The 57671-nt window shown below is 69.8% G+C and carries 40 protein-coding genes and 1 pseudogene (1 of these 41 running past the window's edge); 22 read left to right on the forward strand and 19 right to left on the reverse strand.

All coding sequences use genetic code 11. The annotated features are described in order from the left end of the window. Positions 1–300: 300 nt before the first annotated feature. Both AB0G79_RS29845 and AB0G79_RS29850 read left to right on the forward strand, forming a co-directional pair. Positions 301–1515, forward strand: a complete 1215-nt coding sequence (locus AB0G79_RS29845) for an acetyl-CoA C-acyltransferase (protein ID WP_360811901.1) — start codon at positions 301–303, stop codon at positions 1513–1515. Further along, positions 1512–3650 carry a 3-hydroxyacyl-CoA dehydrogenase NAD-binding domain-containing protein gene (locus tag AB0G79_RS29850; RefSeq protein WP_360811903.1) on the forward strand — a complete coding sequence of 713 codons (2139 nt, stop codon included), beginning with the start codon at positions 1512–1514 and terminating at the stop codon, positions 3648–3650. Before AB0G79_RS29845 ends, AB0G79_RS29850 begins: the two co-directional genes overlap by 4 nt. Before the next feature lie 72 nt (positions 3651–3722). Here the strand turns inward: AB0G79_RS29850 and AB0G79_RS29855 are convergent, their stop codons facing one another. The 10 genes from AB0G79_RS29855 to ngcE all read right to left on the reverse strand — a co-directional run bounded on the left by AB0G79_RS29855 (position 3723) and on the right by ngcE (position 17097). After that, entirely contained in the window at positions 3723–4799 is a 1077-nt protein-coding gene (locus tag AB0G79_RS29855) for a hypothetical protein (protein WP_360811905.1), read from the reverse strand. A gap of 110 nt (positions 4800–4909) precedes the next feature. Next, entirely contained in the window at positions 4910–6394 is a 1485-nt protein-coding gene (locus AB0G79_RS29860) for an amino acid permease (RefSeq protein ID WP_360811989.1), read from the reverse strand. A 173-nt stretch (positions 6395–6567) separates the two neighbouring features. Further along, positions 6568–8526 carry a 1-deoxy-D-xylulose-5-phosphate synthase gene (gene dxs, locus AB0G79_RS29865; RefSeq protein WP_360811907.1) on the reverse strand — a complete coding sequence of 653 codons (1959 nt, stop codon included), beginning with the start codon at positions 8524–8526 and terminating at the stop codon, positions 6568–6570. Positions 8527–8762: 236 nt separating this feature from the next. Next, positions 8763–10055: a sugar ABC transporter permease gene (locus tag AB0G79_RS29870; protein WP_360811909.1), complete on the reverse strand. Its 1293-nt coding sequence runs from the start codon at positions 10053–10055 to the stop codon at positions 8763–8765. After that, positions 10052–10840 (reverse strand): ATP-binding cassette domain-containing protein, encoded by a 789-nt coding sequence (locus AB0G79_RS29875; RefSeq protein ID WP_360811991.1) that lies wholly within the window; start codon positions 10838–10840, stop codon positions 10052–10054. The genes AB0G79_RS29870 and AB0G79_RS29875 overlap by 4 nt, the downstream gene beginning before the upstream one ends. Before the next feature lie 248 nt (positions 10841–11088). Continuing rightward, complete coding sequence (locus AB0G79_RS29880) at positions 11089–12153, reverse strand: substrate-binding domain-containing protein (protein WP_360811911.1); 1065 nt, start codon at positions 12151–12153, stop codon at positions 11089–11091. A gap of 121 nt (positions 12154–12274) precedes the next feature. Further along, entirely contained in the window at positions 12275–13495 is a 1221-nt protein-coding gene (locus AB0G79_RS29885) for an ROK family transcriptional regulator (RefSeq protein ID WP_360811913.1), read from the reverse strand. 175 nt (positions 13496–13670) lie between these two features. After that, positions 13671–14609, reverse strand: a complete 939-nt coding sequence (locus AB0G79_RS29890) for a carbohydrate ABC transporter permease (protein ID WP_360811915.1) — start codon at positions 14607–14609, stop codon at positions 13671–13673. Further along, positions 14609–15538, reverse strand: a complete 930-nt coding sequence (locus AB0G79_RS29895) for a sugar ABC transporter permease (protein ID WP_360811916.1) — start codon at positions 15536–15538, stop codon at positions 14609–14611. Before AB0G79_RS29895 ends, AB0G79_RS29890 begins: the two co-directional genes overlap by 1 nt. Positions 15539–15654: 116 nt before the next feature. Further along, positions 15655–17097, reverse strand: a complete 1443-nt coding sequence (gene ngcE, locus AB0G79_RS29900; RefSeq protein WP_360811918.1) for an N-acetylglucosamine/diacetylchitobiose ABC transporter substrate-binding protein — start codon at positions 17095–17097, stop codon at positions 15655–15657. 515 nt (positions 17098–17612) lie between these two features. Between ngcE and AB0G79_RS29905 the strand changes: the two genes are divergently transcribed. Then, positions 17613–18542, forward strand: a complete 930-nt coding sequence (locus tag AB0G79_RS29905; RefSeq protein ID WP_360811920.1) for a VCBS repeat-containing protein — start codon at positions 17613–17615, stop codon at positions 18540–18542. Positions 18543–18629: 87 nt separating this feature from the next. Here AB0G79_RS29905 and acnA read toward each other — a convergent pair whose 3' ends face one another. Next, positions 18630–21344, reverse strand: coding sequence for an aconitate hydratase AcnA (acnA, locus tag AB0G79_RS29910; protein WP_360811922.1), 2715 nt, complete (start codon positions 21342–21344; stop codon positions 18630–18632). Between the two features lie 293 nt (positions 21345–21637). Between acnA and AB0G79_RS29915 the strand changes: the two genes are divergently transcribed. From AB0G79_RS29915 to AB0G79_RS29935, 5 genes are all read left to right on the forward strand, one after another. Beyond that, the gene (locus AB0G79_RS29915; protein ID WP_351809021.1) at positions 21638–22390 is read left to right on the forward strand and encodes a TnsA-like heteromeric transposase endonuclease subunit; all 753 of its coding nucleotides are present in this window, start codon (positions 21638–21640) and stop codon (positions 22388–22390) included. 356 nt (positions 22391–22746) lie between these two features. Beyond that, a complete protein-coding gene (locus AB0G79_RS29920) occupies positions 22747–24261 on the forward strand; it encodes a Mu transposase C-terminal domain-containing protein (RefSeq protein WP_351809346.1) in 1515 nt (504 codons plus the stop codon). Between the two features lie 2 nt (positions 24262–24263). Continuing rightward, positions 24264–25289: an ATP-binding protein gene (locus AB0G79_RS29925; protein WP_351809343.1), complete on the forward strand. Its 1026-nt coding sequence runs from the start codon at positions 24264–24266 to the stop codon at positions 25287–25289. Position 25290: 1 nt separating this feature from the next. After that, positions 25291–25929: a hypothetical protein gene (locus tag AB0G79_RS29930; RefSeq protein ID WP_360811924.1), complete on the forward strand. Its 639-nt coding sequence runs from the start codon at positions 25291–25293 to the stop codon at positions 25927–25929. Positions 25930–26128: 199 nt separating this feature from the next. Further along, positions 26129–27595 carry an AAA family ATPase gene (locus AB0G79_RS29935; RefSeq protein ID WP_360811926.1) on the forward strand — a complete coding sequence of 489 codons (1467 nt, stop codon included), beginning with the start codon at positions 26129–26131 and terminating at the stop codon, positions 27593–27595. 203 nt (positions 27596–27798) lie between these two features. Here AB0G79_RS29935 and AB0G79_RS29940 read toward each other — a convergent pair whose 3' ends face one another. Next, entirely contained in the window at positions 27799–28509 is a 711-nt protein-coding gene (locus AB0G79_RS29940; RefSeq protein ID WP_351809015.1) for a hypothetical protein, read from the reverse strand. Positions 28510–28740: 231 nt separating this feature from the next. On the opposite strand from AB0G79_RS29940, the gene AB0G79_RS29945 reads away from it, so the two are divergent. The 3 genes and pseudogenes from AB0G79_RS29945 to AB0G79_RS29955 all read left to right on the forward strand — a co-directional run bounded on the left by AB0G79_RS29945 (position 28741) and on the right by AB0G79_RS29955 (position 31336). After that, positions 28741–29448: a hypothetical protein gene (locus AB0G79_RS29945; protein ID WP_351809012.1), complete on the forward strand. Its 708-nt coding sequence runs from the start codon at positions 28741–28743 to the stop codon at positions 29446–29448. A 403-nt stretch (positions 29449–29851) separates the two neighbouring features. Beyond that, positions 29852–30148: pseudogene (locus tag AB0G79_RS29950) on the forward strand (pentapeptide repeat-containing protein); the annotation flags it as partial. A gap of 159 nt (positions 30149–30307) precedes the next feature. After that, positions 30308–31336 carry a hypothetical protein gene (locus tag AB0G79_RS29955; RefSeq protein WP_351809377.1) on the forward strand — a complete coding sequence of 343 codons (1029 nt, stop codon included), beginning with the start codon at positions 30308–30310 and terminating at the stop codon, positions 31334–31336. Positions 31337–31648: 312 nt separating this feature from the next. Here the strand turns inward: AB0G79_RS29955 and AB0G79_RS29960 are convergent, their stop codons facing one another. Beyond that, positions 31649–32530, reverse strand: a complete 882-nt coding sequence (locus AB0G79_RS29960; protein ID WP_360811928.1) for a maleylpyruvate isomerase N-terminal domain-containing protein — start codon at positions 32528–32530, stop codon at positions 31649–31651. 143 nt (positions 32531–32673) lie between these two features. On the opposite strand from AB0G79_RS29960, the gene AB0G79_RS29965 reads away from it, so the two are divergent. Beyond that, the gene (locus AB0G79_RS29965) at positions 32674–33030 is read left to right on the forward strand and encodes a VOC family protein (RefSeq protein WP_360811930.1); all 357 of its coding nucleotides are present in this window, start codon (positions 32674–32676) and stop codon (positions 33028–33030) included. 79 nt (positions 33031–33109) lie between these two features. Continuing rightward, positions 33110–34639 (forward strand): UDP-N-acetylglucosamine 1-carboxyvinyltransferase, encoded by a 1530-nt coding sequence (locus AB0G79_RS29970; protein WP_360811932.1) that lies wholly within the window; start codon positions 33110–33112, stop codon positions 34637–34639. Between the two features lie 221 nt (positions 34640–34860). On the opposite strand, the gene AB0G79_RS29975 is transcribed toward AB0G79_RS29970, so the two are convergent. Both AB0G79_RS29975 and AB0G79_RS29980 read right to left on the reverse strand, forming a co-directional pair. After that, entirely contained in the window at positions 34861–38115 is a 3255-nt protein-coding gene (locus AB0G79_RS29975) for a GH32 C-terminal domain-containing protein (protein ID WP_360811934.1), read from the reverse strand. A gap of 194 nt (positions 38116–38309) precedes the next feature. Next, the gene (locus AB0G79_RS29980) at positions 38310–41246 is read right to left on the reverse strand and encodes a GH32 C-terminal domain-containing protein (protein WP_360811936.1); all 2937 of its coding nucleotides are present in this window, start codon (positions 41244–41246) and stop codon (positions 38310–38312) included. 269 nt (positions 41247–41515) lie between these two features. Here AB0G79_RS29980 and AB0G79_RS29985 point away from each other — a divergent pair, with 269 nt between their 5' ends. The 7 genes from AB0G79_RS29985 (at position 41516) to AB0G79_RS30015 (ending at position 49404) form a co-directional block, all read left to right on the forward strand. Continuing rightward, positions 41516–42550, forward strand: a complete 1035-nt coding sequence (locus tag AB0G79_RS29985; protein WP_350973603.1) for a LacI family DNA-binding transcriptional regulator — start codon at positions 41516–41518, stop codon at positions 42548–42550. Positions 42551–42696: 146 nt separating this feature from the next. Continuing rightward, positions 42697–43998, forward strand: a complete 1302-nt coding sequence (locus tag AB0G79_RS29990; protein WP_360811939.1) for a sugar ABC transporter substrate-binding protein — start codon at positions 42697–42699, stop codon at positions 43996–43998. Positions 43999–44064: 66 nt separating this feature from the next. Further along, on the forward strand, positions 44065–45000 hold the full coding sequence (locus AB0G79_RS29995) for a sugar ABC transporter permease (protein ID WP_360811941.1): 936 nt from the start codon (positions 44065–44067) through the stop codon (positions 44998–45000). A gap of 1 nt (position 45001) precedes the next feature. Then, positions 45002–45874: a carbohydrate ABC transporter permease gene (locus tag AB0G79_RS30000; RefSeq protein WP_360811943.1), complete on the forward strand. Its 873-nt coding sequence runs from the start codon at positions 45002–45004 to the stop codon at positions 45872–45874. A gap of 76 nt (positions 45875–45950) precedes the next feature. After that, on the forward strand, positions 45951–47444 hold the full coding sequence (locus AB0G79_RS30005) for a glycoside hydrolase family 32 protein (RefSeq protein ID WP_360811945.1): 1494 nt from the start codon (positions 45951–45953) through the stop codon (positions 47442–47444). A 153-nt stretch (positions 47445–47597) separates the two neighbouring features. Next, the gene (locus AB0G79_RS30010) at positions 47598–48593 is read left to right on the forward strand and encodes a carbohydrate kinase (RefSeq protein ID WP_360811947.1); all 996 of its coding nucleotides are present in this window, start codon (positions 47598–47600) and stop codon (positions 48591–48593) included. Between the two features lie 376 nt (positions 48594–48969). Beyond that, positions 48970–49404, forward strand: a complete 435-nt coding sequence (locus AB0G79_RS30015) for a hypothetical protein (RefSeq protein ID WP_360811949.1) — start codon at positions 48970–48972, stop codon at positions 49402–49404. 85 nt (positions 49405–49489) lie between these two features. Here AB0G79_RS30015 and AB0G79_RS30020 read toward each other — a convergent pair whose 3' ends face one another. The 3 genes from AB0G79_RS30020 to AB0G79_RS30030 all read right to left on the reverse strand — a co-directional run bounded on the left by AB0G79_RS30020 (position 49490) and on the right by AB0G79_RS30030 (position 52723). Continuing rightward, a complete protein-coding gene (locus AB0G79_RS30020) occupies positions 49490–51040 on the reverse strand; it encodes an MFS transporter (protein WP_360811951.1) in 1551 nt (516 codons plus the stop codon). A gap of 127 nt (positions 51041–51167) precedes the next feature. Further along, a complete protein-coding gene (locus tag AB0G79_RS30025; RefSeq protein WP_360811953.1) occupies positions 51168–51581 on the reverse strand; it encodes a RidA family protein in 414 nt (137 codons plus the stop codon). Further along, a complete protein-coding gene (locus AB0G79_RS30030) occupies positions 51578–52723 on the reverse strand; it encodes an acyl-CoA dehydrogenase family protein (RefSeq protein WP_360811955.1) in 1146 nt (381 codons plus the stop codon). Before AB0G79_RS30030 ends, AB0G79_RS30025 begins: the two co-directional genes overlap by 4 nt. Before the next feature lie 255 nt (positions 52724–52978). Between AB0G79_RS30030 and AB0G79_RS30035 the strand changes: the two genes are divergently transcribed. Together AB0G79_RS30035 and AB0G79_RS30040 are read left to right on the forward strand one after the other, a co-directional pair. After that, on the forward strand, positions 52979–54619 hold the full coding sequence (locus tag AB0G79_RS30035) for an AMP-binding protein (protein ID WP_360811957.1): 1641 nt from the start codon (positions 52979–52981) through the stop codon (positions 54617–54619). Between the two features lie 177 nt (positions 54620–54796). Next, entirely contained in the window at positions 54797–55630 is an 834-nt protein-coding gene (locus AB0G79_RS30040) for a PaaX family transcriptional regulator C-terminal domain-containing protein (RefSeq protein ID WP_360811959.1), read from the forward strand. Positions 55631–55670: 40 nt separating this feature from the next. On the opposite strand, the gene AB0G79_RS30045 is transcribed toward AB0G79_RS30040, so the two are convergent. Further along, positions 55671–57671: the 3' portion of a bifunctional salicylyl-CoA 5-hydroxylase/oxidoreductase gene (locus AB0G79_RS30045; protein WP_360811961.1), read on the reverse strand. The gene runs 276 nt beyond the window's last position; 2001 of the gene's 2277 nt are visible here — the last part of the coding sequence; its start codon lies beyond the right edge, outside the window; the stop codon is at positions 55671–55673.

A 57671-nucleotide genomic window follows, 5' to 3' on the forward strand; every position in this document is an offset into this window, starting at 1 on the left:
CTCCCGCCCGGCCGGCGTTCGCGGGGCGGGGTCCGGGGCGGAGCCCCGGTTTCGGGAAGGGGCGGGGCGGGGTGAAGGCCCGCCGCAGGCGCCCCGCCCTCCCGCCGCACCCGCCCCGGCCCCACCCCCACCCCGGCCCCCCGCCGGGGTTTTCGCGTTCCGGAGGAGTGTGACCTTCACCGCTCCCGCCCCAGGGACTGGGCAGCCCGGTTACCCGCAAGTAGCATGGAGGAAGCAAGCGCACGCTTAGGCATGCGCCGCACGCAGCAGTGCCATCCCGCACCCTGGAGGAGAGCCATCGTGCCTCGTACCGTCAGGGACGTCGTCTTCGTCGACGGCGTCCGCACCCCGTTCGGCAAGGCGGGCCCGAAGGGCATCTACCACGAGACCCGCGCCGACGACCTCGTCGTCAAGGCCATCCGGGAGCTGCTGCGCCGCAACCCCGGCCTCGACCCCGCCCAGATCGACGAGGTCGCCATCGCCGCGACCACCCAGATCGGCGACCAGGGCCTGACCCTCGGCCGTACCGCCGGCATCCTCGCCGGCCTGCCGCAGTCCGTCCCGGGCTACTCCATCGACCGCATGTGCGCCGGTGCCCTCACCGCCGTCACGTCCGTCGCCGGTTCCATCGCCTTCGGCGCGTACGACGCCGTCATCGCCGGCGGTGTCGAGCACATGGGCCGTCACCCCATGGGCGAGGGCGTCGACCCGAACCCGCGCTTCGTCAGCGAGAAGCTGGTCGACGAGTCCGCCCTCTTCATGGGCATGACCGCCGAGAACCTGCACGACCGCTACCCGAGCATCACCAAGCAGCGCGCCGACGAGTACGCCGTGCGCTCGCAGGAGAAGGCCGCCAAGGCCTACGCGGACAACAAGATCCAGCCCGACCTGGTGCCGATCTCCGTCCGCCGTACCGACGCCGCCGGCGGCGAGACCGGCTGGGGCCTGGTCACCGCCGACGAGCCGATGCGCCCGGGCACCACCCTGGAGTCGCTGGCGAACCTGAAGACGCCGTTCCGCGTCCACGGCAACGTCACCGCGGGCAACGCGGCCGGCCTGAACGACGGCGCCACCGCCTCGATCATCGCCTCCGAGGACTTCGCGCGGGAGAACGGCCTCCCCGTCAAGATGCGTCTCGTCTCGTACGCCTTCGCCGGCGTCGAGCCCGAGGTCATGGGCTACGGCCCGATCCCGGCGACCGAGAAGGCCCTGGCCAAGGCCGGTCTCTCGATCGACGACATCGGCCTCTTCGAGATCAACGAGGCCTTCGCCGTCCAGGTCCTCGCCTTCCTGGAGCACTACGGCATCGCCGACGACGACGCCCGCGTCAACCAGTACGGCGGCGCCATCGCCTACGGCCACCCACTGGCCTCCTCCGGCGTCCGCCTGATGACGCAGCTGGCCCGCCAGTTCGAGGAGAACCCGCAGGTCCGCTACGGCCTCAACACCATGTGCGTCGGCTTCGGCATGGGCGCGACGGTCATCTGGGAGAACCCCCACTGGGAGGGCAAGTGAGCACCACCGCCGAGCTTCTGAAGGGCGCCGCCGAGCTCTTCCCCGACGAGGTCGTCACCAGCGCCCACGTCCGTCACTTCGAGCTGCCCGCCGCGGCCGGCCGCTTCGCGCTGATCACGCTGGACAACGGCTTCGACCACACCAAGCCGACCACCTTCGGCCCGCAGTCCCTCGCCAACCTGAACGCGGCGATCGACCAGGTCGAGGCGGAGGCCGCGAACGGTGAGATCGTCGCCGTCGGCCTGACCGGCAAGCCGTTCATCTTCGCCGTCGGCGCCGACCTCAAGGGCGTCGAGCTGCTGAAGAAGCACGACGAGGCGCTCGCCATCGGCAAGGGCGGCCACGACGTCTTCAAGCGCCTCTCCGCGCTCGCCGTGCCGACCTTCGCGTACTACAACGGCGCGGCCATGGGCGGCGGCGTCGAGGTCGGTCTGCACTGCACCTACCGCACCGTCTCGAAGGCGCTCCCGGCGTTCTCGCTGCCCGAGGTCTTCCTCGGCCTGGTGCCCGGCTGGGGCGGCTGCGCGATCCTGCCGAACCTGATCGGCGCCGAGAAGGCCGTCTCGGTCATCATCGAGAACTCGCTGAACCAGAACCGCCAGCTCAAGGGCAAGCAGGTCTTCGAGCTCGGCATCGCCGACGCGATCTTCGAGGGCGCGGACTTCCTGGAGCAGTCCCTCATCTGGACCGCCGGCGTGCTCAACGGCTCCGTCGCCGTCGAGCGCCCCGAGGTCGACCGCGGCGAGGCCTGGGACCAGGCCGTCGCCAAGGGCCGCGCCATCGCCGACTCCAAGGTGCACGGCGCCGCCCCGGCCGCCTACCGCGCCCTGGAGATCATCGAGGCCGCCAAGGACGGGGACCTCCAGAAGGGCTTCGACGCCGAGGACCAGGCCCTCGCAGACCTGATCATGGGCGGCGAGCTCCGCTCCGGCATCTACGCCTTCAACCTGGTGCAGAAGCGCGCCAAGCGCCCCGCCGGCGCCCCGGACAAGCAGCTGGCCCGCCCGGTCACCAAGGTCGGTGTCGTCGGCGCCGGTCTGATGGCCTCCCAGCTGGCCCTGCTCTTCCTGCGCCGCCTCGAGGTGCCGGTCGTCCTGACCGACATCGACCAGGAGCGCGTCGACAAGGGCGTGGGCTACGTCCACGCCGAGATCGAGAAGCTGCTCGGCAAGGGCCGGATCAACCAGGACAAGGCCAACCGTCTCAAGGGCCTGGTCTCCGGTGTCCTGGACAAGGCGGCGGGCTTCGCGGACGCGGACTTCATCATCGAGGCCGTGTTCGAGGAGATGTCCGTCAAGCAGAAGGTGTTCGCGGAGGTCGAGGCGGTCGCCCCGGCGCACGCGATCCTCGCCACCAACACCTCCTCGCTGTCGGTCTCCGAGATGGCCTCGAAGCTCCAGCACCCGGAGCGCGTGGTCGGCTTCCACTTCTTCAACCCGGTCGCGATCCTCCCGCTCCTGGAGATCGTCCGCGGCGAGCAGACGGACGACGCCTCGCTCGCCACCGCCTTCGGCGTGGCGAAGAAGCTGAAGAAGACCGCGGTCCTCACCAAGGACGCCCCGGCGTTCGTCGTGAACCGCATCCTGACCCGCTTCATGGGCGAGATCCAGAACGTCATCGACGAGGGCACCTCGGTCGAGACGGCCGAGAAGGCCATCGAGCCGCTGGGTCTGCCGATGTCCCCGCTGGTCCTCCTGGAGCTCGTCGGTCCGGCCATCGGTCTGCACGTCTCCGAGACCCTGAACCGCGCCTTCCCGGAGCGCTTCACGGTCTCCCCCAACCTGAAGGCGGTCGTCGAGGCCGGCAAGCGCGGCTTCTACGTCTACAAGCCGGAGAACGGCTTCAAGCCGGAGCTCGACCCCGAGGTCGCCGCGCTCCTCGTCCAGGGCGACTCCGTCCTGACCGAGGAGCAGGTCCGCGACCGCGTCCTCGACGCGGTGGCGCAGGAGATCGGCCTGATGCTGGAGGAGGGTGTCGTCGCCGAGGCGCAGGACATCGACCTCTGCCTGATCACGGGCGCGGGCTGGCCCTTCCACCTGGGCGGCATCACGCCGTACCTGGACCGTGAGGGCGTCTCCGAGCGCGTCAACGGCAAGCGTTTCCTGGCGCAGGGCGTGGCGAGCGTCCCGGCGTAACCCCTCCGGGCGTACGCGTACGGCCCCGGCACCTCCTCCAGGTGCCGGGGCCGTTTCCGCTGGGCGGGGACGTCACCCTATGGAGCGCCAGCTTTCGAGCAGGAGGCCCTCCGCGCCGGTCTTCTGGCGGGTGACGAGGACCCGGGAGCCGTCGAGGAGGGAGGCGGCGACGAGTTTGCCGTCGAGGTCCCGGGTGAGGACGGTGTCGATCCCGTCGTGCGGGTCGCCCGTCTCCGACCACTCGACGCCGCCGTCCTCCTGCTCGCTCGGGTAGGCGGCGAGCGCGAGGCGGCCGCTCTCGGCGCGCTGGGCGAGGACGGTGCAGTCGTAGCCGTCGATCAGGCAGCGGGTCGCGGCGATCGGGCCGGTGCCGACCGCGTCGGCGAAGGCGGTGGGCTCCAGATCGCGGCCCGGGGACCAGGCGACCAGCTTGCCGGCCTTGTCGCGGTAGAAGAGCGTCACGTGCCCGGAGGGGCCGGTGACGGTCGCGAGCGTGTCGAAGGTGACGTCGGCGGGCAGCACGTCCTGGCGGACGGGGCGGGCGCCGGGCTCCTCCTGGACGTACCGCAGGAGGCCCTTGTCGGTGGCGGTGTAGAGCTCGACGAGGCCCTCGCCGTTGGTCGCGGCGGACGGGGACGGGTCGCTGCCCCAGCCGTGCAGGTCCCACCAGGGGTGCCAGCCGCCCGCGTCCTTCTGGGCGCGGCAGCTGACGCCGCCGCCGCCGTTGCGCACGAAGACGTGGGCGCGGCCCTGGGCGTCCACGGCGACGGCGGGGTTGCCCGTCCAGGCGGCCTTGCCGTTGGAGTGCCCGATGGGGCGCCAGGCGGCGGCCGGGCGGCCGGTCTGGAACTGGATGGAGTGCACGAGCTCGACGTGTCCGTCACCGGTCTTCGTGGGGCGCAGGCCGACCAGGTGCACGTAGCGGTCGGCTCCCTGGCCCACCGCCAGGAAGGGCGCGAGGCCGCCCCCGCCGAGGGAGACGGGGCCGGTCCAGTCGCCGCCGGCCGTCTCGGTCCAGCGCACCACCTCACCGTCCCGGGGCAGGTAGACGCTGAAGCGCCCCTCCTCCCCCCGGGTGATCCAGCCGCCCAGGAGGGTCGGGGAGGAGCCGGGGGGAAGGGCGGTGGGGGCCAGGGATCGATTCGCCATGGAGGGGTCCAGCACTCCGGTCGTCGGGAGCAGGTTCGGGTACGCCCCGACTGTAGTCGCCCGACCTGGGGCTCCGGACAACGCCTGGGACCTGTCCGGCGGATCAGGCCCTAGGAGCGAACGTCCTCGCCCCGCTGCTGGAGACCGAGTCTGCTGTGGCTCCGCCCGTACAGCAGGTAGACGACGATGCCGATGGCCATCCACACGGCGAAGCGGAACCAGGTCTCGCCCGGGAGGTTGAGCATGAGCCAGAACGAGGCTGCGATGGAGATGATCGGCAGGACGGGCACCCAGGGGGTGCGGAAGGCGCGGGGGAGGTCGGGGCGGGTGCGGCGGAGGACCATGACGCCGACGGCGACGACGACGAAGGCGAAGAGCGTGCCGATGTTCACCAGGGTCGCGAGCTCGTTGATGCTGGTGAAGCCGGCGACGACGGCGATGACCACGCCCAGGAGGATCGTCGGGCGGTAGGGGGTCTTGAACCTGGGGTGCGTGACGGAGAAGAAGCGGGGCAGCAGGCCGTCGCGGCTCATCGCGAAGAAGACGCGGGTCTGGCCGAGGAGCAGGATCAGACAGACGGTGGTGAGGCCGACGGCGGCGCCGAAGCTGATCACGCCCGCGTAGAACGGATGGCCCGCCGCCTTGAAGGCGTCGGCGAGCGGGGCGCTCACGGACAGCTCGGTGTAGTGCTGCATGCCCGTGACGACCAGGGCCACCGCCACGTACAGCACGGTGCAGATGAAGAGCGAGCCGAGGATGCCCCGGGGCATGTCCCGCTGGGGCAGCTTGGTCTCCTCGGCGGCGGTGGCGACCACGTCGAAGCCGATGAAGGCGAAGAAGACGATGGAGGCGGCGGTGAAGATGCCCATGACGCCGAAGTTGGTGGGCTCGTAACCGAAGAGGAGCTGGACGAGCGGGGAGTCCCAGTTGGAGCCGCCGCCCTCGGGGGTGACGGCCGGCGGGATGAACGGCTTGTAGTTGTCACCGACGATGAAGAAGAGACCGGCGACGATCACGATCATGACGACGGTGACCTTGATCGCGACGACGACGGCGGTGATCCGGGCGGAGAGCTTCATGCCGAGGACGAGGACCACGGTCAGCACGAGGACCAGCAGGAACGCCAGGATGTCGAAGGTGCCGCCCGGAATGTCGGGGCCTTCGAGCGAGGCCGGTAGGTGCCAGCCGATGTTGTCCATCAGCGAGCGGACGTACCCCGACCAGCCGACGGCGACCACCGCCGTGCCGAGCGCGAACTCCAGGACGAGGTCCCAGCCGATGATCCAGGCCGGCAGCTCGCCGATCGAGGCGTACGCGAAGGTGTACGCCGATCCCGCCACGGGGACCGTCGAGGCGAACTCCGCGTAGCAGAGGGCGGCGAGGGCGCAGACGATGCCGGCGGCGACGAAGGCGAGGGCCGTGGCCGGTCCCGCGTTCTCCTTCGCGACCTTGCCCGTCAGGACGAAGATGCCGGTGCCGATGATCACGCCGACGCCGAAGACGGTCAGATCCCAGGCCGACAGGGATTTCCGGAGCGCGTGCTCGGGTTCCTCGGTGTCGCGGATCGACTGCTCGACCGACTTGGTCCGGAACATGCCGGAGTTGGCTCGCGGCCCCCGGTCGCGTGACTGCTGGTCCGTACTCACGGTCGTACCTCCTTGGACAAGGAGCTGCCCGCTCTACAGCCAGAATGCACGCGAAAGGGCCGATCGACACTCCGAAGAGTGAGCCGACCGGCCCCAATGTGACGCAGGGTGACGGTTTTCGGTCAGTCGCGGGCGGGTTCCACGGCCTGCGGGGTGCTCTCGGAGGGGGTCCCCCCTGCTCGAGCGGAGCCGAGAGCTTGGGGGAGGCCGTCGAGACGCGAGACCAGGCCGGTGACCTGGCGCGCGATGTCCGGCGCGGTCAGTCCGATCTCCGCCATGACCTCGGCGCGCGAGGCGTGGTCGAGGAAGCGCGGCGGGATGCCGAAGTCACGCAGCGGTACGTCGACGCCGGCGTCGCGCAGGGCCTGCGAGACGGCCGAGCCGACACCGCCGACGCGGCTGTTGTCCTCGACGGTGACGACGACCCGGTGCTGCTCGGCGAGCGGGGCGAGCGCCTCGTCGACCGGCTTGACCCAGCGGGGGTCGACGACGGTCGTGGAGATGCCCTGCTTGTCGAGCAGGTCGGCGATCTCCAGGCACATGGGCGCGAGCGCGCCCACGGAGACCAGGAGGACGTCCGGCCGGTCCGTGCCGGGCTCGCGGAGCACGTCCATGCCGCCGACGCGGCGCAGGGCCGGTACGGCGGGCCCGACGGCGCCCTTGGAGAAGCGGACCACGGTCGGGGCGTCGGTGACCTCGACGGCCTCGCGCAGCTGGGCGCGGACCTGGTCGGCGTCGCGCGGCGCGGCGAGCCGCAGGCCGGGGACGACCTGGAGGATCGACATGTCCCACATGCCGTTGTGGGAGGCGCCGTCGGTGCCGGTGACACCGGCCCGGTCCAGGACGAAGGTGACGCCGCACTTGTGCAGCGCCACGTCCATCAGGACCTGGTCGAAGGCGCGGTTGAGGAAGGTCGCGTAGACCGCGAAGACCGGGTGGAGGCCTCCGGTCGCGAGACCGGCGGCGGAGACGGCGGCGTGCTGCTCGGCGATGCCGACGTCGTAGACCCGCTCGGGGAAGGCCTTGGCGAACTTGTCGAGGCCGACGGGCTGGAGCATGGCCGCCGTGATGGCGACGATGTCCTCGCGCTCCTTGCCGAGCGCGACCATCTCGTCGGCGAAGACGCCGGTCCAGTCGGCGCCGGAGGAGGCGATGGGCAGGCCGGTGTCCGGGTGGATCTTGCCGACGGCGTGGAAGCGGTCTGCCTCGTCCTGGAGGGCGGGCTGGTAGCCGCGGCCCTTCTCGGTGAGGCAGTGCACGATGACCGGGCCGCCGAAGCGCTTGGCGCGGGTCAGCGCGGACTCCAGGGCCTCGATGTCGTGGCCGTCGATGGGGCCGACGTACTTGAGGCCGAGGTCCTCGAACATGCCCTGGGGGGCGATGAAGTCCTTCAGGCCCTTCTTGGCGCCGTGCAGGGTCTCGTACAGCGGCTTCCCGACGACGGGGGTGCGCTCCAGGATGTCCTTGCCGCGGGCGAGGAAGCGCTCGTAGCCGTCGGTGGTGCGCAGGGTGGCCAGGTGGTTGGCGAGGCCGCCGATGGTGGGCGCGTAGGAGCGCTCGTTGTCGTTGACGACGATGACGAGCGGGCGGTCCTTGGCGGCGGCGATGTTGTTCAGCGCCTCCCAGGCCATGCCGCCCGTGAGGGCCCCGTCGCCGATGACGGCGACGACGTGGTCGTCCTTCCTGAGGACCTCGTTGGCCTTGGCCAGGCCGTCGGCCCAGCCGAGGACCGTGGAGGCGTGCGAGTTCTCGATGACGTCGTGCTCGGACTCGGCCTGCGAGGGGTAGCCGGAGAGGCCGCCCTTCATCTTGAGCTTCGAGAAGTCCTGGCGGCCCGTGAGCAGCTTGTGGACGTAGCTCTGGTGGCCGGTGTCCCAGAGGACCTTGTCCTTCGGGGAGTCGAACACGCGGTGCAGGGCGATGGTCAGCTCGACCACGCCGAGGTTGGGGCCGAGGTGTCCGCCGGTCTTCGAGACGGCGTCCACGAGGAACGACCTGATCTCGTCGGCCAGCTGGTCCAGCTGCTCCGGGGAGAGCCGGTCCAGATCTCGCGGTCCCCTGATACGGGTCAGCAGAGCCACCCGTTCCTCCTTGCGTTTGAGCTGGTCGAGCTTGCCGATTTGTCGAGTCTAATGTTCCGTCTTGGATCGTGGGCATCCGGTCAGGGGGTGAGGCATCACCCGCATGGCCTACAGCCCGCTGATCTGTACGGTCCCTCTGTCACTTGACGCGCGAGAGCCCGGCCCGGGTTTCCCCGGGCCGGGCGGTGTGACGGTTCTTACGCGTCCAGGGCGCGTGGCGCCTGGGCGTGTCCCGCCTAGGCGCGTCCCGCCGACTTCTGCGTGCGGCGCGAGACCGAGTCGATGATCACGGCGATCAGCAGGACCGCACCGGTGATCATGTACTGGATCGCGTTCGACGACAGGTTCATCTGGTTGAGGCCCTGGACGATCGACTGGATCACCAGGATGCCGAGGAGCGCCGACCAGACCTTGCCGCGGCCGCCGAACAGGGACGTACCGCCGATGACCGCGGCCGCGATGCACATCATCAGCTGGTTGCCGCCGCCGAGGGAGCGGTCGGCGCCGCCGGTCGCGGAGGCGAGGAAGAGGCCGCCGACGGCGCCCATGGTGCCGGAGATCATGAAGACCGAGATCCGGATCCAGGAGACGTTGATGCCGGCGCGCCGGGCGGCCTCGATGCCGCCGCCGACCGCGAAGACCTGGCGGCCGTACGTGGTGCGGCGCAGGACGAAGTCGGTGACGAGCAGGATGCCCAGGAAGATGACGAGCGAGAGCGGGAGGCCCTGCTCCTGGTTGAAGCCGTAGGCGGCGACGAGGACCAGGACGGCGAGGACGCCGGTGCGGAGCAGGATCTCGCTCTGGGGGCGGTGCGGGAGCTCGGCGGCCTTGCGGCGGCGGGAGTCGCGCAGCTGGGCGAGGTAGAACGCGGCGATGACGGCGACCGCGAGGCCGTAGGCGGCGGCGACGTCGGAGAAGTAGTACTTCGTGAGGTCGCCGACGAAGCTGCCGATCGGGGTGGGGATGGTGGACCGCTCGCCCATCACCCAGGTCTGCAGACCGGCCCAGCCGAGGAAGCCGGCGAGGGTGACGACGAAGGCGGGGACGCCGATCTTGGCGAAGACCAGGCCGTGGAACGCGCCGATCAGGGTGCCGGAGAGGATGCCGAGGAGGATCGCGAGACCGTCCGGCATGTCGGTGCCGAGAACGCCCCAGACCGCGCCCGCGAGGCCGGCGACGGAGCCGACGGCGAGGTCGATCTCGCCGAGCAGCAGCACGAAGACGATGCCGACGGCCATGATGCCGGGGCCGACCGCGTACAGCGTGATCTGGTCGAGGTTGTACGAGGTGATGAAGTTGCCGGTCAGCGCCTGGAAGACGACGCCGATGACGAGCAGGCCGATCACGACGGGCAGGGAGCCGATGTCACCGGAGCGGATCTTGCGCGCGAACTCGTCGACGTAGCCCTTCACGCCCTGCTGGCGGACGAGGAGGCGGGGGTCGACGGCGGGGATCGCGGCGGCGCCGGCCTCCACGCTCGTCCGGGGCTCGGGCACGGTGTCCTCGGAGGTACGGGGCGTGGTGCTCACTGGGCTGCCTCCGCGTTGCGGGCCTGGCGGCGGGTCACCGCGTTGTCCGTGGCGCCGGTGATCGCGGCGATGATCTCTTCGTGGGTGGTGGTGGCCACCGGGAACGTGCCGTTGTTCCGGCCGAGGCGCAGCACGGCGACGGTGTCGGCGACGGCCTTCACGTCGGCCATGTTGTGGCTGATGAGGATGACGCCGAGGCCCTGCTCGCGGAGGCGCTCGACGAGGTCGAGGACCTGCGCGGTCTGCTCCACGCCGAGGGCGGCGGTCGGCTCGTCCAGGATCACGATCTTGGGGTTGCCGACGAGGGCGCGCGCGATGGCGACGACCTGCCGCTGGCCGCCGGAGAGGGCGGCGACGGGGATGCGGACGCTGGGGATGCGGATGGAGAGGGTGGAGAGGAGGTCCTTGGCCCGCTTCTCCATGGCGACCTCGTCGAGGACGCCGCCCTTCTTGATCTCGCGGCCGAGGAACAGGTTGGCGACCACGTCGAGGTTGTCGCAGAGCGCGAGGTCCTGGTAGACGGTCGCGACGCCCAGGTTCTGGGAGTCGTGCGGGCGGTTGATCTCGACCCGCTCGCCCTCCCACTCGATGGCGCCCTCGTCGATGGGGTGCACGCCGGCGATCGTCTTGACGAGCGTCGACTTGCCCGCTCCGTTGTCGCCGACGAGCGCGACGACCTCTCCTGCGTGGACTTCGAGATCGACACCGGAGAGGACCTGAACCGCTCCGAACCGCTTGAAGATCCCGCGCAACGCCAGCACGGGCGTCTGGGACACGTGAACCAACTCCTTCGCCGCCGACGGGGCGGCGGGCACGGCGCCGCCGCGCGGGGCGGAGCCGAAAGTCTCTGGGGGGCTTGCACGTCCGGCTCCCGGCCCGACAGCGGGGTTGGGTCGGCCGGGAGCCGGACGGCGCGGGTGGGGACGGTCAGCCTCGCGCGGGGTCTTCACCTCTTGTACGAGGGGCGGGCGCGGGGTCCGTCACCGGGGGTGCGGTGCCTGTGGGCACCGGCGAGGGGGTGTTGCCTGGGGTGTTACTTGATGCCCAGCTCGGTGCACTTGGCGGCGAGGTCGGCGGCGCAGATCTCGGACGCGCGGTAGATGCCGTCCTTGACCACGGTGGACTGGATGTTGGTCTTGTCGACCACGACCGGCGCGAAGAGCGTCGACGGCACGCCGTCGGTCGCGCCCTGGGCGCCGAGCTCCTTGCCCTTGAGCAGGTTGACCGAGAACTTCGCGGCCTCGGGGGCGAGCTGGAGCGGGGACTTGTAGATGGTGAAGGTCTGCGAGCCCGCGATGATGCGCTGGATGCCCGCGGCCTCCGCGTCCTGGCCGCCGACCGGGACGTTCTTGACGCCGGCGTTCTCCAGGGAGGTGATGATGCCGCCGGCCATGCCGTCGTTGGCGGAGTAGACGGCGTTGATCTTGTCCTTGCCGACCGAGGAGATCGCGGCGGACATCTTCTCGCCGGCGACCTTCGGGTCCCACTCGCCGGAGGCCTCGAAGGCGATCTTGCCGACCTTGCCGTCGAGGGCGCTGTGGGCGCCCTTCTTGAAGAGCGCGGCGTTCGGGTCCTTCTCGTCGCCGTTGATCATCACGACGTTGGCGGTGGCGGCCTTCGGGCCGAGGGCCGCGAGGAGGGCCTGGCCCTGGAGCTCGCCGACCTTGTTGTTGTCGTGGCTGACGTAGGCGTCGGCACCGGCGACGGCGCGGTCGTACGCGACGACCTTGACGCCCTTGGCCTTGGCGTCCTTGACCCAGCCGGCGGCCTTCTCGGCGTCCACCGGGTCGAGGGCGATGACCTTGACGCCGTCGGCGATGAGCTGGTCGAACTGCTGCTTCTGCTTGACGACGTCGGAGACCGCGTTGTTGTACACGACCTCGCAGTCGCCGCAGGCGGACTGGACGGCCTTCTCGAACTGAGGCTTGTCCAGGGCCTCGTAGCGCGAGGTCTTGTTCTCCGGCAGGAGCAGACCGATCTTCGTGGAGCTGCCCTTGTCGGCGCTGTCGTCGCCACCGGCCTGGCCGCAGGCGGCGAGGGAAAGGGCCATCGAGACCGCGGCCGTGGCTATGACGGCACGACGCGTCACTGCGTTCATGTGGGGTTGCCTCCCTGACGAGGCCGCGACGGTGCGGCCGAGGTGGCTTGAGTCAACTCGGCCGCAACGCTGTCGTCAAGAAGTAAATTATTAACGAGATGGCAACGACGTTCTGCGTTCTCTAAGTGAAGGCAAGCGTCGAGGCCGGAACGGCGGCCGGAGGCACGCTCGCAGAGCCCTGCAAAAGGGTTGAATCACCCATCTCGTTGAGCACCAGGGCCAACGCCCCGAGCACCTCGGCCCGCTGGCCGAGCGCCCCCTGGACCAGCGAGAGCTGGCGGGCCGCGCTGGGAATCGCGTACCGCGACACGGAGTCCCGGATCGGGGCGAGCACCAGCTCGCCCGCCTCGGCGAGGTCGCCGCCGAGCACCACACGGCTGGGGTTGAGGAGGTTGCAGAGGTTGGCGATGCCGCTGCCGATGTGCCGCCCGACGTCGGCGATGACCCGGCGGCAGCCGGGGTCCCCGCCCCTGGCCAGCTGCACGACCCGTTCCATCGTCAGATCCGGTCCGTGACTGGGCTGGAGGAGCGGCAGCACGTACCGCGCGGCCGTGAAGGTCTCCAGGCAGCCCCGGTTCCCGCAGCGGCAGACGGGCCCCGACTCGTCCAGGGTGATGTGCCCGATCTCGCCCGCCGTGCCCCCCGGCCCCCGGTAGACCCGGCCGTCGATGACCAGACCGGCGCCGACGCCGCTGGCCACCTTGATGTACGCGAGGTCCTTGACGCCCCGGCCGCTGCCCCAGACCAGCTCGCCCAGCGCACCCAGGTTGGCGTCGTTGTCGACGTGCACGGGGACGCCGAGCCGGCCGGCGAGCTCCTCGGCCGGGTTGATGCCGCTCCACCCCGGCAGGATGGAGGTCGAGCCGAGCTTCCCCGAGGAGACGTCGATGGGCCCCGGGACGCCGAGACCGACGCCGATCACCTTGTCGCGGCCGATCCCCGTGGCCTCGATCAGCCGTGTGACCAGCTGTTCCGCCCGTCCGAAGCCCTCGGCGGCGGAGGCATCCACGTCGAGCGGCTCGGCCTCCTCGGCGAGGACCTGGTGGGCCAGGTTGCCGACCGCGACCCGCAGGTGGGTGTGGCCGAAGTCGACGCCGATCACGACCCCGGCGTCTCCGGAGAGCGAGACGCTGCGGGCCCGGCGACCGCCCGCGGAGGTCGGGGTGACCTCGACGGTGCCGCCGTCCTTCAGCTCCCGAACGATGTTGGAGACCGTCGCGGCGGACAGACCCGTCGCACGCGCGATCTCCGCCTGGGTCAGCGATCCGGCCATCCGCACCGCGCGGACGACCCGTTCGAGATTGGCCCTGTGCAGAGAGGTCTGCGACCCCGGAGTCTCCATCGACCCACTCACTCCCACCGTTTTCTCCAACATGTGAACTCTAAGGGGACGCTTTCGGTTAACCCCCCGTCAAGACCTCGCGAGCTCGACGGGCGAGTGTCACACAGTCCGCTCACAGCCCGAAGGGCCCCGGCGCGCGGTGCGCCGGGGCCCTTCGGGAAACGCGGGGACGGGGTTACTTGACGGCTCCGGCGGTGAGGCCGGCCACCACCTGACGCTGGAAGATGATGTACGCGGCGAGGACCGGGAGCATCGCCATCACCAGACCGGCGAAGAGCCCCGACCAGTCGCCCTTGTATCCCTGGCTGACGGCCAGCTGCACGAGTCCCTGCGAGAGCACCTTCTGCTCCGGCTCCGTGTTGAGCACGGTCGGCAGCAGGTACTGGTTCCACTGGCCGAGGAAGTTGAAGATGCCGACGCTGATCAGGCCCGGCTTCGCCATCGGCAGCATGACCTGGAAGAACGTCCGGGTGTGCGAGGCGCCGTCCACGAAGGCCGCCTCCGCCACCGAGGTGGGCAGGGTGCGGAAGAAGGCCGTGAGGAAGAAGACGGTGAACGGCAGCGAGTACGCGATGTAGACCAGGATCAGGCCGTGCTGGGTGTTGAGCAGGGCCATGTTCTGCATGACGTAGAAGAGCGGCACGAGCGCCAGGATGATCGGGAAGCTCATCCCTCCGATGAAGAGGAAGTAGAGGAAGCGGTTCCCGGGGAAGTCGAAGCGGGCGAGCACGTACGCCGCCATCGAGCCGAACAGCAGGGTCCCGATGAGCGAGCCGCCGACCACCACGACCGTGTTCAGGAAGTAGTCGCTCATGTGCGCCTCGGTCCAGGCGCGCGACCAGTTCTCGAAGTGCAGCCCGTCCGGCAGCGACCACGGCGAGGTGAAGATCGCCCGGTCGGTCTTGAAGGAGGTCATGACCGCCCAGAGCAGCGGCATGATGACCATGATCGCCCAGACGATCAGGACGCCGTGCGAGAAGACGTTGAGGGCCGCGCCCTCGGCCTTGGCCGTCCTGCGCCGCTCGGTCGGGGCCTGCTTGACGAGGGTGAGGCCGGAGCCGCCCGGGGAGCCGGGGGTCTCGACGCCGGTGGGGGCAGTGTCGGTCGTCTTCATCAGAACTCCAGCCGCTCGCGCCGGCCCAGCTTCATGACGACGGCCGCGAAGGCCAGCGTGACGAGGAGGAGCGCGACGCCGATGGTCGTTGCGTAGGCGGCCTGACCGTCCCGGAACGCCTTCTGGTACACGTACAGCGGCAGCACGATGGTGGAGTAGTCGGGCCCGCCGCCGCTGGGGCCGATGGTCATGATCTGGACCACGGCGAAGGACTCCGCGCCGAGCGCGAGGATGCCCATGTAGATCCAGCCGGACTGCACGGTGTCCCAGAGCAGCGGCAGCGTGATCTTGAAGAAGGTGGTGAACCGGCTGGCGCCGTCGAGGAGCGCCGCCTCGTAGAAGTCCCGCGGAATGGACGCCATGCCGGCCGAGAACAGGACGACGAAGAATCCGACCGTGGACCAGACGAGGACCACCATCACGCAGATGAGGGCGAGATCCGGATCACCGAGCCAGTCCGGCTGAATGCTGCCGAGACCGACGCCCTTCAGTACGGAATTGATGGCTCCGCTGTTCGGGTTGTACGCGAACTGGAAGAGGAGCGCGACGATCGCGATCGACAGCACCTGCGGGAAGAAATAGACGATCTTGTAAAACGACGATCCGCGCACGCCCGCGATGGCCGCGCCTCTGCGCCGCCGACCACCGACATTCAGCATGAACGCGAAGAACAGCGCTATTCCGACCGTCACCAGCGGCAGCACGATCGCGAAGGTCAGGCTGTGCTGGAGTGATTTCCAGAAGATCTCGTCGTCGAGGAGTCTGCCGTAGTTGTCGAGCCCGACGAACCCGAATTCAGGGCTCAGTCCGGTCCAGTCCGTGAGCGAGTAGTAGATGGACTGGACGAACGGCCAGATGACGAACAGCGCGTAGAGCGCGAGGGGGGTCGCCAGGAACCCCACGATGAAACGGTACTTGCCGTGTTGCATTCCTACCGACCCCGATCTGTCCCGCGGATCTGTCCCGCGCCGGGCGCGCCGCCGGTGCTGCGCGCCAAGGGGCCGGGGCCCGCTCCCGGTCGGCGGGAAGGGGCCCCGGCAGTACCTCAGTGCTTGTAGTGCTTGATGCTCGAGTCCTTGGCCGCCTCGTCGGCGAACTTCTGGATCTTCTTGATCGTCTCGGCCGGGGTCGCGCGGCCGGCCATCATCTCGCCGAGGCCGGCGACGCCGATCTTCTCCTTCTGCAGGGCGACGTACCAGTCCTGGAGGCGCGGGTTGACGACGTTCTGCCCGGCCTTCTCCAGGGCGGCGACGCCCGACTTGAGGCCCGGGGAGAGCTCGATGCCGTCGGTGCCGCCGTTGAGCGCGGTCAGGGACTTCACGGACGAGGTGAAGTTCTTGGAGGAGGCCTCGCTGAGCATGATGCGCAGCTGCTCCATGCCGCCCTCGGGGTTCTTCGCCTTGGCCGGGACGATGAAGGGCTCTCCACCGGCGGCCCAGATGGTGCCGAAGGGCATCTTGTCGGAGGAGTCCAGACCGGTCGGGCCGGACACCGCGAGGGCGAAGTCGGCCGGCATGGTCTTGGCGGCCTCGTTCTCGACCCAGGAGCCGTTGGGGATGAAGAGCGCCTTGCCCTCGGTCCAGGCGGTCTGCGACTGGATGTGGTCGAGACCGGGCGTGCCGTTGAGGATGTAGCCCTTCTTCACGAGCTCGTAGTAGGCCTCGAAGCAGGCCTTGACCGCGGGGTGCTCCCAGGCCTTCGGCTCCAGGTTGTCGATGGCGTCCAGGACCTCGCGGCCACCGACCTTGGCGATCATCGGGTAGAGCGAGAAGGGGACGTAGTACGGGTGCTTGCCCGCGTACGTCCAGGGCGCGATGTTCTTCTTCTTGGCCTTCGCGCAGAGCGCGATCATCTCGTCCCAGGTCTCGGGGTACTTCGCGTCGAGCGAGTCGAGGAGCTTCTGCGAGTACCAGACGCCGTAGACCGTGTAGGCGTAGTTGAGGATCCAGCACTGCTCGCCGTCGAACTGGCCCATCTCGATGATGCCGGGGCGCAGGGTGTCGCGGACCTTCTTGCTCGGGTCGTCGACGGACGGCGCGTCGAGCAGCGGGGTCAGGTCGGCGAGCTGCTTCTGGCCGACGAGGACGCCCATGTCCATCTGCTCGGCGCCGGAGTTGTCGATGAGGTCCGGCGGGGTGCCGCCGTTGAAGCGCGGCTGGAGCGTGGTGGTGATCTTCTGGGTGGGGGTGAACTTGACCTTCGCCTTGGGGTAATTGCCCTCGTAGATCTTGATGGCGTCCTTGGCGTACTGCTGTCCGAATCCGCCGTCGAAGAGGACGAAGTCGAGCTCGGCCGACTCGTTCACCCCAAGGGGGTTCTTTTCGGACTTCGTGCCCTTCTCGACCTTTCCGTTGCCGCCGCCGTCACTGCTCGCGCAGGCGGAGAGGAAGCCCATGGTCGGTACGGAGATCAGACCGAGAGCGGCGGAACGCTTGATCAGATCGCGACGGCCGAGGCCCTCACCGTTGTGTGCGGAGGTGGATCCCATGCTCAAGTCCTCGCCTTCATTCAGGACTCAGGCGGTGTACCGGTCGCCCGTAACTCGTCTCGCCACAGGCGAAGGGCCCCGCCACCGCGGTCAATTGCAGCCGGGTCGTGCACGCGTCGGGCCGTCGCCGAAGCATTCGAGATGAGCGCTCCGACTGGCTGGACGCCGACAGGTATAGTCCACTTCCCGTCGCCGGAGCAAGATCGAATGCGACTTTCGACAGCCATCTTTCCCGAGTTGAGACCTCAGGGTTAAGCACGTCGAATCTGCGGCGTTTCGTCCAATAGTCGACTCCGCAACACCCTTGACAGGGCATCAGGGACAGACGTACTGGAGGTCACTCCCCGGGATAAAAGCGGACATACGTCCGCTACCGAAACAGTTGTGTCACAGACACCCCGTCATGTAGGAATTCCGTAAGGGGGATCCGGGAGGATGGACCCGTCGCCGACGCCCCCCTCCGCAGGGCCGGGCGCGGCGAACCTGCCTGAATCCCTCAGCATTTGGAGTACTACGTGGCGAAGTCTTCTCGCCTGAACCGTACGAGCGTTCTGTCCCGCCTGACGGTCGCGGCGATAACCGCGGCCCTCGTCGGGACGACGACGGCGGCCACCGCCGCCGACGCGCCCAAGCCCGCCGTCTCCGCCCGCGCCGCCGTCGAGCAGCCCGCCTCCGGCGCGAACGCGTTCGCGGCCGACGCGACCGCCGCGGCTCAGGTGAACTTCCTGCAGGGCGTCAACAGCGCGGGCACCATCTGGTGCTACGAGCCGGTCGGCGGCGGCGGCATCCAGCGCCTGGCCGAGAGCTGCGGCACGAACTGGACCCAGCACAAGCACTTCTCGCAGGCCGACCTGGACGGCAGCGGCTTCGCCAACGGTATGTACACCGTCAAGGGCGGCAACCTGAACTACACGCCGTGGGGCGGCAACCCCCGCTACATCGGCAGCGGCTGGGGCATCTACAACGAGGTCCTCTCCGCCGGCAACACCGGCGGCGGCATCGCCGACGACATCCTCGCCCGCGACGCCGACGGCGTGCTGTGGCACTACCTGGCCTACGGCAACGGCTCGCTGACCGGCCGCAAGCGCGTCGGCGGCGGGTGGAACCAGTACACCCAGATCGCCGGCAAGGGCGACATCACCGGCGACGGCAGGGCCGACGTCGTCGCCAAGGACCGCAACGGCTACCTGTGGCTCTACAAGGGCACCGGCAGCCACGCGACGCCCTTCACGGGACGCGTCCGCATCGGCACCGGCTGGAACTGGTTCAACCTCCTCGTCTCCCCCGGCGACCTGAACTTCGACGGCAAGGCGGACCTCGTCGCCCGCGACCGCGACGGCGGCCTGTGGCTGTACCCGGGCAAGGGCGTCAACACGACGAGCCCGTACGGCGCCCGCAAGAAGATCGGCACCAGCGGCTGGAACAGCTTCCGCGAGATGTTCTGATCGGCTTCCGGGTAACGATCACTGGGTAACGCAAGGGCCCCGCTCCTCTTCCGAGGAGCGGGGCCCTTGTCGTACCAGCCGTGGTGCTTAGCCGCGGATCAGGTTGCGGAGCACGTACTGCATGATGCCGCCGTTGCGGTAGTAGTCCGCCTCACCGGGGGTGTCGATGCGGACGACCGCGTCGAACTCGACACCGGTGTCGGTGGTGACCTTGACCGTCGACGGCGTGGTGCCGTTGTTCAGCTCGGTGACGCCCTCGATCGAGAACGTCTCCTCGCCGGTCAGACCGAGCGAGTCGGCCGACTGGCCGGCCGGGAACTGGAGCGGGAGGACGCCCATGCCGATGAGGTTCGAGCGGTGGATGCGCTCGTACGACTCGGTGATGACGGCCTTGACGCCGAGGAGCGCGGTGCCCTTGGCGGCCCAGTCGCGGGACGAACCGGAGCCGTACTCCTTGCCGCCCAGGATGACCAGCGGGACGCCGGCGGCCTGGTAGTTCTGCGAGGCGTCGTAGATGAACGACACCGGCGCGTCGGCCTGGGTGAAGTCGCGGGTGAAGCCGCCCTCGGTGCCCGGCGCGATCTGGTTGCGCAGGCGGATGTTGGCGAACGTGCCGCGGATCATGACCTCGTGGTTGCCACGGCGCGAGCCGTAGGAGTTGAAGTCACGACGCTCCACACCGTGCTCGGTGAGGTACTTGCCGGCCGGGGTGTCGGCCTTGATGGCGCCGGCCGGGGAGATGTGGTCGGTGGTGACCGAGTCGCCCAGCTTGGCCAGGACGCGGGCGCCGACGATGTCGGTGACCGGGGTGGTCTCCATCGTCATGCCCTCGAAGTACGGGGGCTTCCGCACGTAGGTGGACTCGGCGTCCCACTCGAAGGTGGAGCCGGTCGGGATCGACAGGGCCTGCCACTGGGCGTCGCCCGCGAAGACGTCCTCGTACGACTTCGAGAACATGTCCTCGCCGATCGCGTTCGCGACGACGTCGTTGACCTCGGCCTCGGAGGGCCAGATGTCGGCGAGGAAGACCGGCTTGCCGTCCTGGTCGACGCCGAGCGCGTCCTTGGTGATGTCCACCTTCATGGAGCCCGCGATGGCGTACGCGACGACCAGCGGCGGGGAGGCCAGGTAGTTCATCTTGACGTCGGGGTTGATGCGACCCTCGAAGTTGCGGTTGCCCGAGAGCACCGAGGTCACGGCGAGGTCGTGCTCGTTGACGGCCTTGGAGACCTCCTCCGGCAGCGGGCCGGAGTTGCCGATGCAGGTGGTGCAGCCGTAGCCGACGAGGTTGAAGCCGACCTTGTCGAGGTACGGGGTCAGGCCCGCCTTGTCGAAGTAGTCGGTGACGACCTTCGAGCCCGGGGCGAGGGTGGTCTTGACCCACGGCTTGCGGGTCAGGCCCTTCTCGACGGCCTTCTTCGCGACGAGCGCGGCGGCGACCATCACGTACGGGTTCGACGTGTTGGTGCAGGAGGTGATCGCGGCGACGGTGACGGCGCCGTGGTCGATCGTGTACGTCGTGCCGTCGGGGGCGGTGACCTCGACGGGGTTCGACGGGACGCCGTTGGAGACGGCCGGGGCGTCGGAGGCCGGGAAGGACTCCTCGCCGGCCTCGTCGGCGGTGGCGACGTAGTTGCGCACGTCCTGGGCGAACTGCGCGGCAGCGTTCGCGAGGATGATGCGGTCCTGCGGGCGCTTCGGGCCGGCGATGGACGGGACGACCGTGGAGAGGTCGAGCTCGAGCTTCTCGGAGAAGTCGGGCTCGGCGGCCGGGTCGAGCCAGAGGCCCTGCTCCTTGGCGTACGCCTCGACGAGCGCGACCTGCTGCTCGGAGCGGCCGGTGAGCTTGAGGTAGTTCAGGGTCTCGCCGTCGATCGGGAAGACCGCGGCGGTGGAGCCGAACTCCGGCGACATGTTGCCGATGGTGGCGCGGTTCGCGAGGGAGGTGGCGGCGACGCCCTCACCGTAGAACTCGACGAACTTGCCGACGACGCCGTGCTTGCGCAGCATCTCGGTGATCGTGAGGACGAGGTCGGTGGCGGTGGTGCCGGCCGGGAGCTCGCCGGTCAGCTTGAAGCCGACGACGCGCGGGATGAGCATGGAGACCGGCTGGCCGAGCATCGCGGCCTCGGCCTCGATGCCGCCGACGCCCCAGCCGAGCACACCGAGGCCGTTGACCATGGTGGTGTGGGAGTCGGTGCCGACGAGGGTGTCGGGGTACGCCTGGCCGTTGCGGACCATGACCGTACGGGCCAGGTGCTCGATGTTCACCTGGTGGACGATGCCGGTGCCCGGGGGGACGACCTTGAAGTCGTCGAACGCGGTCTGGCCCCAGCGCAGGAACTGGTAGCGCTCCTTGTTGCGGCCGTACTCGAGCTCGACGTTCTCGGCGAAGGCGTCCTTCGTACCGAACTTGTCGGCGATGACGGAGTGGTCGATGACCATCTCGGCCGGGGAGAGCGGGTTGATCTTCGCCGGGTCGCCGCCGAGCGCGGCGACGGCCTCACGCATGGTGGCGAGGTCGACGACGCAGGGCACACCGGTGAAGTCCTGCATGATCACGCGCGCCGGCGTGAACTGGATCTCCTGGCTCGGCTGGGCCTGGGAGTCCCAGTTCCCGAGCGCCCGGATGTGGTCGGCGGTGATGTTCGCGCCGTCCTCGGTGCGGAGCAGGTTCTCCAGGAGCACCTTCAGGCTGTAAGGGAGGCGCGCGGAGCCCTCGACCTTGTCCAGCTTGAAGATCTCGTACGACTCGTCGCCCACGCGCAGCGTGCTGCGGGCGTCGAAGCTGTTCGCCGACACGACAGTCTCCTTCATCAATGTGCGCGTACTACCGTCATGCTGCCGCCACGACCTCGCGCGGATCCGCTAAGGTAAGGCTAAGTTAGGTAACCCTCACCCGGTGGCGGCCACGGTGCGCCGTAAGCAGTTATCTCGATGTCGAGATAACTCTAGTGCATGGCCGCCGCTCGGTCATGCCCGGCCATGCCGGTGACCGCTCTCATCCAATCGAGGCGTTTACTCACCGAACCCAGTCGTTCGGCCTTCCGTCTCAGTGAACCTAGTCGTGCGGGCAATCGCACTGGAGGTTCTGGGTGGTCGTACCGGCTGGGGTGGATCTTGCAGGTCTGTACGTCGAGCTGTCATACGTAGACGCGGTAGGCGAGCGACAACGACGTCCGCTGCTGGACTGTGCGACGGCCCGTTTCGAGGATGTAGGGCCGGTGCGGCCGTTTCGGTGGTCGCGTGGTGAGCGTCACTTCGCGGGCTGGTACTGGGCGGCGACGACCAGGCAGCATGTCGGCTTCGAGTCCTGGCTGGAACGGGACCGGCTTCTGCTCATGGACTTCGACTCGAAGGTGACGGGGATCGCCTCGCAGCCCTTCTGGCTGCACTGGCACGACGAGCTACGGGAGCGTCGGCACGCTCCGGACTACTTCGTACGCCGCGTGGACGGCTCGGCGGTGGTGATCGATGTCCGTGCGGACGAGCGGATCGAACCGAAGGACGTGGAGGCGTTCGAGGCGACACGGGCGGCCTGCACCCAGGTGGGCTGGGGATTCAGGCGGGTCGGGGCACCGAAGGCGGTGTTGCTGGCGAATGTCCGGTGGCTGTCGCGCTACCGGCACCCGCGGTGCCTGCACCGCACGGCTGCGGACCGCCTGCGGGAGGTCTTCGCGACGCCGGGGCCGCTGCTGCCTGGGGCAGACGCGGCGGGTGACCGGCTCGCGACGCTGCCCGCGCTATTCCATCTGCTCTGGCGCCAGGAACTGGTCGCCGAGAACCTGTCGGTCCAGTTGCTGGGCCCTCGCACGGTGGTGGGCCTAATCGGAAGGGGCGCCCATTGAACGAGTGGGGGCGGAGGGTCCCGCCCACCGCGCGGATCGCGGAGTTCACTGAGACAGCGGCTGAACAGGCACTTTGGTGGGAGGGGCACATCCTGGAGGTGCTGCACGGGCTGCCGCCGGGAGCCTCCGATGAGGCAGCGTCTCGGCCGGAGTTCGACCCGAGGCTGCATTCCTTGGCTGAGCGCGAGCGGGCCAAGGCGGCCGAGTTGACGGCGGCCGGGCAGAAGGTGACGGCCAGCGGCATCAAGCAGCGGCGCCAGCGCTACCAGCGTGACGGGTTGGTCGGCCTGGCCGACGGCCGGTCGGCCAAGCAGATGCCGGCCTTCGGGAAGGTCGATGCGGCGGTGGTGGAAGCGATGCGGCAGGCAATCGACGAGACGGCCGAGGACTCGTCGAAGACGATCGGATTCATCGTCTGGCGGGTCAAGGAGATCCTGACCGGCAGCGAGGATGCCGCCGGGGTCGGGGTTCCCTCGCGGGCCACTCTCTATCGGCTCTACAGCAAGCTGGCGACCGGCACTCACGCGACGGGATCGGCGAGTACACGCCGGTCGGTCAAGGCACGGCCGCCCGGCCCGTTCGGGGAACTTCCGGCCAGTGCGCCGGGCGAGCTGATGCAGATCGACTCGACCCCGCTGGATGTGCTGGTGCGTCTGGACGACGGGATTGCGGAGAAGGTCGAGCTGACGGCGATGGTCGACATCGCAACGAGGTCAATCACGGCTGCAGTGCTGCGGCCGACTACCAAGGCCGCGGACGCTTCCGCACTGTTGGCCCGGAGTGTCACCCCGGAAGCGATGCGGCCAGGCTGGTCAGAGGCCCTACGCATGTCCCGTTCGGTGCTGCCGCATCGGCGGCTGCTGACCTTGGACGAGCGCCTGGGGCACGCGGCGGCACGGCCGGTGATCGTGCCGGAGACGATCGTCTGCGACCACGGCAAGGTGTTCGTCTCCCGGAACTTCCGGGCCTCCTGTCGCTACCTGGGCATCAACCTGCAACCGGCCCACAAGGCGACGCCGACCGACAAAGGCACGATCGAGAAGACTCTGGGCTCGGTGGCCACGCTGTTCGCCCAGTTCGTCGCGGGCTACACCGGCTCGACCACGGACCGCCGCGGCCGGAAGCTGGAGGACGGGCCGCTCTGGACTCTCCCCGAACTTCAGAACCTGCTCGACGAGTGGGTCATCGCCATCTGGCAGACCAGGCCGCATGACGGGCTGCGTGATCCGCAGGCGCCCAGGCGGGCGTTCTCCCCGAACGAGAAGTACGCGATGCTGCTTCAGTCCTGCGGTTATGTCCCGGTTCCACTGAACGGCGAGGACTACGTCGAGTTGCTGCCCGAACGCTGGCAGGCGATCAACAGCTACGGCATCCGGATCAAGCACCGCACCTACGACGACGGCGAACTGGGCCCCTTGCGCCGCCAACACTCCGGGGTGATGGAGAAGAAGGGCTTGTGGGAGATCCACCACGACCCCTACGACATCTCCCGCATCTGGGTGCGCGACCGCCGACGCGACCGGTGGATCACCGTCTTCTGGAAGCACCTGCGCCGCGTCGGTGTCCCGTTCGGGGAACTGGCCTGGGACCACGCCTGCGAGCAGGTCCCCGGCGGCACCGAGGAACAGATCGCGGACGCTGCTGCCGCGCTACTGCGGCGGGCCCACGACGGTCCCGCACCAGAGAAGGGGCCTGCAGCTAAACGGTCCCGGCGCGTCGCCGCACGGACCCGGGCCACCGCCCCTAACCGGCCGGCCCCCGATCCGCCGTCGGAGGGAGCCGTTCAGGAAGACCAGGCAGACACCGAGCTGGCCGAAGTCATCCCACTGGGTCTGTTCGACCCGCTCTCGAACCCCTGGAGGCGTCCTTGACCATCTCCGAACCGGAAACCCGGCACTCCACGCTTCAGGAAGCCGACGCCGAGACCAACCGGCAGTTGACCACCCTGGACGGATGGCGGAGGTTCGCCGCAGGCCCACCCAGACCTCCGGTCCTGCTGGCTCCCGCCGAGCTGGCCAAGCTGTCTTCGACCGAGCGGACGCTCTATGACGATGACCGGCTCGACCACCACGCACGGATGCTGGTAGTCGCCACCTCGTTCGTCGAGAAGACGGTGGTCTGCGGCCGGCGGCTGGTCCTGCTCAACCGACACGCGATCAGCGCTCGCCGCGGCCTGATGGTCTCCGGGCTGCCCGGAACGGGCAAGACCAGCGCGATCACCCAGCTCGGGCTGGCCCACGAACTGCTCGACCGGGCCCGTCACCCGAACGTCACCGACCGCATCCCGGTGCTCTACATCACCGTCCCGCCCGCAGCGTCCGCCCGGATGGTCGCTGCCGAGTTCGCTCGCTTCCTGGGTTTGCCGGTTCGGGCCAGATCGAACATGACCGACATCATCGAAGCGGTGGTCGGCGTCTGCACAGACACCCGCACCGGCCTGGTCATCGTCGACGAAATCCATAACGTCTCGCAGGTAACACGGGCCGGGGCCGAGGTCTCCGACACCTTGAAGTACTTCTCAGAGCGCATCCCCGCGACGTTCGTCTACGCAGGCATCAACCTCGACACCAGCGAGCTCCTTGCCGGCACACGGGGCGCCCAGATCGCAGGCCGCTTCACCCTCGTCCCCACCCGCCCGTTCCCCTACGGCGACGAGTGGAAGGGACTGGTCGCAACGATGGAGGAGACCCTGCTCCTGCACGATCACCCGCCGGGCAGTCTGATCAAGTTGGACCGCTACCTGCACAAGCGGGCCGACGGCATGATAGGCGCGCTCTCCCACGCAATCCGCGGCGCCGCGATCGACGCAATTCTCAGCGGCACAGAACGCGTGACGAAGGCAGGTCTCGACGCAATCCCCCTGGACCACGCCGCGGAAGCCACGAAGAAGGGCCGCTGACGTGACCCTCCCGCTGCCGGAGCTACCTCGCCCGCTGGCTCCGCTGCCCGTCCAACTACGGCCCTGTGCTGGCGAGATCACCGACTCCTACATCCGCCGCCTCGCTCACACGAACCATCTCAAGCGGAGCTACCTCCACTGCTTCCTCAACGGACCGCCCTTCTGGTTCGGCAAACCCCAGCTGGACCGCCTGGCTGCGGTCTCCGGCCGCTCCGAGGAGTCTCTCGACCGGGCGCTCGCTGACGCCAGCTCCCCGCGCGGCCGCATGAAACCCAACCCGCGCACTCCTCGAACAGAGCTGTTCCCCGACCAGCCCCATCTCCCCCTGCTCATCTACATCGACGCCCGGAGAGGCCGCACAATTCAGGACCTGGCCCTGCGACACCAAGTACCTCGACGTCTAGTCCGCCTCGCCCTGGACACGATGCAGCCGCCTCCCCGAGGAGTCGAGCGGAGCCATTCGCACCTCGACAGCGACCTCATGGAGCCCATCCAGGCCATGCTGGATCAGGGCCTCGGACCGAAACAGATCTGGCTGAACCTCATGGACGACCACGATGTCTCCGTGTCCTACTCACTGCTCCGCCACTACGTCCGCTTGCGCTGCCCTCAGCGCTACGCTCCGACATGGCAGTCCTGACCCGCCTGGCACACCCCCGCGGAGACCGACACCGTCTCGCGGAAGACAGTCCATCCAGGTCAGCCCCCACAATCCGACGACTAACTTCGCGAAAGGACACCGCCTTTCGGTTCGTCGGATCTGCGACGATGACCCCGTACACAGTCGAGACACAGACGGGACAGTGGTGGCTGACTACAGGAGCGAAGTCCGGCCGAGCGTGATCACCGACTTGGAGACCAAGGTCTCCAAGGAGAATTACGGCAAATACCTCAAGCGACTGACCTTGCGGAAGGTTCGAGGCTTCACCGACCGTGAAGTTACCTTCGACTTCCCGGTCACCGCGTTGGTCGGACCGAACGGCGGGGGCAAGACCACCGTCCTAGGGGCGGCGGCGCTTGCCTACAAGAGCGTCGCTCCGGGGCGATTCTTCGCCAAAAGCGGCAAGTACGACGCCAGCATGCAGAACTGGTCGATCGAGTACGAACTCATCGACAAGGAGCTCAACCCTCGCCTGTCGGTCTCGCGCACCGCGAGCTTCAAGCAGCTGAAATGGAACCGCACCGCCCCGGAGCGGGAAGTGCTGGTGTTCGGAGTCGAGCGGACCCTGCCCGCCACCGAGCGGTCCAACTTCAAGGTCGCGATCGGCGGGTCGTTCGCCGCCGCGCGCGAGGTAACTCTTGCTCCCGAGGTCACAGAGCACGCCGCAAGAATCCTGGCCAAGCCCATAAAAGGATTCCAGCAGCTCTACGTGGACGCCGCCGGCAAGGTCAAGCTCTTCTCCGGGCTCACCCCTGGGGGCGACGCGTATTCCGAGTTCCACTTTGGCGCCGGCGAAGCGAGCGTCATCCGCATCGTCGCCGATGTCGAAGCAGCCTCCCCCGGGGCCATGATCCTCATCGAGGAAATCGAAAACGGCCTGCACCCGGTGGCAACTCAGCGCATGGTCGAGTACTTGATCGGTGTCGCCCACCGCAAATCCTGCCAGGTCATCTTCACCACGCACTCCAACGACGCGCTCGCCCCGCTGCCCTCCAAGGCCATCTGGGCTGCTCTGCAGGGCGACGTGATCCAGGGAAAACTCGACGTCAAAGCCCTACGGACCATCACTGGACAAATTCAGGCGAAACTCGCAATCTTCGTCGAGGACGAATTCGCCGAGCTCATGGTCACCACCGCCCTGCGCAGCCACGGGGGCATCGAGCTGGACGAGGTCAAGATTCATGCGATGGGAGGCGCCGACCCGGCCATCAAGGTCAACACTCACCACAACATCGACCCAACCCGCACCTATCCGTCGATTTGCGTTCTCGACGGCGACCAGTCCGAGCGCGCCAATCCCGATAACGGCATCTTCACGCTGCCCGGGACCAGCTTGCCCGAGGCCCACGTAATGAATCGGGTGCTGGATTGCCTGGAGGAAGAAGCAGGTCGGCTTGCAGTGGCTCTCCACCTCGGCCTGCACGACCAGGAGCGAGTGAAGAAGGTCGTGAAGGAGCGCGCGCTGACCAACTGGGACAGGCACATGGTCTGGGAACAGATCGGCGGCGACCTGGACTTCACCTCCGGCCACATCGTCAAGAGCGCGTTCCTAACGACCTGGGCCCACAAGTTCCCCGAGGAGGTCAAGGCTCTAGTGGAGGCGATCGGCGACAAGCTTCCTCGTCGGGATGGCAACCAGCCGTGACCGGGGGTTGAGGAACAACCGTGTCGGATCGTACGGCAACTGCCGAGTGGGCTGATGCCGGAGGTAGCAGGGCCTACTTACGCGATGTCTGCGGCGCGTCTGGGCGGGTGCCCTGCGCTGCCGCAGATATCGGCGCACTTTCTGCGGACTCTTCACAACCGTATGCGGCCGACGCCCCGCCGTCGCCCGCCAGGCCAAGGTGCTCACCCGCCGTTGATCTCGGCCTCCCACGTCTGCACGAGGTCCGACCGCAGCAATCTTCGGTTCGACACTCGCAATCTGCTGCCCCCTGCCAGCCGATCGGCGAGATCGGACAGTTCCCGAGCCGGCTTGGGCTGCAAGCCGTGAACCAAGGCCCGCGCATACAGGGCCTGCACATCGAATGTGTGACCCCGCTGACGCAGCTGCTCCAGAACCAGGACCGCCTTGTCGTAATCAGACGGGTGCGAGAACCCGGTCGACTTGTTCACCGTGTCAGCAATCCACCCCACTGCTCGCTCTGCCACCGGTGGCAGCGCCCATGCCCGGCCCTCGTACGGTGCGCCTGTCTCCGCATGCCGGGCCTTGTTCGCCTGCAGCCAGGCGTCCTGAAACGCGGCATCGCCGTACATCAGCACGCACACCGCCGTGGCGCGTCCGGGGAACAGCTCGCGGGAGATGCGCTGGAGTAGGTCCTCTGACGGCCACGCGACTACCACTGGACCTCCCTGCCATTCGGACTGGTCCAGTGTCTGAAGCGACGCCACGGTGATATCGCGCGCCCATTCCTGCCACACCTCGTTCTGGCTGTACGCACTCAGTTGGTCCAGAAGGAGCAGCGGACTGCCCTCCTGGCCTCCGAGCCATTGCACGCCAGCTCTGAATGCGCCATCAGGATAAAGATCCTTGAAAGGCACGAAAGCGAAGGAAGCCATCACGTCAGCGTATTCCGAGCAGCTGACGGCGGCACCCTCAAAACCCGACGAGATCTGCAGCGGGCAATCGCGGAGCGTACACGGCCTCGGGGAGCATGGCCGACGTGGGTAGCGGTGGGGTGTTCAGTTTGTTGAACGGCCCGTGCGGGGGTGGCAGGTGCTGGCAGGCTGGGCAGGGTGAAGGGTGACCGGCTGGGGAAGTTCCGGCGGCAGCGGCGTGTACTGGCTCGCGTGCGCAGGGCCGCCTGGAGGTTGGAGCAGGCGGAGCGGGAGCGGGCCTGGGCGCTGGTGGCGGCCCGGGCGGCTGGGCTGTCCGTCCGGGCGACGGCGGAGGCTGCCGGTCTGTCGCCGACCCGGGTGCATCAGCTGACCAAGGACGCCGACCTGGACGCCTTGGACGTCGTTCTGGGCGAGCTCCGTGCGGCAGGCTGGCCCGCGCCGGAGGACCCGGACGGCAGCGGCGACGAAGAGCTCTCCGGCCGTGCGAGCGTCGCCGAGCGGCTGGTGGACGAGGTCGGCTGGATCCGGCAGTGCGCCGACTGGATCGACCACCTGGACCACGAGTCCTACCCGCCCGCCGCCAACCTCCGCCCCGAGGCCGACTTCCCCGACCGTGCGAACGTCGTGGTGGACTTTGCCCGGGTCTCGGCGATCCTGCGCCGGATCGCCTTCGACGTGGACGAACTCGCCCGTGCCCGGAACGTGGACGATCTGACCGGTGCTCGCGTCGGCGACGACCCGCGGGCCGAGCGCCGCCGCCGACTCGCCGAGCCGGACCTGGAGTACGCCGAGTTCACCCGCAGGAAGAACCTGCCGTGGCGCTCCACCCGGCAGGGCGAGGCGGCCTGGGACGCCTACCAAGCCGAGCGGCACCGCCGCGGTGAGACGGACCAGGCCCCGTACACCGCGTACAACCCGTTCCGGCCCGGGCCCGCCTGACCAGGCACCACCCGCACGACCTCCGTCCCTCGTCCGACGATCGTCGGCACGGGAGCTTCTTCTGTCTGGAGCCGTCCCCGCTATGAGCACGCTCACCTCTCCGACGGCAGCGCCGTCCTGGCCGCACTGCACTCACGGGGCTGACCCGGTCACCGACCCCGTCGGCTGCCGCGGCATCCAGGTCATTGGCCACACCGCCTGTCTCGCACACCTAGACGACGCCGACCGCACCACCTACCTGGCGGGCCTGACCCCGGGCGCGAACATCGACCACCGTGGCACCCCCTTCACCGAAGACCTCCTCAACGAGCTCTTGGTCGCCCTCGCCGACCCAACCACCCAACACCCGCACCTCGGCGATGCCTGGTTCAACAGCGCCCGGTTCTCCGGCACTGCTCCGTTCATGTTTACGCGGTTCTCCGGTGTTGCCCAGTTCGGTGAGGCGCGGTTCTCCGGCGACGCATGGTTCGGCGGAGCTCAGTTCTCCGACGACGCATGGTTCGGTGGGGCGCGGTTCGCTGGTGCCGCGGGCTTCGAGAGGGCGCAGTTCTCCGGCGATGCTCAGTTCGCCGATGTGCGGTTCTCCAGTGATGTCGAGTTCGTCGATGCGCGGTTTTCCGGTGCGGCAGGGTTCAGCTGGACGCATTTTTCTGGTGTCTCCCATTTCAATCGGGCGCGGTTCTCCGGCGACGCATGGTTTGGCAGGGCTCAGTTCTCCGGCCATGCCGATTTCGGTGGGGCGGAGTTCTTGGCGGCTGGTCAGTGGGGGCCGGTGGTGTGCACACAAGAGGTGGATCTGTCGGGGGCGGTGTTCGGGGCGCCGGTGACGCTGGAGATTGCGGCGAGTGCGGTGTCGTGTGTGCGGACGCGGTTCGAGTCGACGGCGACGCTGCGGGTGCGGCGAGCTGAGGTGGATCTCGGCTACGCGGTGCTGGCGGCTCCGGTCGCGCTCACCGCCCACCCCGCCCCCTTCACCACCGGCACCGGCGTCGTGGACGAGGGGCTGCTGACCGGCCCCGACCGGGTACGGGTGACGTCGGTGCAGGGAGTGGACGCCGCGCACCTGGTCCTGACCGACACCGACCTGTCCGAATGCCTGTTCTCCGGCGCCTTCCACCTCGACCAGCTCCGCCTGGAGGGCCGCACCACCCTCGCCCCCACCCCCACCGGCTTCCACCGCCGTGGCATAGCCCCGATCCGCTGGACCCGCCGGCGCACCCTGGCCGAGGAGCACCACTGGCGCGCCCACAGCGCCGGGCAGCCCTCCGGGCCCGCAGACGCCCCGCCCGAGCCTCGCCGGTGGCGCAACGGCCCGGACCACGGCGACCCCGCCCGCACCCCCGACCCCGACGACGTCGCCGCCCTCTACCGGCAGCTCCGCAAGGCGTTCGAGGACGGCAAGAACGAACCTGGCGCGGCAGACTTCTACTACGGCGAGTGCGAGATGCGCCGCCACGACCGCACCGGCACCCCCAAGACCGAACGCCGCCTGCTGTGGGCCTACTGGCTGCTCTCCGGCTACGGCCTGCGCGCCTCGCGCGCCCTGGGCTGGCTCGCCGCCGCCATGCTCACCACCATCCTGCTGCTGATGGCCTTCGGCCTGCCCGCCTCCTCCCCGAAACAGGAAGCCACCGGCACCGTCCCCGCCGGCGGCGGGAAGGTCACCTTCGTCATCGACAAGCAGGACCCGAAGAACCCCGTGAAGGACCGGTTCACCGCCAAACGCTTCGACAAGGCCCTGAGCGTCACCCTGAACTCGGTGGTGTTCCGCTCCAGCGGGCAGGACCTCACCACCGCCGGCACCTACATCGAGATGACCTCCCGCATCCTCGAACCCGCCCTCCTCGCCCTCGCCGTCCTCGCGATCCGCGGACGCATCAAACGCTGACCACCCCACCCGAGAAGACTGTTCAGCAAACTGAACACCCACCCGCTACCCACTGAACCCCTGCTCCCTGAGGCCGGTACAAGCGCGCGACACTAAGCCTGCCCGCGATCTCCCCGCCCCGCGTCCCGTCTCAACGAAGACAGTCCGGCCAGGTCAGCGAAGCCGGCATCGACTAACTTCATTGAGACAGGACAGCCGGGTTTTCGGCGACGGCGGGGGCGGCGCCCCTGACGGCCCCTTGGCGACACCTCCCCCGCGCCCCTGACGGCCCCTTGGCGACACCTCCCCCGCACCCCTGGCAAGGCCCCCTCCTCAGGGGCCGGCCACGAGGTCGGCGAGCCGCGTGGCGAGCCACGGGCGGCGCCCGCCGGCACGCATCCGACCGCTCGCGATCGCCTTCCAGCGGGGCGCCCGGCGGAAGGCGACGAGCAGGAAGGCCCTGGGCTCCACGGTCAGCCGGCAGTCGTAGGGACGCGGCGCCGCGTCCCGTGTGACCGTCATGGCGCCGCCGTCGACGACGACCGCGAGGCGGGGCCCGCCGCCCCTCACCACGAGGTCGACGGCGAGCGAGACGCCCCGAGCCTTCTCCTCGTCCAGGGCGAGCGCCATCATCGTCGGCATCGACTGCCCGATGACGAGGCCCGCCTCCTCCGGGCCGATCGACCACGGCAGGCGGGCGCCGCGTGCGATGTCGAGACCGTGGACGAGCGTCTCGCTGAGCATGAGGCCGGTCACCGTGGCGAGGGTGACGGCCACGCCGGGGCCGTACCAGGGGGTGGTGACGGGGGTGTCGGGGGCGAGCCCTTCGGTGGCCTCCAGGAACGACTCGGCCCGCTCCGCGAGGAACCCGGGCAGCCCGGCCCGCTCGTCGGGACCGAAGAGGGTGAGGGCGGTGGCGTTCACGGCGGTGACGCGCTCGGCGAAGGACAGGTCGTCACCGGGCGGCAGGAGCGCGGCCCAGTCGAGGTCGTCCTCGGCGCCGACGGCGGAGCCGTACGCGAGAGACGCGGCGGCGAGGTGCGCGGCGACGTCGCCGACGGTCCAGTCCGGCACGCCGGATGGCGCGCCGGCGTCGGGAACGGCCTTGAGGAGCCGTACGAGCCGGGGCACTGCGGCGGCGAGCGCGGCGCGGGTCCTCGCGTGCTCGGCGACGGGATCGAAGGACGACGTGACGGTGGTGCCGGTGGTATCCATGACCACTCCCCCGGTGTGCGGACGCGGGCCGCTGACGAGCCCGCAGATTACCGTCGAGTAGCAAGCGCCGAAAGAGGGTCGGCCGCACCCGTTCAGACCCGCTCGGCGTGCCGACGAATCGCCACCAATCCGACAATCAGATCATGTTCAGCGGCGCGCATGTGATTCTCTACACCCCAGACGCGGAGGCGGACCGCGCCTTCCTCAAGGACGTCGTCGGCTTCGACCACGTGGACGCGGGCGGGGGCTGGCTCATCTTCAAGCTGCCGCCCTCCGAGATCGCCGTGCACCCCACGGAGGACGAGCCGAAGCACGAGGTCTACCTCATGTGCGAGGTCGTCGCCGCGACCCTGACGGCCCTGGAGGACCGGGGTGCGGAGATCTCACGCCCCATCACCGACCAGGGCTGGGGCCTGCTGGCAGCGGTACGCCTTCCGAGCGGCACCGAACTCCCCCTGTACGAACCGCGCCACCCGACCGCCCACGCGTCGTCACCCTGACGTCGTCGCCCTGACGACACCACCCGTACGGCCCAGCCCAATGGCGATCTCCATCTCATATCTGAGATAACGTGACGCCATGGCAGACGACTACCTCGTACGCATCGGCAAGCTCATCCGTGACGCCCGTCAGCACCGCGGCTGGACACAGACGCAGCTCGCCGAGGCCCTGGCCACGAGCCAGAGCGCGGTCAACCGGATCGAACGCGGCAACCAGAACATCAGCCTTGAGATGATCGCCCGCATCGGCGAGGCCCTCGACAGCGAGATCGTGTCCCTCGGATACGCGGGCCCGATGCACCTGCGGGTGGTCGGCCGCCGCCGCCTCTCCGGCTCGATCGACGTCAAGACGAGCAAGAACGCGTGCGTCGCGCTGCTCTGCGCCTCCCTCCTCAACAAGGGCCGCACGGTCCTGCGCCGCGTCGCCCGCATCGAGGAGGTCTTCCGGCTCCTGGAGGTCCTGGGCTCCATCGGGGTCCGCACCCGCTGGATCAACGACGGCGTGGACCTGGAGATCGTGCCGCCGGCCGAGCTGGACATGGAGTCCATCGACGCCGAGGCCGCCATCCGCACCCGCTCGATCATCATGTTCCTCGGCCCGCTGCTGCACCGCATGGACCGCTTCAAGCTGCCGTACGCCGGCGGCTGCGACCTCGGTACGCGCACGATCGAGCCGCACATGATCGCGCTGCGCCGCTTCGGCCTGGAGGTCACCGCGACCGACAACCTCTACCACGCGCAGGTCGAGCGCTCGGTCTCCCCCGACCGCCCGATCGTCCTGACCGAGCGCGGCGACACGGTGACCGAGAACGCCCTGCTCGCGGCGGCCCGCCACGACGGCACGACGGTCATCCGCAACGCGTCCTCGAACTACATGGTCCAGGACCTGTGCTTCTTCCTGGAGGCCCTGGGCGTACGCGTCGACGGCATCGGCACCACCACCCTCACCGTCCACGGCATCCCCCACATCGACGTGGACGTCGACTACTCCCCGTCGGAGGACCCGGTCGAGGCGATGAGCCTCCTGGCCGCCGCCGTCGTCACGGAGTCCGAACTGACGATCCGCCGGGTCCCCGTCGAGTTCATGGAGATCGAGCTCGCGGTCCTGGAGGAGATGGGCCTCGACCACGACCGCTCCGCGGAGTACGCGGCGGACAACGGCCGCACCCGCCTGGTCGACCTCACGGTCCGCCCCTCCAAACTGGAGGCGCCGATCGACAAGATCCACCCGATGCCGTTCCCGGGCCTGAACATCGACAACGTCCCGTTCTTCGCCGCCATCGCGGCGACGGCCCAGGGCAAGACCCTCATCCACGACTGGGTCTACGACAACCGCGCCATCTACCTCACGGACCTCAACCGCCTCGGCGGCCGCCTCCAGCTCCTGGACCCCCACCGCGTCCTGGTGGAAGGCCCCACCCGCTGGCGAGCCGCCGAGATGATGTGCCCCCCGGCCCTCCGCCCGGCGGTGGTCGTCCTCCTCGCGATGATGGCCGCCGAGGGCACCTCCGTCCTCCGGAACGTGTACGTCATCAACCGCGGTTACGAGGACCTCGCGGAGCGCCTGAACTCGGTGGGCGCCCAGATCGAGATCTTCCGCGACATTTGAAAGACCGTCAGATAATGACTGACGAAACCTTCCTGACCTGCGTCAACACACACCCCAGGAGGTGTGGCGACGCTTCGTGGGATTTCTCTGGGACTTTGCGCCCATGCCGTACACGCCCGCGAACAGCGTAACCAGGCTATGTGCCGGCCCGGCCCGCGGCGAGACCGCGGACCGGGCGGCGTGGGCGTGGATGCCCGGGGCCGTCGAACAGCGTGGCTGGGTCAGTCGGTCATGTTGCCCATCTTCCAGACGGTCATGGACTTGACGGTGCTGCCGTCGCCGAAGAGGCGCAGGCCGAGGGAGTCCTGGCGGAAGGGGTAGGCGCGGGTGGTGATGGACTTGTGGTTGTTCGCGTACGCCTCGATCATCGAGCGGTCGAGGAAGACGTCGAGGGTCAGGGTGTTGTCGGTGAGGGTGAGCGGGCCCTTGTGGATGCCGAAGCCGGGTTCGGCGCTGGAGTTGTTCCCGGAGCGTGTCCGGTCGACGCCCAGCTGTCCTGCGGCACCGTCGTAGAACAGGCGGGTCCGTTCCTCGTCGCCGGGGCTGCGCAGTACGTCGAGGCCGAAGGTGCCGGCGCTGCCGCGTTCCATGGTCAGCTTGATGTGGAGCATGTCGCCCTTGATGCCGGCCAGGCGGTTGTTGGCGTCGGCGAGGGAGGTGGGGGTGGTGATGTCCAGGAGCGGTGCTCCGGTGTGGAGGCGGGAGACCTCCTCCACGGGGCGGAAGCCGAGGTCGCCGTCGGGGCGCATGGACAGTTCGATGGGCAGGCCGGCGTTGTGGGCCCAGCCGGCGTCGTAGTGGGCGCGTTCGGTGCGTCGGTCCTGGGCGATGCTGAAGACGAGGGAGCGTCCCTTGTCGTCCACCGTTCCGCTGGGGCCGGTGAAGTGGTCGCCGTAGTCCATGAGCTTGGGCTCGGTGGTGTCGGGGGTCCAGCGGCGGTTCGCGGCGTCCCAGGTGCCGACCCAGTAGTAGACGTACTTGCTGCTGTACTCGCCGGGGCCGGCGGGGAAGGCCGGGTTGATGAGCAGGGCCCGGCGCTCGCGGCCCTGGGCGTCCTTGCCGATGGGCAGGAAGGTGGGCAGCTCCCAGACCTGTCCGGTCTTGGGGTGGGCTGCCACGTCACCGACCATGAGGGGGCCGGAGTAGGTCCAGTCGGTGAGGTTCTTGGAGGTGTAGAGGAGGGCGGTTCCGCCGATGTCCTTGCCGTCGGTGCTCTGGACGCCCGAGCCCATCAGCTGGAACCAGGTGTCTCCCTCCTGCCAGACGAAGGGGTCGCGGAAGTCGCCGAAGCGGACCTTGCGGCCGGCGCCGACGTTCAGGTCGGCGGTCTGGCTGGTGACGAGGGTGGGGTGCACCTTCCACTCGACCAGGTCGGTGTCGGCCGGGTCGACGGGGCGGGCGAGACCGGTGGCCTGGTTGGGGCGCTGCGCGTCGTTGCCGGCCGTGAACAGCAGGACAGGTACACCGTTCTCGTCGTAGGCGGCATCGCCGGACCAGACCCCGTCGGGCGCCACGCTGTCCTCGGTGGGCGCGAGGGCGACGGGCAGGTCGCGCCAGTGGACCAGGTCCTCGCTCACGGTGTGTCCCCAGGCGATGTTGTGCCAGTAGGGGCCGTGGGAGTTGAACTGGTAGAAGAGGTGGTACTTGCCCTTGTACTGGATGGGGGCGTGGGGTTCGTTCATCCAGTGGTTCGGGGCGGTGAAGTGGTAGCCGGGACGGTAGCGGTCCCCGTCGTACCGGGAGCGGTCCATCTCCATCTGAGCCTTGGGAGTGGTACCGCCCGCGAAGGACTGCACGTCCTTCTGGTGACCGGCCGTGATCGAGGCCGGGGTGAGGGCGCTGTTGTGGACCTTCACCTCGTCGATGAGGCCGTTGAACATGTTCACGGCGAACGTGCCATTGATGATGGCCGGCTGGTTGTGACGGCCGATGATCAGGGGGACGTCGGCCTTGGCCAGCCGCGCGGTGGTGGGGACGGCGGTCTGGGCGACCTGCTCACCGTTGAGGAAGAGCCTGATCGCTCCCTCGTTCGGAGCGAAGACGGCGGACAGGTGCGCCCACTTGCCCGCGGCCAGGGCCGCCGGCTTGGGGACCGTCACCTCGTACCAGGCGTCGCCGGTTCCGATGCCGAACTGCCACCTGCCGTGTCGGCCGACACCGAGGGAGAAGCCCCGCTTGGCCGCCTTGTCCTGCTGGTTGACGACGACGGACGGCTTGCCGTCGTCTCCCCACTCGAACGCACGCGGCGCGACCCATGCCTCAAGGGTCAGGCCGTCCGTGGACAGCTGCGTCTGATCCGCGGCCCGGGTGACCCAGGTGGAGTAGCCGTCGAACAGCAGGGCGCCGGAGAGCACACCGTCAGCTTCGTTCTTCGGGCGCCAGAGCGGGTCGCTGTTCGGCTTGTACTGCGCGTTGGTGAAGACGTAGCTGATGGGGTCGGCGGCCTGGCTGACCTTCTCCCGGGTGGTGGTGCCCTGGCCTTCGGTGAAGTCCCAGTGGGCGGCGAGTCCCTTCACGGTCGGGTTGGGTGCTGGGTCGGTGCCGACGCGGACGTCGTCGAGGTTGATGTGGCCCCAGCCGCCGGTGGCCTTGTCGACGAGGGTGACGCGCAGTTGCTTGCCGAGGTGCTCGCGTGCGTCCCAGGTGACGCGGCGGTACGACTCGTTGTCGGTGCCGGTGGCCTTGTGCAGGACGGTTCCGTCGAGGGTGGTCAGGGCGGCATAGAGGTCGTTGTCGTTGCGTCCGCCGGAGACCAGGACGCTGACCATGCCGGTGCCGGTGAGCGTGAACGGCTCGGACGTCACCGTCCCGGTGGCGGCGTCGCTGCCGGCGGCGAAGCCCCACAGGTGGCGGGTGCCCGCGTGGTTGAAGCAGCAGCCCCAGCCCCAGCCGGTCTTGTCGGTGACGGCCGCGTTGAACGCGGTGCCGGTGGTGGTCCAGCCCTTGAGGTCGCCGGTCTCGAAGCCGGGGTTCGACAGGGTGGTCACGGCGGGTGCGGGGTCGGTGCCGACGCGGACGTCGTCGAGGTTGATGTGGCCCCAGCCGCCGGTGGCCTTGTCGACGAGGGTGACGCGCAGTTGCTTGCCGAGGTGCTCGCGTGCGTCCCAGGTGACGCGGCGGTACGACTCGTTGTCGGTGCCGGTGGCCTTGTGCAGGACGGTTCCGTCGAGGGTGGTCAGGGCGGCATAGAGGTCGTTGTCGTTGCGTCCGCCGGAGACCAGGACGCTGACCATGCCGGTGCCGGTGAGCGTGAACGGCTCGGACGTCACCGTCCCGGTGGCGGCGTCACCGCCCGCGCCGAAGCCCCACAGGTGGTAGGAACCCTGCTGGTTGAAGCAGCAGCCCCAGCCCCAGCCCGGGTCGTCGGTGACCGCCCCGGTGAAGGCGGTGCCGGTGGTGGTCCAGCCGCTGAGGTCGCCGGTCTCGAAGCCGGGGTTCGACAGGCTGGTTTCGGTCGCGCTGGCGGACTGCGTCATCACAGGCGATGTCAGACCCAGACATATCGCGAGCGCGAGCAGCAGGCGCTGCAAACTGCGGCTGGTCGCCGTTCTCGATGGAGCACGGGTTCGCATACGAATCTCCGTCGGTGTGGGGTTGGGTTGATCGGGCGGGGTGAACGCCGGCCCTGGGCGCGGCACTGCCCGGGGCTGACGCGTGCAGGGGGTGGGGGTCAGGGGCGCCGGACGGGGACGTTGACGTCGGCGACGTTGATGTGACCCCAGCCGCCGTCGGCCTGGTCGACGACCTCGATGTAGATCCGGTCGCCGATGTGGGCGGAGAGGTCGAAGACGACTCGGCGGTACTGCTCGGTGCTCCGGCCGGTGGTCTTGGCCAGCACCTTTCCGTCGCGGGCGCGGACGGCGGCCGCGTAGAGCCGGTCGGGGTCGTTGCCGCCGGACACGAGCAGGTCGATCACGCCGTCTCCGCCGAGGACCACGGTGGTGGAGCGCAGGACACCGGTGGCACCGTCGCCGCCTCCGGCAGGGTTGAAGCCCCACAGGTGGTGGCCGGTCGGGTCGGCTTCGGTCTCGGCCTGGTAGAAGGGGCCGCCCCAGCCCCAGTCGGTGCGCGTGGTGACGTTGGCGTCGCTGAAGGTCGTGCCGGAGACGACGGTCCATCCGGTGAGGTCGCCGGTGGCGAAGTCGTGGTTGGGCAATGCGTCGACGTCTGCCGGCCGCGGCGGGTCGTACGCGGCGGGTGCGGCCGGGGTGTCGTAGGCGCCGTTCATGCGCCAGACGTCCAGGGACACGACGCGCGCCGACCCGCCGTCGGCAGCCAGCCGCAGGCCGGTGGCGTCCTCGCGGGTGGGATAGATACGGCTGGTGATGCTGTTGGTGCCGTTGACGTACGCCTCCAGCATCGAGCGGTCGAGCAGGACCCTCAGGGTGAGGCGTCCGCCGTCGAGTTCCACGCTGCCGCCGTGGACGCCCTTGCGGACGTCCGGGTCGAGGCTGGAGCGGCCGCGGTCGATCAGGAAGCGGCGCTCGTCCGTGTCGTAGGTCAGCAGGGTCTCTTCGGTGCCGTCGGCGCAGGCCCGGACCGCCAGGGTGATCGTCCGCGCGCCGCGCGGCTCGATGACGGCGCTGATGTCCAGCAGGTCCCCGGAGACCCCGGCGAGCCGCCGGTTCGCCTCCGCCACCGATGCCTGCCGGACGCGGGCCAGTCGCGGCCCCCGCAGACCAGCGGCCTCGGCAATCGGCTCGACGCCGAGGGTTCCGTCCTGGCGCAGGGAGACGGACACGGGCATGCCGGCGTTGTGCGCCCAGCCTGACTGGGCGTGCTGCTGCTCGGTACGGCGGTCCTGGGTGATGCTGAAGACCACGGACCGGCCGTCGGGGGTGACGAAGCCGGAGGGGCCGGTGAAGTGCTCGCCGAAGTCGAACTCGCGGGGCGTTTCGTGGTCGGGGACGAAGCGGTGCTCGCGCTTGTCGAAAGTGCCGATCCAGTAGTACGTGTGCTTGACGGCGTTCGGGTTGAACCCCTCCCACCACGGACAGATCAGCAGGATGTGCTTGCCGGTGCGCCGGCCGCGGGGACCGGGGAGCGGAAGGAGCACCGGCAGCTCCCACACCTCACCGGGCTCGGGCAGTGTGGCGAGGTCGTTCCAGTGCAGCGGGCCCTGGTAGGTCCACGGGCCCTCGGGCCGGCGTGCGGTGTAGAGGAGAGCGGTTCCGCCGTGCTTGCGGGTGACCTGGGCGCCGTCGTAGTCGACGATGCCGCTGCCGACGAGCTGGTACCAGACGCCGTCCTCTTCCCAGACGAACGGGTCGCGGAAGTTCTCCGCCCACGCGGTTCCCGGACCGGCCGGCAGGTTCGCGGGGGCTTCGGTGACCGGCTCGGAGCGCATCGTCCAGGTGGGCAGGTCGGTGTCGCCGTCCGTCTGGTAGGTGGAGACGGCGATGCCGGTGCGCTGGCGGTAGGGCAGCCGGTCGTCGCCGCCGGTGAAGAAGAGGACCGGGCCGCGGTCGCCGTCGACGCAGGCGGATCCAGACCAGATGCCGTCAGGGCCGGCGGAGTCCGCGGCGGGGGCCAGGGCGATGGGGAGGTCGCGCCAGTGGACCATGTCGGTGCTGACGGCGTGGCCCCAGTGGATCTGTCCCCAGAACGGTCCGAGCGGGTCGTGCTGGTAGAAGATGTGGTACTTGCCCTTGAAGTAGACCGGGGCGTGCGGCTCGTTCATCCAGTGCCAGGGCGGCAGCATGTGGAACTGGGGGCGGTGCCGGTCGCCGTCGAAACGGGACCGGTGGTGGGTCAGGTCCGGGCGAGGCACGCGGTGACCGGGCAGCGCGGCGATCTTCTCGGCGTGCTCGCGCTGCGCCGTCGCGTCGTCCAGGGCGCCGGGGCGGATGGCGAGGCTGTCCATCAGGCCCATGTACATGTTGGCGTGGAACTCGCCGTTGAGCAGGGTCGGACGGTTGTGCTTCCCGATGAGCAAGGGCTCACCCGGCGCGGGCTCGGGGGCCTTGTCGGGGGTGGCGGTGGTACCGATCAGGCGGCCGTCGAGGTAGAGGCGCAGCTGGTGGGCGGCAGGATCGTAGGTGGCCGCGACGTGGCTCCACCGGCCCTTGGCGGCCGGCCGGCCCGGATCCCCCTTGACCTCGACCAGATCGGTGCCGAAGCCCAGCTGGAAGACGATCTGCCCGAAACGCCGCAGGCCGAGCAGGAAGCCCGTCCTCGCACCCGGGTCGTGCTGGTTGACCAACGCCTGGGGCTTGCCGTCGATGCCGTGCTCGTAGGCGTAGGGGGCGATCCACACGTCGACGGTCATGCCTCCGGCGAGGTCGAGCTTGCCGGGCCCTTCCGCCGTGACGCAGGTGGAGTAGCCATCGAAGTACAGGGCCCGGCCTTGCACGCCACGACGGCGTACGGGGTCACTGCCGGGCTTGTACCGGGCATCGTTGAAGACGTAGTCCACCGGGGCGGCCGATCCGGAGACCGCCTCGCGGGCGACCGCGCCGGACCGTTCGTCGAAGTCCCAGCGGGCGGTGGGCTTTTGGGGGCCTCCGGGCCGGCCGCCGGTGACGGCGAAAGCGGGTGCGAACGAGAGCGGCACGACGGCACCGCCGACGGCGGCGGATACGACCCTGAGGGCTGTTCTTCTCCTCATGCTGCCTCCTGGGCTGCGTGACAGACGGCGACCTGACGGCCTGCCAATTCGATTTAGGTGATGGGTCGGCATGGTTCGGGCGCCGTCGCCGCTAAAGCAAGAGCTAACGCATACGAATCTCATCTTCGCGCTACCCAGAGCTGTGCAAATCGGTACAGAAAGTCACCGTTACGTAGGCGAGATGTCCGGGGTGTTGACAGCGCATGACGAGTGAAGCAATCTCATCGCATCTTGCTAATCCGATTTAGCCGAGCGGAGCTGATCCACCGATGTCCGAACGCCGCGTGACCATGGCCGACGTCGCCCGCGAGGCGGGCGTATCGCCGACGACCGCGTCGTTCGCCCTGTCCGGTCGCACCGACATGCGCATCTCCGACGCCTCCCGGGAACGGGTCCTGGAAGCGGCCAGGCAGCTGGGCTACCGCCCGAACGTCACCGCGCGCAGCCTGCGGACGAAGTCCACACAGACCATCGGGTTCGTCTCGGACCGGATCACCACCACCCCGTTCGCCGGCGACGTCATCCGCGGCGCCATGGAGGCCGCCCGCGAGCGGGACAACCTGCTGTTCATCACCGAGGCCGGCGGCAACCGCGCGGCCGAGTCCTCGCTGGTCCACGCGCTGCTGGACCGCCAGGTCGACGCGGTGATCTACGCGACGATGTTCACCCGGTACGTCACTCCTCCCAAGGAACTGTTCGGCCGCCGCGTGGTGCTGCTGAACTGTCTGGCCCCCGGCTTCGATGCCCCCTCCGTCGTCCCGGACGAGCTGGAGGCCGGGCGGGACGCGGCGCGCGCCCTGCTCGCGGCCGGCCACACCCAGGGCATCTGGGCGATCGGCGGCCACCAGGCCGTCCCGGCCACGCCCGAGGGGATCATCGCCGGCAACGAACGCATGCGCGGCCTGGAGGAAGTGCTGCGCGAGGGCGGCGCCCGCCTGGACGGCGTCATCGAATGCGACTGGGACACGCTGGACGGCTACCGGGAGGTGTCCGCCCTGCTGGCGGCCGGGACCCGCCCCCGGGCGCTGGTGTGCCTGGCCGACAGGGTGTCCTTCGGCGCCTACCAGGCGCTCGCCGAGGCGGGGCTGTCGGTGCCCGGAGACGTGTCGGTGATCTCGTTCGACGACCAGGACATCGCCTCCGTGCTGCGGCCCGCGCTCACCACGCTGAAGCTGCCGCACTACCAGCTCGGGCGCCTGGCCGTGGAGCTCATCCTGCGCGGAGGGCCCCTCGACCCGATCGTCCACCGGGTCCCCATGCCGCTGCGGGAGCGTTCCTCCCTCGGCGCCCCAGCCGGGAACTAGGCCGGCGATACAAGACAGCCGTCCCGCCACCCGCTCCGAGAGTCCGGAGTGGGCGCGGGACGGCCACCAAGAACAGCGACCGACGCAACCGGTCGCCAAGGGCGGGTCCTGCAAGACCCGCCTCCGTGAGATGGAGGAACCTCGTGGTGTTCAGAACAAGGCGCCTCGCTGCTGCGAGTGTAGCCGCCGCGGCGGCTACCGCGCTCGTCGCCGGATGCGCGTCCGGCAGTGGCGGGAGCTCGTCAGGGGCCAGCGGTGACACGCTGACCCTGTGGACGCACAACGCCGGCAACTCGGCAGAGCTCGACGTCGTCAAGAAGATCATCAAGGACTTCAACGGCTCCCAGGGCAAGTACAAGGTCGAGCTGCAGTCGTTCCCGCAGACCGACTACAACAACTCCGTCGTCGCCGCCGCCTCGGCCCGCAAGCTGCCCTGCCTGCTCGACGTGGACGGCCCCAACGTGGCGAACTGGGCCTGGGGCGGCTACCTGGCCCCCATCGACGTCACCGGCAGCCAGGTGCCGGTCGAGGAGCAGCTCGACAGCACCGTCGGAACCTACAACGACAAGCTGTACTCCTTCGGGCACTACGACGTCTCCCTGGCCTTCTTCGCCCGCAAGTCCGTCCTCGACGAGCACGGCATCCGTATCCCCACCATGGACAAGCCCTGGACCAAGGACGAGTTCGACGCCGCCCTGGCCAAGCTGAAGAAGAGCGGCAAGTTCGCCTACCCGCTGGAGATGGGCACCGGCGGCAGCGGCGAGTGGTGGCCCTACGCCTACTCCCCGCAGCTGCAGAGCTTCGGCGGCGACCTGATCGACCGCAACGGCTACAAGACCGCCACCGGCACCCTCGACGGCAAGAAGTCCGTGGAGTGGGGCGACTGGTTCCAGTCGCTGGTGACCAAGGGCTACATGGCGAAGAAGTCCGGCGCCGACCCCAACAAGGACTTCCTCGCGGGCAAGAGCGCCATCCAGTGGGACGGCAGCTGGAACGCCACCAAGAACGCCGAGAAGCTCGGTGACGACCTGGCGATCATCCCGCCGGTCGACTTCGGCAAGGGCCCGAAGATCGGCGGCGCCTCCTGGCAGTGGGCCATGAGCTCCACCTGCTCCAACAAGGAGGGCGCGCAGGAGTGGCTGAAGTTCTCCCGCCAGACCAAGTACTTCGTCGATTACGCCAAGGCGACCAGCACCATCCCCGCCACCAACGAGGCCGCCACACAGGTCGAGGACTACCAGCCCGGCGGCAGGTTCGCGGTGCTCGTCCAGTTCGCGCAGAAGTACGCGACGCTGCGACCGGTCACCCCGGCCTACCCCTACATCTCCACCGAGTTCCAGAAGGCGGCGCAGGACATCCTGGCCGGCGCCGACCCCAAGAACGCCCTCGGCCAGGCCGCGAAGAACATCGACAACAACCTGAAGACGAACAACAACTACTCAGGCTGACCCGCCCCGGTCCGGTTCGGGCCCCCGACCACCCAGCCCGAACCGGACCGGCTCCCTGGAGATACCGTGACCACCAAGACCGCAGCCCCCCAGCGGCTGCGTCCGGTCCGGCGAACCCGCACGAACAACGCCCGTCGCCGAGAGAGCCTCACCGCCCTCGGCATGGCCACCCCGGCCGTCGTGCTGCTGATCGTCTTCCTCGTCGTACCGGTCGCCCTCGCCTTCGCCCTGGCCTTCACCGACGCGAGACTCATCTCGCCCACCCCGGCCCGCTTCGTGGGCCTGAGGAACTTCACCCAGCTCTTCACCGATCCGGTCTTCTACAAGTCCCTGCGCAACACGATCTACTTCGCCGTGGTCGTCGTCCCGCTCCAGGCCGGCCTCGCCCTCGTCCTGGCACTGCTGGTCAACGCCAAGGTGCGGGGCATCAACTTCTTCCGGACCGTCTACTTCCTGCCCGTCGTCACCTCGATGGTCGTGGTGTCCCTCCTGTGGACCTTCCTCTACCGGCAGGACGGCCTGGTCAACAACATCATCTCGACCCTGACCCTCGGCCACTTCCAGGGCCCGGACTGGCTGGGCGACCCGGCCACCGCGATGCCCGCCATCATCCTGATGTCGGTGTGGCAGGGCGTCGGCTTCCACATGATCATCTGGCTGGCCGGTCTGCAGACCATCCCCGCCGAACTGTACGAGGCCGCCGAACTCGACGGAGCCACCACCTGGCAGCGCTTCCGCCACGTCACCTGGCCCGGGCTGCGCTCCACCCGCACCTTCGTCCTCGTCACCATCACGATCGCCGCGTTCAGCCTCTTCACCCAGATCAGGGTGATGACACAGGGCGGCCCGCTCGACTCCACCACCACCGTCGTCTTCCAGGCGGTGCGCACCGGCTACGACCAGCAGCAGACCGCCTACGCGGCGGCCATCTCGCTGATCTTCTTCGTACTCGTCCTGACCGTGTCGCTCATCCAGCGGTTCCTGACCCGGGAGAAGGACTGACATGACCTCCCTCCTCAAGCGACTCGGCGGTCACGCCGGACGCATCGTCCTGGCCCTGGTCTTCGCCCTCCCGCTCGTCTTCATGCTGGTCTCGTCGTTCAAGACGGACGACCAGATCTTCGGCGACCTGGGCTCGCTGAGCGCCTTCCTCCCGGTCGGCGCCCTGTCGCTGGACAACTACACGGCCATGTTCGACCGGGTCCCCGCGGCGCGCTTCCTGCTGAACTCCGTGCTGATCTCGTCGATCACCGTGGTCCTCGGCATCATCGTCAACAGCCTGGCCGCCTTCGCGCTCGCCCGGATGCGGTGGTCCGGCCGCAAGCTCGTCCTCACCACGGTCATCGCCACCCTCATCGTGCCGTTCGAGACGTTCGCGCTGCCGCTGGTGTGGTGGGTCAACCAGCTGCCGCTCCTGCGCGTGAACGGCTTCCACCTGGAGTGGACCACCGGCTGGATGGACACCTATCAGGTGCAGATCCTGCCGTTCGTCGCCAACGCCTTCTCGATCTTCTTCTTCCACCAGTTCTTCCAGAGCATCCCCAAGGAACTCGACGAAGCGGCGATCGTGGACGGCGCCGGCTGGTTCACCATCTACCGCCGCATCGTGATGCCGCTGTCCGGCCCCGCCGTCGCCACCGTCGCCATCCTCACCTTCCTGCCCGCCTGGAACTCCTACCTGTGGCCGCTGATGGTCGTCCAGAGCGAGGAACTGCGCCCGGTGATGGTCGGCATCTCCTACTTCTTCCAGCTCAACGTGGGCTGGGGCCAGATCATGGCCTACTCCTCCATGATCACCGTGCCGATCCTCGCCCTGTTCGTGGCGTTCCAGCGCTCGTTCGTCAACAGCATCGCCTCCACCGGCGTCAAGGGCTGATCCCCGCCCCGCACCGACGGCTCCGCCACGCCCTCACGACTTCCGTGTGCTCCGCACGCCCTGAGAAAGGCCCCGTGTGTCCACGTCGCCTACCGACCCCCATCTGCCCGCCGTCCACCTGCGACCGCCCCGCAACTGGATCAACGACCCCAACGGCCTGGTCTTCCACGCCGGCCACTACCACGTCTTCTTCCAGTACAACCCGCACGGCCCCCAGCACGCGAACATGCACTGGGGCCACTACCGCAGCCCCGACCTGATCACCTGGGAACCCCTCCCCGTCGCCCTCGCCCCCACGCCCGGCGGATACGACGCCGACGGCTGTTTCTCCGGCAACGCCATCTCGACCGGCGACCGCATGGTGGCCTTCTACTCCGCCCACCGCAACGACCGCTGGTGGCAGCCGGTCACCACCGCCGAGTCCCACGACAACGGCCACACCTGGGCCAAACGACCGGACCTGCTCATCCCCGAACCGCCCGCCGGCACCACCATGTACCGCGACCCCTACGTCTGGCGGCAGAACGAACGCTGGCGGATGCTGGTCGGCTCCGCCCTCGACGACGGCCGCGCCGCGGCGCTGCTGTACGAGTCTGAGGACCTGGAGCACTGGACGTACCGCGGCCCCTTCCACACCAGCGACACCGCCGCTGCTGCGGGCCCTATCGGCTGGGAGTGCCCCCAGTACGCCACCTTCGGCGACCGAAACGCCCTGATCCTCAGCGACTGGACCCCCCAGGGCGGCCCCAGCCACACCACCGTCGTCACCGGCCGGGAGAAGGACGAGGGGGGCTTCGAAGCGGTCACGGCCCCCGTGCCGCTGGACCACGGTCCCGACTTCTACGCCCCCGCCCTGCTGAAGGCACCCGGAGAAGACCGCTGGCTGATGTGGGGCTGGGCCTGGGAGGCTCGGGACGACGCCTGGGCGCACGAAACGGGCTGGGCAGGCGTCCTCACGCTCCCCCGCGAGGTGACCCTCAACGCCGACGGCACGGTCGCCCAGCGCCCCGCCCGTGAACTGCTGGCCCTGCGCGGCCCACGAGTCCTGCACGGCACCGGGTACGCCACCCAGACCGAGCCGGCCGAACTCGGCCAGATCGGCCACACCTTCGACCTCACCGCCGCCGTCGTTCCGGACCCCACCGGCACGAGCGGGCTGCGCCTGATCACCTCCGCCGACGGCTCCGAGCACCTCGACATCAGCCTCGACCCCACGGCAGGCCACCTCGTCGTCGACCGCACCCACGCCTCGACGGATGCCCGCGCACGGGGAGGCGTGTACACCGCGCCGTGCCCGGCCGCCACACGCCCCAACACTCCTGTCGAGCTCCGTGTGATCGTGGACCGTTCGATAGCCGAGGTCTACCTGGCCGACGAGCAGGTCCTCACTCTGCGGTTCTACCCGTCCACCGACGGGCCGTGGCAGCTGCAGGCCCGCACGACAGGGGCAGGTCGCGGCGAGTTCGCCGTCGCGGCCTGGAACCTGACCGCAGAAAGCCTCCCCCCGAGAAGCCCAACTGGCGGGCCGGGGAACGCGGGGCGCTTGATTCCCGGGCCGCACAAGCCCTGAAGGCCAGCCCGCCACACGGAAAGACCACGCACATTCCCGCACCGTGCGCGGCAGACATGTCCACCGCAGCACCACGCCCTTGCCGCACCCTCGGCTGCGTTCCGCGGCGCGGGGCGACAGCCCCGCGCCCTACCTGAAAGGCAGAAAGTCACCATGGCCCGACCCGGGTCCCCCGGCAGTGTCGACGTCCTCGGCGAGTGCGTCGCCGACATCTTCGAGGACCACGACCAGTCCGATTCCGGCGGACTGGCCCTGCGGGCGCTGGCCGGAGGAGGCCCGGCCAACACCGCTGTCGCCCTCGCCCGGCTCGGCACCCCCACCCGATTCCTCGGACGCTTCTCCGGTGACGCCTTCGGCACGCTCTTCCGCGCCCGCCTCAGCGCCTCCGGCGTCGACCTGGGCGACAGCGTGACGACCTCCGAGCCCAGCACACTCGCCGTCGCCGACCTCGACTCGACCGGCCAGGCCGCATACACCTTCTACGCCGAGGGCGCCGCCGACTGGCAGTGGACCAGCAGCGAACTCGCCGCGACACGGAACGACGACGCGGTCTGCCTGCACACTGGCTCCCTCGCGCTGATCCGCCAGCCCGCCGGCAACCGCATCGAGGAACACCTCGCTCAGGTCCGCGAGCACACCACCGTGTCCGTCGACCCCAACGTCCGCCCTCTCCTCGTACCCCCCTCCGCCTATCGCGAACGGTTGCCCCATTGGTGCGCCCTCGCCGACATCCTCCGCCTCAGCGAGGACGACTGCGCCGTCCTCGCCCCTGACACCGGGCTGGACGAGGCGTGCGAGACCTGGCACGCGGCCGGCGTCCGCCTCGTCGTCATCACCCTCGGCGGCAACGGCGCCCTCGCGTCACTCGACGGCATGCGCGTCACCGTCACGGCCCCTCCTGTCACCGTGGTCGACACCGTCGGAGCCGGGGACTCCTTCACCGCGGGCCTCCTCCACCGCCTCGCCGCCCTCGGACACCTCGGCGGCCGGCTCGATGCGCTGACCCTCGACGACGTCACCGACGCCTGCTCGTTCGCCGCCCAGGTCGCCGCCCTGACCTGCTCCGTCGCCGGTGCGAACCCGCCCTGGGCGGATGAGACGGAGGCCGGGTCCGGCGCCGGTCGATTCCTGACCCGGCGAGCAGGCTGAAGGGCTCCGGCTGCCTCTGGGACTTTTCTGGGACTTTCAGCTGCATCAAGCGGCACGAAGGTGAAAGAAGGGAAAGGACATTTTCCCAGGTCAGCTGCCTCACGCAGTGAATCTGCGCAGCTCACAGGGCCGTCGAGTCTTTTCCGCGACATCTGATGCGTGCGGATGCCGCCGCACCTCGTCCTCCCCGCCGTTCGGCGGGTCAGGAAGGGGTGCGGCGGCTTCCGCATGAACGGAGGTCGATCATCCGGTTGTTCGCACGGTGTGCGCCTTTTGGTGACCCCGCGATCACCCGATGGACATAGTGAGATTACAGTGTGACATTGCACAGCCGGACAGTCCGGAACTGTGACGTGTTCTGGGGAGGACCCCTCTCGTGTCTCGCAAGTTAGTGCTCGCGGCCGGTGCCGCCTGCCTCACGCTGATCGCCCTCGCGCCCACCACGGCAACCGCCCGGACCGCCGCCACCACCACGGTGTGCGGTGCGTCGGGTCTGCAGGCCGGTCTCAGCACCCGTGTCTGCGCCGACATCACCGGCGACCAGGTCGAGGTGTACGGCCGGGTCTCGCTGGCCGGCCCGATCAGCCCCGGCAGCCCTTCGCCGTTCGGCAAGGAGCTGTTCACCACGCTGGCCGCCGAGGCGCCCGCGGGGACGCTGAACCGGTCGGTGATCTTCAACTCCTCGATCGTCGAGGTCCGGGGGATCTCCGGGACCGTCGCCTGCGGCTCGACCGTGAAGGCGAGCTTCGCCGTGTCCAGCTACCCGTGGACGCCGCAACCGGTCAGCCTGGAGACCACCGTCACCTGCTGACGACCGCACCTGTCGGCCTGGCCCGCCCTCGCTCCGGAGGACGGGCCAGGCCCCTGGCGCCGGCCGCACGGTCCGCCGCCCCGGCTCACCCGCCCGGCATCATCCCCGTGCCGCCCTTCAGGCGTTCGATGTCGGAGGCGCGGACCTGGATGGCGAAGACGGCGATCAGGGCGGCCACCACGGCGAAGACGGCGGCGGTGACGAAGCCGGCGGTGACGCCCGAGGTGAGGACCTGGTCGCCCCAGGGGGGCGGGAGTTGGCCGGTTTCGGCGAACTGTGCCTTCTGGGCCGGGGTGGCCTGGGAGAGGAAGGCCGGGACCTGCTTCTCGGCCTCGTTGCGGCTCGCCGTGCCGAAGACCGTGACCAGGATGGAGAGGCCCAGGGAACCGCCGACCTGCTGGGTGGCGTTGAGGAGGCCCGAGGCCGCGCCGGACTCCTGGGGTTCGACGTTCGAGAGGGCCATGATGGTCAGCGCGACGAACATGAACCCCATGCCGAGGCCGAAGACGAGGATCGGGCCCAGGATGCTGCCGACGTAGGTCGAGTGCACGTCCGTCAGGGTCAGCCAGGACAGGCCCGCCGCTGCGAGGATCGAGCCCGTCACCATGAAGGGCTTCGGGCCGTAGCGCGGCAGGAGGTTGGAGGTGAGGCCCGCGCCGACGCCGATGATCGCGCTGACCGGGAGGAAGGCCACGCCTGTCGCCAACGGGCTGAATCCCAGCACCTGTTGGACGAACAGGGTCAGGAAGAAGAACATTCCGAAGATCGCCGCCGCCAGGCAGAGCATGATGACGTACGTGCCCGAGCGGTTGCGGTCGGCGAACATGTGCAGTGGCGTGATGGGCTGTTGCGAGCGGCGTTCGATGAAGACGAACAGGACGAGGAGCACGACCGCCGCCACGAACGAGGCGATCGTGTAGGGGTCGCTCCACCCTTCCTGGGCCGCGCGGATGAACCCGTACACCAGCGCCACCATGCCGAGTGTCGACGTCAGCGCGCCCGCCAGGTCGAAGTGGCCGGGGTGGCGTTCGGATTCCTTGACGTGGCGGGGCGTCAGGACCGCGATGATGACGGCGATCGGGACGTTCACGAAGAAGATCCAGCGCCAGTCGAGCCACTGGACGAGCATGCCGCCCGCGACGAGGCCGATCGCTCCGCCGCCCGCCGACACGCCCGCGAAGACGCCGAACGCCCTGTTCCTCTCCGGGCCTTCGTCGAAGGTCGTGGTGATGAGGGACAGGGAAGTGGGTGAGGCTATCGCGCCGCCGACGCCCTGGAGGGCGCGGGCCGCGAGGAGTTGCCACTCGCTCTGCGCCAACCCGCAGAAGAGGGAGGCCAGTCCGAAGAGCAGGACGCCGAAGATGAAGACCCGCCGTCGCCCGAGGATGTCACCCGCGCGCCCGCCGAGGAGCAGCAGTCCGCCGAAGGTCAGCGTGTAGGCGTTGACCACCCACGACAGGCTGGTCGTCGAGAAGTCCAGCGCGGTCTGGATGTGCGGCAGGGCGATGTTCACGATGGTGATGTCGAGGACCACCATCAGCTGACAGGAGGCGATGACGAAGAGGGCGATGCCCTTGCCGTCTCCGTCGCTCTTGCGGGGGGTCGCCGCCGTCGTCGGCTTCGGGTTACTGGTCATGGCTTCTCATGGCGCATCGCGCCTCACCTGAGGGACCCGTGGGCCGGTCAGTCCACCTCTCGACCCTAAGCCCGGGTCGAGAGGGTCACCAGTTGATCAAGGTGGGCTCAAGGCGGGTCACGGTGCGTCACACCGGGCCGTGGTCGTCCAGGACCGCGAAGCCGTCCAGCTCCACCCGTGCCTGTTCGTCCCAGAGGCGCACGACCCCGACGACGGCCATCGCCGGGTAGTCGCGACCCGCCAACCTCCGCCAGATCGCGCCGAGTTCGCGGGCCTGGTCGCGGTAGTCCACCACGTCCGTCGTGTAGACCGTCACCCTGGCGAGGTCCGCCGGCGTTCCGCCCGCGTGCCGGAGTGCGGTGAGCAGGTTGCCCAGGGCCGTCGCGAACTGGTCCGTGAGCGTGTCGCCGACGACCTTGCCCTCCGCGTCCAGCGCCGTCTGTCCCGCCAGGAAGACCAGACGGGAGCCGGTCGCGGTCACCGCGTGGGAGAAGCCGGTGGGAGGGGAGAGTTCTGCCGGGTTGTGCCGGTGGAGGGTCATGCGGAGGCAACCTTTCCGGAGGAGGTGCGGGCCGCGTACAGCTCCTTCGCGATGATCGTGCGCTGGACCTCCGTCGCCCCCTCGTAGATCCGGGGCGCGCGCACCTCCCGGTAGAGGTGTTCGAGGAGGTGGCCGCGCTGGAGGGCGGCGGCGCCGTGCAGTTGTACGGCGCCGTCGACGACGTACTGCGCCGTCTCCGTGGCAAGGAGCTTCGCCATGGCCGAGCGGCGCGGGACGTCCGGGTCGCCCTCGTCGTACGCGACGGCCGCCGCGTACACGAGGAGGCGGGCCGCCTCCGTACGGGTCGCCATCTCGGCGATCCGGTGCGAGACGGCCTGGAGGTCGGCGAGGACGCCGCCGAACGCGGGGCGCGCGGCCGTGTGGGCGAGAGCCGCGTCGAGGGCGGCCTGCGCCATGCCGACCGCGAAGGCTCCCACGCTGGGGCGGAACAGGTTCAGGGTGTTCATGGCGACCCGGAAGCCCCGGTCGGGTTCGCCGAGCAGGTCGTCCGGGCCGACGGCGACGCCGTCGAAGGTGAGCGTGCCGAGCGCGTGCGGGGAGAGCATGTCGAGGGCCTCGCCGCCGAGGCCCGGGCGGTCGGCCGGCACGAGGAAGGCGGTGACCCCGCGGGCGCCCGCGTCCCGGGTGGTGCGGGCGAAGACGGTGGCGAAGTCGCACTCGGGGGCGTTCGAGATCCACCGCTTCTCGCCGTGCAGGCGCCAGCCGCCGCGGCCGTCGGGGACGGCGTCGAGGGCGAGCGCGGCGGCGTCCGAGCCGGCGTGCGGCTCCGAGAGCGCGAAGGCGGCCACGGCCCGGCCCGCCGCGGCCTCGGGCAGCCAGCGGGCGCGCTGGGCCGGGGTGCCGAAGGCGGCGACGGGGTGGGTGCCGAGGCCCTGGAGGGCGAGGGCGGTCTCCGCCTCCGTGCAGACCTGGGCGAGGGACTCGCGCAGAAGGCAGAGGTCGAGCGCGCCGGAGTCGAAGAGGCGGGCGAGCAGGCCGAGCTCGCCGAGCGCGGCGACGAGGGGACGGTTGACGCGGCCGGGGGCGCCCTTCTCGGCGAGGGGGACGAGCCTGTCGGCGGCGAGGGCGCGGAGCTCCGCGCACCAGGTGGTCTGTGCCGGATCGAGCGAGAATGCGGGCATGCGGGCCCTCTCCGGCGCCGACCGGCGCCCTTGTCGCGGCGCCGTCCGACGCCCTGGTCGTCCCCGCGCCCGTCGGCGCGCTCGTCCCGGTGGTTCTCGTGTCGGGAGCCGTTACCGGTACGGAGCCGGCCCCCGCCCCCGTATCCGTACCCGTACCCGTACCCACGACCCTTGTCGCGAACCGTTGACTGTCGTCACCAACACGATACGCTCGTGGAGCGTTGGGCGACCCCACCACGACAAGGGGACGGACTCATGGAGCTGACACCCTCGGCCCACCTCGACACCTTCGCCCGCGACCAGCTCCCCCCACCGGAGCGCTGGCCGCACCTCCTCTTCGAGCTTCCGGAGCTGGCCGCGTACCCCGACCGGCTCAACTGCGGCGCCGAGCTCCTCGACCGTACGGTGGAACGTTTCGGCGCCGACCGGCCCGCCTTCCTCGACGGTGAGGGCGGGGTCTGGTCGTACGGCGATCTCCTCGACCGGGTCGACCGCGTCGCCCACGTCCTCACCACCGACCTCGGCGTCCGGCCGGGCAACCGCGTCCTCCTGCGCGGCCCCACCACCCCCTGGCTCGCCGCCTGCTGGCTCGCCGTGATGAAGGCCGGGGCCGTCGCCGTCACCGTCCTGGCCCAGCAGCGCGCCCCGGAGCTCGCCGTCATGGCGGAAGCGGCCCGGTGCAGCCACGCCCTCTGCGACGCCCGCGTCCTCGACGACCTCCACGCCGCCGCGGTCCCCGGTCTCCGGATCACCCCGTTCGGCGGCGACGGCCCGGACGACCTCCTCGCCCTCGCCGCCCGCCACCCGAAGCCGTACGAGGCCGTCGCCACGGCCGCCGACGACGTCGCCCTGATCGCCTTCACCTCCGGCACCACCGGACGGCCCAAGGGGTGCGTCCACTTCCACCGGGACGTCCTCGCCGTCGCCGACACCTTCTCCGCGCACGTCCTGCGGCCGGTCCCCGACGACGTCTTCGCCGGTTCGCCGCCGCTCGCCTTCACCTTCGGCCTCGGCGGGCTCGTCGTCTTCCCGCTGCGCGCCGGGGCGAGCGCCGTCCTCCTCGAACAGGCCGGGCCCAAGCAGCTCCTCGCCGCGATCGGGCGCCACCGCGTCTCGGTCCTCTTCACCGCCCCGACCGCCTACCGCGTCATGCTCGACGAGCTCGGGCTCGGCGACGCCGCCGACGGCGCGGCCCCCGACATCTCCTCGCTCCGGCGCTGCGTCTCCGCCGGCGAGAACCTGCCGGAGGCGACCTGGTCCGCCTGGTACGCGCGGACCGGCGTGCGGCTGATCAACGGGATCGGCGCGACCGAACTCCTCCACATCTTCATCTCCGCGGCCGACGGCGACATCCGCCCCGGCACCACCGGCCGGCCCGTCCCCGGCTGGCAGGCCAGGGTCGTCGACCACGCGGGCCACGAGGTCCCGGACGGCGAGGAGGGGCTGCTCGCCGTACGCGGCCCGGTCGGCTGCCGCTACCTCGCCGACCCCCGCCAGGCGGAGTACGTCCGCGAAGGCTGGAACCTCACGGGCGACACCTACGTCCGCCGCCCCGACGGCTGGTTCCGCTACGTGTCCCGGGCCGACGACATGATCATCTCGGCCGGGTACAACATCGCCGGGCCGCAGGTCGAGGAGGCGCTCCTCGACCACCCGGACGTCGTCGAGGCGGCGGTCGTGGGCCAACCGGACGACCTGCGCGGGCAGGTGGTGGTCGCGTACGCGGTCGTACGGGACGGGGTGGCACGCGACTCGGTCACCGCCGCCGCGCTGCGGGCCTTCGTGCGGGGGCGCCTGGCGCCGTACAAGTCCCCGCGCCGGATCGTCTTCCTGGACGCGCTGCCGCGCACGCCCACGGGGAAGCTCCAGCGCTTCCGCCTCCGCGACCCGGCGTGACGGCCCGACACCCCCGACACCCCCGACACCCCCGACACCCCGACGCCCCGACGCCCCGACGCCCCGACAGCAGGTCGTCCCCACAGCAGGTCGTCCCCACAAAGGGTCGTCTCCACAGCGGGTCGCCCCGACGGCCTGGCATCGGGTCCCCTCCCCCGCACCCCCTAAAGTGATCACGTGGCCGAGCAGCACACCCCCCGTTCCCTGATCGTCTCCCTCTACGGCGCCTACGGCCGTGGGCCCGACGGCTCCCCCATGCCGGTGGCCGCGCTCATCCGGCTGCTCGGGGTGCTCGGCGTGGACGCGCCCTCCGTGCGCTCGTCGGTGTCGCGGCTCAAGCGGCGCGGGCTGCTGCTGCCGCGCCGGACGGCCGAGGGGGCGGCGGGGTACGCCCTCTCGGAGGACGCGCGGCGGCTCCTCGACGACGGCGACCGCCGGATCTACGCCCGTACGGAGCCGAAGCTCTCCGAGGGCTGGGTCCTCGCCGTCTTCTCGGTCCCCGAGGCCGAGCGCCACAAGCGCCACCTGCTGCGCTCCCGGCTCGCCCGCCTCGGCTTCGGGACTGCGGCGCCGGGCGTCTGGATCGCGCCCGCGCGGCTGTACGAGGAGACGCGGCACGCCCTGGAGCGACTGGAACTCTCGCCGTACGTCGACCTCTTCCGCGGCGAGCACCTGGGGTACGCGGCCACGGCCGAGGCGGCGGCCCGCTGGTGGGACCTGCCCGCGATCGCGGGGCTCCACGAGGAGTTCCTCGCGGCCCACGAACCGGTCCTGCGGTCCTGGCGGTCGGCCCCGGGCGGCGCGGAGGACGCCTACCGGGCGTACCTGCTCGTCCTCGACTCCTGGCGCCGCCTGCCGTACGCGGACCCGGTCCTCCCGGCCGAACTGCTGCCCGGCGACTGGCCGGGCCGCCGGTCGGCGGAGGTCTTCGCGGCCCTGCACGAGCTGCTGTGGGAACGGGGCGCGGAGTTCGTCCGGCCGTACGTCTCCGGACCCGACGACGCCCGTTAGGGCGTGTGCCGAAAGTGGCGCCTGCCCGGCGGCGCCCGGCCTAGGCGGTTCGGCCCGTCGGGGGCGGGCGGCGGCCCGCGCGGTACGGGGCCGGCCAGGGGGCGGCGTCGCCCTCGTAGCCCTGCTCGGCCGCCGCGTGGAGGGTCCAGTGGGGGTCGTAGAGGTGCGGCCGGGCGAGGGCGCACAGGTCGGCGCGGCCCGCGAGGAGCAGGGAGTTGACGTCGTCCCACGAGGAGATCGCGCCCACGGCGATGACGGGGACGCCGACGGCGTTCCGGATCCGGTCGGCGTACGGCGTCTGGTACGAACGGCCGTACTCGGGGCGCTCGTCGGGGACGACCTGGCCGGTCGAGACGTCGAGGGCGTCGGCGCCGTGCGCGGCGAAGGCGCGGGCGACCGCGAGGGCGTCCTCGGTGCTCGTCCCGCCCTCGGCCCAGTCGGTGGCCGAGATCCGGACCGTCATGGGGCGGTCGTCGGGCCACACCTCCCGTAGGGCGTCGAAGACTTCGAGGGGGAAGCGCAGCCGCCCCTCGACGTCTCCGCCGTAGGCGTCCGTACGGTGGTTGGTGAGCGGGGAGAGGAAGCCGGAGAGCAGGTAGCCGTGTCCGGCGTGGAGTTCGAGGAGGTCGAAGTCGCAGCGCAGCGCGCGCCGGGCGGCGGAGACGAACTCCTCGCGGACTGCGGTGAGTCCGGCGCGGTCGAGGGCGTGCGGGGTCTGGTTGGCACCGGGGCGGTACGGGAGCGGGGAGGCGGCGACGAGCGGCCAGTTCCCTTCGGGCAGGGGCTGGTCGATCCCCTCCCACATGCGGCGGGTGGAGCCCTTGCGGCCGGAGTGCCCGAGCTGGACGCCGATCGCGGTGCCGGGCGCCCGGGTGTGGACGAAGGCGGCGATACGCGCCCAGACGTCGGCCTGCTCGTCGGTCCAGAGCCCGGCGCAGGCGGGGGTGATGCGGCCCTCGGGGCTCACGCACACCATCTCGGTCATGACCAGGCCCGCGCCGCCCAGGGCCCTGGCGCCGAGGTGGACGAGGTGGAAGTCGCCGGGGACGCCGTCCTCGGAGACGTACATGTCCATGGGTGAGACGACGATCCGGTTGCGCAGGGTCAGTCCGCGCAGGCGGAAGGGGGTGAACATGGGCGGGGTGCCGGGCGGGCAGCCGAAGTCGTCCTCGACGGTGGCGGTGAAGGCGGGGTCGCGCAGGCGCAGGTTGGCGTGCGTGACGCGGCGGCTGCGGGTGAGGAGGTCGAAGGCGAAGCGGCGGGGCGGCCGGTCGACGTGGTCGGCGATCTCCTCGAACCAGCGGAGGCTGGCGGCGGCGGCCCGCTGGGTGGACTCGACCACGGGACGGCGGGCGGCCTCGTAGGCCGCCAGCGCCTCGGCGAGGGTGCCGTGTTCGGCGGCTCCGAGGGCCGTGGCGAGGGCGAGGGCGTCCTCGACGGCCAGCTTGGTTCCGGAGCCGATGGAGAAGTGGGCGGTGTGGGCGGCGTCGCCGATGAGGACGGTGTTCCCGTACGACCAGCGCTCGTTGACGACGGTGCGGAACGCGGTCCAGGAGGAGTTGTTGGAGCGGAGCTCCCGGCCGCCGAGCGCCTCGGCGAAGATCTTCGCGCAGCGGGCGGCGGACTCGGCCTCGTCGAGTTCGTCGAAGCCGGCCGCGCGCCACACCTCCTCGCGCATCTCGACGATGGCGGTGGAGCTGTCGGCCGAGAAGGGGTAGGCGTGGAGCTGCATCACGCCGTGTTCCGTCTCGGCGATCTCGAAGCGGAAGGCCTCGAAGGCGAGGTCGGCGGCGAGCCAGATGTAACGGCAGCGGTGGGTCGTGATCCGGGGGCGGAAGTGGTCGGCACGGTCCTCGCGGGTGCGGCTGTGGACGCCGTCGGCGGCGACGACCAGGTCGTGGGTCGCGGCCAGCTCGGCGGCGGGCGGGGCCTCCGTCCGGAAGCGGAGCCGTACGCCGAGGTCGGCGCAGCGGGCGTGCAGGAGCTCCAGGAGACGGCGGCGGCCGAGGGCGGCGAAGCCGTGGCCGGTGGAGGTGGTGCG

The organism is Streptomyces sp. NPDC020807, from assembly GCF_040641575.1.
GTDB lineage: Bacteria > Actinomycetota > Actinomycetes > Streptomycetales > Streptomycetaceae > Streptomyces.

Bases quoted from the DNA above. Each gene is read 5' to 3' on its own strand.
- AB0G79_RS30010 (WP_360811947.1), top strand. From the start codon at position 47,598: ATGGCCCGACCCGGGTCCCCCGGCAGTGTCGACGTCCTCGGCGAGTGC.
- AB0G79_RS30035 (WP_360811957.1), top strand. From the start codon at position 52,979: ATGGAGCTGACACCCTCGGCCCACCTCGACACCTTCGCCCGCGACCAG.
- AB0G79_RS29855 (WP_360811905.1), bottom strand. From the start codon at position 4,799: ATGGCGAATCGATCCCTGGCCCCCACCGCCCTTCCCCCCGGCTCCTCC.
- AB0G79_RS29985 (WP_350973603.1), top strand. From the start codon at position 41,516: ATGTCCGAACGCCGCGTGACCATGGCCGACGTCGCCCGCGAGGCGGGC.
- AB0G79_RS29885 (WP_360811913.1), bottom strand. From the start codon at position 13,495: ATGGAGACTCCGGGGTCGCAGACCTCTCTGCACAGGGCCAATCTCGAA.
- AB0G79_RS29965 (WP_360811930.1), top strand. From the start codon at position 32,674: ATGTTCAGCGGCGCGCATGTGATTCTCTACACCCCAGACGCGGAGGCG.
- AB0G79_RS29980 (WP_360811936.1), bottom strand. From the start codon at position 41,246: ATGAGGAGAAGAACAGCCCTCAGGGTCGTATCCGCCGCCGTCGGCGGT.
- ngcE (WP_360811918.1), bottom strand. From the start codon at position 17,097: ATGGGATCCACCTCCGCACACAACGGTGAGGGCCTCGGCCGTCGCGAT.
- AB0G79_RS30030 (WP_360811955.1), bottom strand. From the start codon at position 52,723: ATGCCCGCATTCTCGCTCGATCCGGCACAGACCACCTGGTGCGCGGAG.
- AB0G79_RS30000 (WP_360811943.1), top strand. From the start codon at position 45,002: ATGACCTCCCTCCTCAAGCGACTCGGCGGTCACGCCGGACGCATCGTC.
- AB0G79_RS29860 (WP_360811989.1), bottom strand. From the start codon at position 6,394: ATGTTCCGGACCAAGTCGGTCGAGCAGTCGATCCGCGACACCGAGGAA.
- AB0G79_RS29920 (WP_351809346.1), top strand. From the start codon at position 22,747: ATGCGGCAGGCAATCGACGAGACGGCCGAGGACTCGTCGAAGACGATC.
- AB0G79_RS29895 (WP_360811916.1), bottom strand. From the start codon at position 15,538: ATGCAACACGGCAAGTACCGTTTCATCGTGGGGTTCCTGGCGACCCCC.
- AB0G79_RS30025 (WP_360811953.1), bottom strand. From the start codon at position 51,581: ATGACCCTCCACCGGCACAACCCGGCAGAACTCTCCCCTCCCACCGGC.
- AB0G79_RS29880 (WP_360811911.1), bottom strand. From the start codon at position 12,153: ATGAACGCAGTGACGCGTCGTGCCGTCATAGCCACGGCCGCGGTCTCG.
- AB0G79_RS29975 (WP_360811934.1), bottom strand. From the start codon at position 38,115: ATGACGCAGTCCGCCAGCGCGACCGAAACCAGCCTGTCGAACCCCGGC.
- AB0G79_RS29890 (WP_360811915.1), bottom strand. From the start codon at position 14,609: ATGAAGACGACCGACACTGCCCCCACCGGCGTCGAGACCCCCGGCTCC.
- AB0G79_RS29970 (WP_360811932.1), top strand. From the start codon at position 33,110: ATGGCAGACGACTACCTCGTACGCATCGGCAAGCTCATCCGTGACGCC.
- AB0G79_RS29960 (WP_360811928.1), bottom strand. From the start codon at position 32,530: ATGGATACCACCGGCACCACCGTCACGTCGTCCTTCGATCCCGTCGCC.
- AB0G79_RS30020 (WP_360811951.1), bottom strand. From the start codon at position 51,040: ATGACCAGTAACCCGAAGCCGACGACGGCGGCGACCCCCCGCAAGAGC.
- AB0G79_RS29940 (WP_351809015.1), bottom strand. From the start codon at position 28,509: ATGGCTTCCTTCGCTTTCGTGCCTTTCAAGGATCTTTATCCTGATGGC.